Source organism: Marinobacter sp. VGCF2001 (assembly GCF_049943275.1).
In the GTDB taxonomy this organism is placed as follows: Bacteria; Pseudomonadota; Gammaproteobacteria; order Pseudomonadales; family Oleiphilaceae; genus Marinobacter.
This window is the reverse complement of record NZ_JBNFVX010000020.1, coordinates 1-53,039: the sequence shown is the minus strand read 5'-3', so window position 1 is coordinate 53,039 and position 53,039 is coordinate 1. Positions and strand designations below refer to the sequence as shown.

Annotated in this window: 47 protein-coding genes and 1 pseudogene; 40 read left to right on the top strand and 8 right to left on the bottom strand. The window is 54.9% G+C overall.

Translation table 11 applies throughout. The features are described 5' to 3' along the window. From ACP2AU_RS15430 to ACP2AU_RS15315, 24 genes and pseudogenes are all read left to right on the top strand, one after another. Positions 1 to 347, top strand: a pseudogene (locus tag ACP2AU_RS15430) (hypothetical protein); the annotation flags it as partial. A gap of 158 nt (positions 348 to 505) precedes the next feature. After that, a complete protein-coding gene (locus ACP2AU_RS15425; protein ID WP_426377108.1) occupies positions 506 to 1,627 on the top strand; it encodes a glycosyltransferase family 4 protein in 1,122 nt (373 codons plus the stop codon). Beyond that, a complete protein-coding gene (locus tag ACP2AU_RS15420; RefSeq protein ID WP_426377107.1) occupies positions 1,557 to 2,204 on the top strand; it encodes a sugar transferase in 648 nt (215 codons plus the stop codon). The genes ACP2AU_RS15425 and ACP2AU_RS15420 overlap by 71 nt, the downstream gene beginning before the upstream one ends. Beyond that, positions 2,201 to 2,827 (top strand): acetyltransferase, encoded by a 627-nt coding sequence (locus tag ACP2AU_RS15415; protein WP_426377106.1) that lies wholly within the window; start codon positions 2,201 to 2,203, stop codon positions 2,825 to 2,827. Before ACP2AU_RS15420 ends, ACP2AU_RS15415 begins: the two co-directional genes overlap by 4 nt. Before the next feature lie 10 nt (positions 2,828 to 2,837). Next, positions 2,838 to 3,800 carry a DHH family phosphoesterase gene (locus tag ACP2AU_RS15410; protein ID WP_426377105.1) on the top strand — a complete coding sequence of 321 codons (963 nt, stop codon included), beginning with the start codon at positions 2,838 to 2,840 and terminating at the stop codon, positions 3,798 to 3,800. Between the two features lie 73 nt (positions 3,801 to 3,873). Beyond that, positions 3,874 to 4,788: a sulfate adenylyltransferase subunit CysD gene (cysD, locus tag ACP2AU_RS15405; protein WP_426377104.1), complete on the top strand. Its 915-nt coding sequence runs from the start codon at positions 3,874 to 3,876 to the stop codon at positions 4,786 to 4,788. 9 nt (positions 4,789 to 4,797) lie between these two features. Further along, positions 4,798 to 6,210 carry a sulfate adenylyltransferase subunit CysN gene (cysN, locus tag ACP2AU_RS15400; RefSeq protein WP_426377103.1) on the top strand — a complete coding sequence of 471 codons (1,413 nt, stop codon included), beginning with the start codon at positions 4,798 to 4,800 and terminating at the stop codon, positions 6,208 to 6,210. Continuing rightward, complete coding sequence (gene cysC / locus ACP2AU_RS15395) at positions 6,207 to 6,809, top strand: adenylyl-sulfate kinase (protein WP_426377102.1); 603 nt, start codon at positions 6,207 to 6,209, stop codon at positions 6,807 to 6,809. The genes cysN and cysC overlap by 4 nt, the downstream gene beginning before the upstream one ends. Before the next feature lie 78 nt (positions 6,810 to 6,887). Then, positions 6,888 to 8,654, top strand: a complete 1,767-nt coding sequence (locus tag ACP2AU_RS15390; RefSeq protein ID WP_426377101.1) for an SLC13 family permease — start codon at positions 6,888 to 6,890, stop codon at positions 8,652 to 8,654. A gap of 41 nt (positions 8,655 to 8,695) precedes the next feature. Beyond that, positions 8,696 to 9,706 carry a DUF2235 domain-containing protein gene (locus ACP2AU_RS15385; RefSeq protein WP_426377100.1) on the top strand — a complete coding sequence of 337 codons (1,011 nt, stop codon included), beginning with the start codon at positions 8,696 to 8,698 and terminating at the stop codon, positions 9,704 to 9,706. Between the two features lie 65 nt (positions 9,707 to 9,771). Continuing rightward, positions 9,772 to 10,950 (top strand): DegT/DnrJ/EryC1/StrS family aminotransferase, encoded by a 1,179-nt coding sequence (locus tag ACP2AU_RS15380; RefSeq protein WP_426377099.1) that lies wholly within the window; start codon positions 9,772 to 9,774, stop codon positions 10,948 to 10,950. Positions 10,951 to 10,972: 22 nt separating this feature from the next. Further along, the gene (locus ACP2AU_RS15375; protein WP_426377098.1) at positions 10,973 to 12,904 is read left to right on the top strand and encodes a polysaccharide biosynthesis protein; all 1,932 of its coding nucleotides are present in this window, start codon (positions 10,973 to 10,975) and stop codon (positions 12,902 to 12,904) included. Positions 12,905 to 13,081: 177 nt separating this feature from the next. Beyond that, entirely contained in the window at positions 13,082 to 14,056 is a 975-nt protein-coding gene (locus ACP2AU_RS15370; protein WP_426377097.1) for an MraY family glycosyltransferase, read from the top strand. Beyond that, the gene (locus tag ACP2AU_RS15365) at positions 14,049 to 15,002 is read left to right on the top strand and encodes an NAD-dependent epimerase/dehydratase family protein (protein ID WP_426377096.1); all 954 of its coding nucleotides are present in this window, start codon (positions 14,049 to 14,051) and stop codon (positions 15,000 to 15,002) included. Before ACP2AU_RS15370 ends, ACP2AU_RS15365 begins: the two co-directional genes overlap by 8 nt. After that, entirely contained in the window at positions 15,002 to 16,309 is a 1,308-nt protein-coding gene (locus ACP2AU_RS15360; protein WP_426377095.1) for a lipopolysaccharide biosynthesis protein, read from the top strand. Before ACP2AU_RS15365 ends, ACP2AU_RS15360 begins: the two co-directional genes overlap by 1 nt. Further along, the gene (locus tag ACP2AU_RS15355; RefSeq protein ID WP_426377094.1) at positions 16,293 to 17,249 is read left to right on the top strand and encodes a hypothetical protein; all 957 of its coding nucleotides are present in this window, start codon (positions 16,293 to 16,295) and stop codon (positions 17,247 to 17,249) included. The genes ACP2AU_RS15360 and ACP2AU_RS15355 overlap by 17 nt, the downstream gene beginning before the upstream one ends. Continuing rightward, positions 17,246 to 18,376: a glycosyltransferase family 4 protein gene (locus ACP2AU_RS15350; protein WP_426377093.1), complete on the top strand. Its 1,131-nt coding sequence runs from the start codon at positions 17,246 to 17,248 to the stop codon at positions 18,374 to 18,376. Before ACP2AU_RS15355 ends, ACP2AU_RS15350 begins: the two co-directional genes overlap by 4 nt. After that, on the top strand, positions 18,360 to 19,466 hold the full coding sequence (locus ACP2AU_RS15345; protein ID WP_426377092.1) for a glycosyltransferase: 1,107 nt from the start codon (positions 18,360 to 18,362) through the stop codon (positions 19,464 to 19,466). The genes ACP2AU_RS15350 and ACP2AU_RS15345 overlap by 17 nt, the downstream gene beginning before the upstream one ends. Before the next feature lie 5 nt (positions 19,467 to 19,471). Further along, entirely contained in the window at positions 19,472 to 20,734 is a 1,263-nt protein-coding gene (locus tag ACP2AU_RS15340; RefSeq protein ID WP_426377091.1) for a hypothetical protein, read from the top strand. Positions 20,735 to 20,737: 3 nt separating this feature from the next. Then, positions 20,738 to 21,856, top strand: a complete 1,119-nt coding sequence (locus ACP2AU_RS15335; protein ID WP_426377110.1) for a glycosyltransferase — start codon at positions 20,738 to 20,740, stop codon at positions 21,854 to 21,856. Continuing rightward, complete coding sequence (locus ACP2AU_RS15330) at positions 21,853 to 22,692, top strand: glycosyltransferase (RefSeq protein ID WP_426377090.1); 840 nt, start codon at positions 21,853 to 21,855, stop codon at positions 22,690 to 22,692. The genes ACP2AU_RS15335 and ACP2AU_RS15330 overlap by 4 nt, the downstream gene beginning before the upstream one ends. Before the next feature lie 43 nt (positions 22,693 to 22,735). Next, positions 22,736 to 24,157 (top strand): MBL fold metallo-hydrolase RNA specificity domain-containing protein, encoded by a 1,422-nt coding sequence (locus tag ACP2AU_RS15325; RefSeq protein ID WP_426377089.1) that lies wholly within the window; start codon positions 22,736 to 22,738, stop codon positions 24,155 to 24,157. Positions 24,158 to 24,197: 40 nt separating this feature from the next. Further along, a complete protein-coding gene (tviB, locus tag ACP2AU_RS15320; RefSeq protein ID WP_426377088.1) occupies positions 24,198 to 25,460 on the top strand; it encodes a Vi polysaccharide biosynthesis UDP-N-acetylglucosamine C-6 dehydrogenase TviB in 1,263 nt (420 codons plus the stop codon). 161 nt (positions 25,461 to 25,621) lie between these two features. Further along, positions 25,622 to 25,990: a histone-like nucleoid-structuring protein, MvaT/MvaU family gene (locus tag ACP2AU_RS15315; RefSeq protein WP_426377087.1), complete on the top strand. Its 369-nt coding sequence runs from the start codon at positions 25,622 to 25,624 to the stop codon at positions 25,988 to 25,990. 39 nt (positions 25,991 to 26,029) lie between these two features. Here the strand turns inward: ACP2AU_RS15315 and ACP2AU_RS15310 are convergent, their stop codons facing one another. After that, the gene (locus tag ACP2AU_RS15310; protein WP_426377086.1) at positions 26,030 to 26,980 is read right to left on the bottom strand and encodes a GGDEF domain-containing protein; all 951 of its coding nucleotides are present in this window, start codon (positions 26,978 to 26,980) and stop codon (positions 26,030 to 26,032) included. 2 nt (positions 26,981 to 26,982) lie between these two features. Next, entirely contained in the window at positions 26,983 to 28,011 is a 1,029-nt protein-coding gene (locus ACP2AU_RS15305; protein WP_426377085.1) for a response regulator, read from the bottom strand. Between the two features lie 358 nt (positions 28,012 to 28,369). Here ACP2AU_RS15305 and ACP2AU_RS15300 point away from each other — a divergent pair, with 358 nt between their 5' ends. Then, the gene (locus ACP2AU_RS15300) at positions 28,370 to 29,251 is read left to right on the top strand and encodes a hypothetical protein (protein WP_426377084.1); all 882 of its coding nucleotides are present in this window, start codon (positions 28,370 to 28,372) and stop codon (positions 29,249 to 29,251) included. Positions 29,252 to 29,296: 45 nt separating this feature from the next. Then, positions 29,297 to 30,745 carry an exodeoxyribonuclease I gene (gene sbcB / locus ACP2AU_RS15295; RefSeq protein ID WP_426377083.1) on the top strand — a complete coding sequence of 483 codons (1,449 nt, stop codon included), beginning with the start codon at positions 29,297 to 29,299 and terminating at the stop codon, positions 30,743 to 30,745. A 171-nt stretch (positions 30,746 to 30,916) separates the two neighbouring features. Here sbcB and ACP2AU_RS15290 read toward each other — a convergent pair whose 3' ends face one another. The 3 genes from ACP2AU_RS15290 to ACP2AU_RS15280 all read right to left on the bottom strand — a co-directional run bounded on the left by ACP2AU_RS15290 (position 30,917) and on the right by ACP2AU_RS15280 (position 33,614). Continuing rightward, complete coding sequence (locus ACP2AU_RS15290; RefSeq protein WP_426377082.1) at positions 30,917 to 31,303, bottom strand: type II toxin-antitoxin system VapC family toxin; 387 nt, start codon at positions 31,301 to 31,303, stop codon at positions 30,917 to 30,919. A gap of 1 nt (position 31,304) precedes the next feature. Further along, positions 31,305 to 31,544 carry a type II toxin-antitoxin system Phd/YefM family antitoxin gene (locus tag ACP2AU_RS15285; RefSeq protein ID WP_426377081.1) on the bottom strand — a complete coding sequence of 80 codons (240 nt, stop codon included), beginning with the start codon at positions 31,542 to 31,544 and terminating at the stop codon, positions 31,305 to 31,307. A 66-nt stretch (positions 31,545 to 31,610) separates the two neighbouring features. Next, entirely contained in the window at positions 31,611 to 33,614 is a 2,004-nt protein-coding gene (locus tag ACP2AU_RS15280) for a hypothetical protein (RefSeq protein WP_426377080.1), read from the bottom strand. Here ACP2AU_RS15280 and ACP2AU_RS15275 point away from each other — a divergent pair. Together ACP2AU_RS15275 and ACP2AU_RS15270 are read left to right on the top strand one after the other, a co-directional pair. After that, entirely contained in the window at positions 33,530 to 34,069 is a 540-nt protein-coding gene (locus ACP2AU_RS15275) for a type II toxin-antitoxin system HicA family toxin (protein WP_426377079.1), read from the top strand. The genes ACP2AU_RS15280 and ACP2AU_RS15275 overlap by 85 nt on opposite strands. Continuing rightward, positions 34,066 to 34,416 (top strand): type II toxin-antitoxin system HicB family antitoxin, encoded by a 351-nt coding sequence (locus ACP2AU_RS15270; RefSeq protein WP_426377078.1) that lies wholly within the window; start codon positions 34,066 to 34,068, stop codon positions 34,414 to 34,416. Before ACP2AU_RS15275 ends, ACP2AU_RS15270 begins: the two co-directional genes overlap by 4 nt. A gap of 108 nt (positions 34,417 to 34,524) precedes the next feature. On the opposite strand, the gene ACP2AU_RS15265 is transcribed toward ACP2AU_RS15270, so the two are convergent. Then, positions 34,525 to 36,342 (bottom strand): flagellin, encoded by a 1,818-nt coding sequence (locus ACP2AU_RS15265; protein WP_426377077.1) that lies wholly within the window; start codon positions 36,340 to 36,342, stop codon positions 34,525 to 34,527. Between the two features lie 362 nt (positions 36,343 to 36,704). On the opposite strand from ACP2AU_RS15265, the gene ACP2AU_RS15260 reads away from it, so the two are divergent. The 7 genes from ACP2AU_RS15260 to ACP2AU_RS15230 all read left to right on the top strand — a co-directional run bounded on the left by ACP2AU_RS15260 (position 36,705) and on the right by ACP2AU_RS15230 (position 44,295). Beyond that, positions 36,705 to 37,025, top strand: coding sequence for a nucleotidyltransferase family protein (locus tag ACP2AU_RS15260; RefSeq protein WP_426377109.1), 321 nt, complete (start codon positions 36,705 to 36,707; stop codon positions 37,023 to 37,025). Between the two features lie 250 nt (positions 37,026 to 37,275). After that, a complete protein-coding gene (locus ACP2AU_RS15255) occupies positions 37,276 to 38,709 on the top strand; it encodes a flagellin (RefSeq protein ID WP_426377076.1) in 1,434 nt (477 codons plus the stop codon). Between the two features lie 70 nt (positions 38,710 to 38,779). Continuing rightward, the gene (locus ACP2AU_RS15250) at positions 38,780 to 39,214 is read left to right on the top strand and encodes a flagellar protein FlaG (protein WP_426377075.1); all 435 of its coding nucleotides are present in this window, start codon (positions 38,780 to 38,782) and stop codon (positions 39,212 to 39,214) included. Positions 39,215 to 39,436: 222 nt separating this feature from the next. Beyond that, on the top strand, positions 39,437 to 41,422 hold the full coding sequence (gene fliD / locus ACP2AU_RS15245) for a flagellar filament capping protein FliD (RefSeq protein WP_426377074.1): 1,986 nt from the start codon (positions 39,437 to 39,439) through the stop codon (positions 41,420 to 41,422). A 21-nt stretch (positions 41,423 to 41,443) separates the two neighbouring features. Next, positions 41,444 to 41,848 carry a flagellar export chaperone FliS gene (fliS, locus tag ACP2AU_RS15240; protein ID WP_426377073.1) on the top strand — a complete coding sequence of 135 codons (405 nt, stop codon included), beginning with the start codon at positions 41,444 to 41,446 and terminating at the stop codon, positions 41,846 to 41,848. 131 nt (positions 41,849 to 41,979) lie between these two features. Then, entirely contained in the window at positions 41,980 to 43,191 is a 1,212-nt protein-coding gene (locus ACP2AU_RS15235) for an argininosuccinate synthase (RefSeq protein ID WP_426377072.1), read from the top strand. Positions 43,192 to 43,281: 90 nt separating this feature from the next. Further along, positions 43,282 to 44,295 (top strand): AraC family transcriptional regulator, encoded by a 1,014-nt coding sequence (locus tag ACP2AU_RS15230; protein WP_426377071.1) that lies wholly within the window; start codon positions 43,282 to 43,284, stop codon positions 44,293 to 44,295. 227 nt (positions 44,296 to 44,522) lie between these two features. On the opposite strand, the gene ACP2AU_RS15225 is transcribed toward ACP2AU_RS15230, so the two are convergent. After that, positions 44,523 to 45,494 (bottom strand): response regulator, encoded by a 972-nt coding sequence (locus tag ACP2AU_RS15225; protein WP_426377070.1) that lies wholly within the window; start codon positions 45,492 to 45,494, stop codon positions 44,523 to 44,525. Between the two features lie 134 nt (positions 45,495 to 45,628). On the opposite strand from ACP2AU_RS15225, the gene ACP2AU_RS15220 reads away from it, so the two are divergent. Together ACP2AU_RS15220 and ACP2AU_RS15215 are read left to right on the top strand one after the other, a co-directional pair. Beyond that, a complete protein-coding gene (locus ACP2AU_RS15220; RefSeq protein WP_426377069.1) occupies positions 45,629 to 46,111 on the top strand; it encodes a YajQ family cyclic di-GMP-binding protein in 483 nt (160 codons plus the stop codon). 81 nt (positions 46,112 to 46,192) lie between these two features. Further along, a complete protein-coding gene (locus tag ACP2AU_RS15215) occupies positions 46,193 to 47,521 on the top strand; it encodes an AmpG family muropeptide MFS transporter (RefSeq protein ID WP_426377068.1) in 1,329 nt (442 codons plus the stop codon). A gap of 6 nt (positions 47,522 to 47,527) precedes the next feature. Here the strand turns inward: ACP2AU_RS15215 and ACP2AU_RS15210 are convergent, their stop codons facing one another. Next, on the bottom strand, positions 47,528 to 48,982 hold the full coding sequence (locus ACP2AU_RS15210) for a protein adenylyltransferase SelO (protein WP_426377067.1): 1,455 nt from the start codon (positions 48,980 to 48,982) through the stop codon (positions 47,528 to 47,530). Positions 48,983 to 49,062: 80 nt separating this feature from the next. Here ACP2AU_RS15210 and ACP2AU_RS15205 point away from each other — a divergent pair, with 80 nt between their 5' ends. From ACP2AU_RS15205 to ACP2AU_RS15195, 3 genes are read left to right on the top strand one after another with little or no spacing between them, the layout of a single operon-like run. Next, positions 49,063 to 49,863, top strand: coding sequence for an HAD-IIB family hydrolase (locus ACP2AU_RS15205; protein ID WP_426377066.1), 801 nt, complete (start codon positions 49,063 to 49,065; stop codon positions 49,861 to 49,863). Between the two features lie 36 nt (positions 49,864 to 49,899). Beyond that, positions 49,900 to 51,123: a glycosyl transferase gene (locus ACP2AU_RS15200; protein WP_426377065.1), complete on the top strand. Its 1,224-nt coding sequence runs from the start codon at positions 49,900 to 49,902 to the stop codon at positions 51,121 to 51,123. Beyond that, entirely contained in the window at positions 51,120 to 52,856 is a 1,737-nt protein-coding gene (locus tag ACP2AU_RS15195) for an alpha-amylase family glycosyl hydrolase (RefSeq protein WP_426377064.1), read from the top strand. Before ACP2AU_RS15200 ends, ACP2AU_RS15195 begins: the two co-directional genes overlap by 4 nt. Positions 52,857 to 53,039: the final 183 nt, after the last annotated feature.

The window sequence follows — 53,039 nt, the reverse complement described above, 5'->3', positions numbered from 1 at the left end:
GGGGGGGGCGGGTTGATATTGCTTCGATGAGCCTTCCGGTGCAGTTGTTCACCTATCTATTCCGCCCCTTATTTTTTGAAGCGAGAAGTGTTTTTGCTCTTGCTGCTGCCATCGATAACCTAATTTTACTCGGTCTATTCGTTTTTGGTGGAATTGCGCTTCTGAGGGGCAAAAAGACGGGGCTTGGAGAGAATCGTGTGTTTATGTGGGCTTATGCGCTTTGTGCTTGGCTCATTCTCGCAATGACTTCCGCTAATTTAGGTATTGCTGTCCGACAGAAGTGGATGTTTGTGCCGATGCTGATTTTTCTTTTGGTCTCTGTTCTTGGGCGTAGGCGAGTAATTTGAGATGGGAGCTTTTGCCTGGTCATTTGTAATGCAATTAGAAAGTGGGTGATTTGGGGCGTGCCGCACAAGGGGTAGGTAAACATGAGCTTTAATGGTTCTCGGGGCTAGGCGGCTGTGAATGGTGTGCTTGATTTAGGTGAAACGGATTTGCAACGTTGATGAATCTAATTATTGTGACTACTGTGCCAGAAACACTTGCGACGATACTTCGGGGTCAGCCCGCATGGCTTAACCAGTATTGCGCAGTTGTTTGTGTGACGTCTCCTGGTCCAATGCTGGAGAAAGTGAAAGAACATGAGGGTGTCAGTGTTCTTGAAGTGCCCATGAATCGCGGTATCAGTCCGTTTAAGGATCTGGTTTCTATTTATCGAATGTGGAAAGTTCTCAGGCGCGAGAAGCCGGACGTTGTGCACTCTTACACACCGAAGGCCGGATTGGTGACTATGTTGGCGGCTTTTCTGGCTGGCGTTCCAATACGTATTCACGCTTTTACCGGGTTAGTGTTTCCGACATCTGGTGGTTTCAAACGCAAGCTCCTTGTCGCAATTGATCGGTTGATTTGTGCTGCCGCAACTAAAGTTGTCCCGGAGGGTGAGGGGGTTGCGTCAGACCTGAGGGCTGACAGAATTACCTGTAAACCCCTGAGGGTGATTGGTAATGGAAACATTGCAGGAGTTCACACCCAGTATTTTCAGCCAGATGCATGCTTACCGCTTCAATATGCGGGGAGTGGTTCGTTTACATTTTGCTTTGTTGGGCGGCTGAATCGTAACAAAGGGCTTCAGGAACTTGTTTCTGCCTTTACCAGCCTGGAAGGAGACGCGACACTGCTTCTAGTGGGTGATTTGGACGCTACTGCACCGGTAGACGAGGTTACGCTGGGTCATATTCAGTCCCACCCACGGATTCAAACAACCGGTTTTCTTGAAGACATCCGGCCCGCTCTTGAGGCGTGTGATGTTTTAGTTCTGCCAAGTTATCGGGAGGGCTTCCCCAATGTGGTCCTGCAGGCCGGAGCGATGGGGAAGCCTGTGATTGCTTCAGATATTAATGGCTGTAATGAGGTTGTCGAGAGCGGCTTTAATGGTTGGCTGGTCCCACCGCGAGATGTGAGCGCCCTATCTGAGCGCATGGCGCATGTCATGTCTCTCCCTCCAGATGAGCGCGCGAAGTTGGGCAACAATGCTCGGGCGAGGATTGTTGAAAGGTATGAACAGACTGTTTACCGGCGAAAGTTGCTTGAATTTTACAGAGAGGTTGCTCGTGAAGCGGGGCTTTGATTTTTTTGTTTCTTTGATTGGGTTGGTGGCGTTGGTTCCCGTGATTTTTGTCGTTGCCCTGTTAATCCATTGCAAACTCGGCTCCCCGGTTCTCTTCCGCCAAACCCGCCCCGGCCGGAACGGCAAGCCGTTTGAAATGATCAAATTCCGCACCATGCTGGATGCCACAGACAAACACGGCAAACCACTGCCGGATAACCAGCGCATGACCCCCTTCGGCAGCTTTCTGCGCGCCACCAGTCTGGATGAGCTTCCAGAGCTGTGGAATGTGCTCAAGGGCGATATGAGCCTGGTAGGCCCGCGACCTTTGCTGATGGAATATCTGCCTCTGTACTCCAAAGAACAGTATCGCCGACACGACGTGCGCCCAGGTGTAACGGGGTGGGCGCAGATTAACGGCCGTAATGCCATTTCCTGGGAGGATAAGTTCAAACTGGATGTTTGGTATGTGGATAATCAGTCCCTTTGGTTGGATCTGAAGATTCTGTTTTTAACCGTGAAAAAGGTGGTAGTCCGGGATGGGATTAGCGGGGAGGGTGAGGTGACGATGTCTAAGTTTACCGGGAGCAACGATTGAAGCGCCTCGCCATTCTCGGTGCCAGTGGCCACGGCAAAGTGGTGGCGGATGCTGCCGGGTTGGTTGGCTGGCGTGAGGTTGTGTTTTTTGATGATGCCTGGCCGGAACTTACGAAGAACGAATCTTGGGCGGTTGTTGGCGACACTGCTGCTTTGCTGGAAGGTGTAAAGGGTTTTGATGGCGTTGTTGTTGCCATTGGTAATAACCGGATTCGACAGCTTAAGCAGCGTGAGTTGGCGGCCTCTGGGGCGCAAATCGTTTCGGTAATTCACCCTGCTGCCGTTATCAGCGAGCATGCCGCAGTTGGGGCCGGTACGGTGGTGTTCGCTAATGCTGTACTCAACGCTTGTGCGGATATTGGTGAGGGTTGCATCGTCAATACGGGGGCCGTGGTGGAGCATGACTGTGTGCTGGGTGAGTTCGCTCATGTTAGCCCGAACTCAGTTTTAGCTGGGGGGGCGAAAGTTGGCCCGCTGGCCTGGATAGGAGCTTGTGCTTCAGTTCTGCAGTTAATTGATGTGGGCGAGGGCGCAGTGGTTGGTATGGGCGCTGTTGTTACCAAAGACGTCCCATCAGGGATAACGGTGGTAGGTAACCCTGCAAGAGCTTTTCATTCAACGTAGAGCAAACACTATGCAAACCTACGACGTTTTCAATGGCGATGCCGATGGCATCTGTGCCCTTATTCAGCTTAGGCTGGCCCACCCCTGTGACTCCACTTTGGTTACGGGCGTGAAGCGGGACATTGCCTTAGCTCGGCGAGTGCCTGCGGAATCTCCTTCCCATATAAACATCCTGGATGTGAGCCTGGACAAAAACCGCGAAGCGGTGGATGAATTGCTGGCGGCGGGCGCTTCGGTGTTTTATGTGGACCACCACTTCCCCGGGGAAACCTTGCCGGATGCGCCGGGCTTTACCGCGTTGATTGATACCCAGCCCACTACCTGCACCAGTTTGTTGGTGGATCAGCATTTGGGTGGTCTGTTTCATAACTGGGCGATCACGGCGGCGTTTGGCGACAACCTGAATGCCGTAGCTGACGAGCTGGCTGTGAAGGCGGGGTTGAGTGCCAACCAGACCGAGGCCCTGAAAACCTTGGGTGTGTGTATCAATTACAACGGCTACGGCACTACGGTGGAGGATTTGCACTTCCATCCCGCCGATTTGTTCCGGGAGTTTGTGAAGTTTGCTGACCCACTGGATTTGATTGCTTCGGAACCCGTCGCCTGGCAACAGTTGCGCGATGGTTATGAGGCGGATATGACGAAAGGCTTGGCGGCGTCTGTGTTGAACGAAACCGATACCTCTTTGGTCGTGAAGTTGCCCGATGAGCCCTGGGCTCGCCGGGTTGGTGGTGTGTTGGGTAATGAGTTGGCGAACCGCAACCCCGATAAGGCCTGCGCAATCGTTACGGAGACAAGAGGCGACCATTACTTGGTGAGCATTCGAGCGCCTTTGAATAACCGCTCGGGCGCAGATGAAGTGGCGCGGCAGTTTCCGACCGGTGGTGGGCGCAAGGCGGCGGCAGGGATTAATAAATTGCCCGTCGATCAGTTGAGCGATTTTGTTGGCGTGATGGCTGGGTTTTGGCGGTAGGTTCAGCCCTGTGGGGTCTGCCCCCTTTTTAGCCTGTGCGGAAAGTATTTCGAACATAATCTGGATTTAAGAAATGACGTTAACCCCTCCCAAGAAAACCCACCTCAAGCAGCTTGAGGCGGAGTCGATTCATATTATTCGCGAAGTGGCGGCCGAGTTTGATAACCCGGTGATGCTGTATTCTATCGGTAAAGATTCCGCCGTCATGTTGCACCTTGCCATGAAGGCGTTTGCGCCCGGTAAGCCACCGTTCCCGTTGATGCACGTAGACACCACCTGGAAGTTCAAGGAGATGATTAGCTTCCGGGATAAAATGGCTGAAAAACTGGGTATGAAGCTGATTGTGCATACCAATCAGGAAGGTGTGGAGCAGGGCATTGGGCCGTTTACCCATGGCAGTGCCAAACACACCGATGTGATGAAAACCCAGGCGCTGAAGCAGGCGCTAGACAAGTACGGCTTCGATGCGGCGTTTGGCGGCGCCCGCAGGGATGAGGAGAAGTCCCGGGCCAAGGAGCGGGTGTATTCCTTCCGCGACAAGTTCCACCGCTGGGACCCGAAAAGTCAGCGCCCGGAGTTGTGGAACCTTTATAACGGCAAGGTGAGTAAAGGCGAAAGCATTCGCGTGTTCCCGCTGTCGAACTGGACCGAGCTGGATATCTGGCAGTACATCTATCTGGAAAACATCGACATTGTACCTTTGTACCTTTCTGCAGAACGCCCCGTGGTGGAGCGTGACGGCACCTTGATTATGGTGGATGACGACCGCATGCCGCTGGAACCGGGTGAAAAGCCGATGATGAAGAAGGTGCGCTTCCGTACTTTGGGCTGTTATCCGTTGACCGGTGCAGTGGAATCTGAAGCGGCCACGTTGCCTGAGATCATTCAGGAAATGCTGCTGACCACTACCTCGGAACGCCAGGGCCGGGTGATTGACCACGACGCGGCTGCGTCTATGGAACAGAAAAAACGCGAAGGGTACTTTTAAGGAATTGTTATGTCTCATGCATCGGCGTTAATTGAAGAAGATATCCTCGCTTACCTCGACCAGCACGAAAACAAAGACTTGCTCCGTTTTTTGACCTGCGGCAGCGTGGATGACGGTAAATCCACCCTGATCGGCCGCTTGTTGTTCGATTCCAAACTGATTTTTGAAGATCACTTGGCGGCACTGCACAAGGATAATGAGCGCCAGGGTAACGCCGGTGAGGCGTTGGATTTGGCGTTGTTGGTGGATGGCTTGGCTTCCGAGCGGGAGCAGGGCATCACCATTGATGTAGCCTACCGGTACTTCAGCACCGACAAGCGCAAGTTCATTATTGCGGACTGCCCGGGCCACGAGCAGTACACCCGCAATATGGCGACAGGTGCCTCCACTTGTGATTTGGCTGTCGTGATGGTTGACGCCCGTAAAGGCGTACTGACTCAATCTCGCCGTCACAGCTTTATCGTTTCGCTTTTGGGCTTGAAGCATGTAGTGGTCGCCATCAACAAGATGGACCTGGTGGAATTCAGCGAAGAGCGCTTCAACGACATTCGTGCGGAATACGAAAAGCTCGCGAAGCAACTAGGTCTGGAAAACGTTTACTACGTGCCGATCTCTGCGCTGAATGGCGACAACGTAGTGAACCGAAGCGAAAACACGCCTTGGTACCATGGCGAAACCTTGATGAATATTCTGGAGCAGGTTGAACTTCGCACAGACCAGAACGTTACGGACCTCCGCTTTCCCGTGCAGTTTGTGAACCGGCCAAACCTGGATTTTCGAGGTTATTGCGGAACGGTTGCCAGCGGTGTAGTGCACAAAGGCGATGAACTGGCTGTGTTGCCTTCGGGTATGAGTTCTCGGGTGAAGGGGATTCACACCTATGAAGGTGAGCTTGAGCGCGCATGGCCGGGCGATTCGATTACCATCACGCTGGAAGATGAGATTGATGTTTCACGGGGTGATTTGCTGGTTCACGCAAACCAACAACCAGAGATGGGCCAGCGTTTTGCGGCCAACGTGGTTTGGATGAGTGAAAAAGCGTTGGTGCCGGGGCGTGAGTACGGCATCAAAATTGGCACCAAGGTGACCAGTTGTTTCGTTAACAAGGTTTTGGAAGAGATTGACGTTAATAGCCTGGAGCGGAGTGCGCAAACCGCCAGTGGCCTTGAACTGAACGGCATTGGTGTGTGTGACATTGAATTGGCTGAACCGGTTGTCGTAGAAGGCTATCAGGATCACCCGGGCACGGGGGCCTTCATTCTGATTGATCGTCTAACGAATGTGACTGTGGCAGCAGGTATGGTTGAGCGGGCGTTAGATGGTGCCGGCGAGTTGCCCAAGCGCGAGTACACCGAAGCGGAGCGGAACTTGAACAAGTTCGTTCGCGAGAATTTCCCTGAGTGGGGGTGTAAAGAGGTATGAGTAACATCGTTTGGCATGATCATAAAATTACCCGCGCGGAGCGTTCGGCCAACAAAAATCAGAAGCCCTGCTTGCTCTGGTTTACCGGCTTGAGTGGGTCTGGTAAATCCACCATTGCCAATGCGTTGGATGTTGCCCTGCACGAGCGTGGTTACCATACGTTTCTATTGGATGGCGACAACGTGCGCCACGGGTTATGCAGCGACCTGGGCTTTTCCGACGATGACCGTGAAGAGAACATTCGCCGGGTAGGAGAAGTGTGCAAACTGTTCGCCGATGCCGGGCTGATTGTGATGAGCGCGTTTATCTCGCCCTTCACCAGTGATCGCCGCATGGTACGCAAACTGTTTCCGGCCGGTGAGTTTATTGAAGTCTTCATGGATGCCCCGCTGGAAACCTGCGAATCCCGTGATCCCAAAGGGCTTTACAAAAAGGCCCGCGCCGGCGAAATCAAACATTTTACCGGCATCGATTCTCCCTACGAAGTGCCTTCCCATCCCGAGCTTCGCCTGGACACCTCCAAGAACACGGTGGAAGAGTGCGTGGATTCGCTAATCGCGTACTTACTAGACCGTGGAATGATAGCCCTTAAATCATAATGCTATGGGTTAGCCCCCCGAATATTTGGCCCGGCCAAATGTATTGGGGGCTGGGCCCGTTCTGGAGTGCTTGAACGCATGGAATGGCAGGCCGTTTTTACTCTGATCACGTTGGCTGGGGTGCTGGGCACTTTGGCGTTAACGCGATTGTCGGCTGACTTGGTGCTGATGGCGGCATTGGCGTTGCTGTTGGTAAGTGGCGTGTTGGGGCCGCTTGAGGCACTTTCCGGGTTCGCGAACCCGGGGGTGATCACCATTGCTACGTTGTATGTGGTGGCGGCAGGGTTGAAAGAGACCGGCGCGGTGCAGTGGATCGCCCGGTTGTTATTAGGGCACCCGAAAACCCAACGCGGTGCGCAACTGAGGATGATTGCGCCGACGGGTGTTCTGAGCGGTTTTATGAATAATACGGCGGTGGTGGCTATGTTCATCCCGGCTATTCAGGATTGGGCCCAGCGCTTGGGTGTGCCCGCCTCTAAGCTTTTACTTCCACTGAGCTACGCTGCCATTCTAGGCGGCACCTGCACATTGATCGGAACCAGTACCAACCTGGTTGTTGATGGTATGTTGCAAAGCCGGCTGGGGATTAATCTCGGGCTGTTTGAGCTTGCGTGGGTGGGTGTACCGTTGTTGATGGTTGGCGGTGCGTTTTTGGTGTTTATTGGCCATAGACTGCTGCCAGACCGAGGTGGTTTGAGCGAGGAGCTGGACCAGGTTCGGGAGTACGGTGTTGAGGTTGAAGTAGAGGCGCGTGGGCCGCTGGCGGGTAAGACCATTGCCGAAGCGGGTTTGCGGGCGCTGACTTATGGGTACTTGACGGAGATTGACCGTGAAGGCCGTTTGATTACCGCCGTAGAGCCTAACCGAACTTTGCAAGCGGGCGATAAGCTTTACTTCGTCGGGGCGCCGGAATGTGCCAGCGAACTGCGCCGCATCCAAGGGCTAAAGCCTGCGAACGGGAGTGTGCACAAGCTGGAAGTTGAGAATCACCAACGCTGTTTGGTTGAAGTGGTTTTGGGGCCGGAGTTCCCGGCATTGAACAAGACGATTCGAGACAGCCGTTTTCGCACTCGTTTTAATGCTGTTATTTTTTCAGTGTCTCGGGAAGGGAGGCGGGTGCCCGGTAAGCTGGGTGATATCACGTTCCGCATGGGCGATACCTTGTTGCTGGAAGCTAGTCATCAATTTGTTGAGCAGTACCGGTTTCGGCGGGACTTTTTGTTGGTGAGTGCCCTTAATGACTCTACGCCGCCTGATTTCCGGAAAGCTCCAAGGGCGCTGGGTATTCTCGCGGTTATGGTGATTTTGAGTGCTTCCGGATTGCTGTCCATTTTGGAAGCGGCATTTGTAGCGTCTGGTGCGATGATTGCGACGGGGTGCATAACGGCAAGTCGGGCTCGGCGGAGTGTGGATTTGCCGGTGTTGGTGGTGATTGCTTCCTCCTTTGCTCTGGGCACTGCCATGACCGAAACAGGCGCGGCTCAATCGGTGGCGGGTTTTTTACTTGGCTTTGGCCCTTTTACTCCTTGGGTGGCCTTGGCCATAGTATATGTGCTGACGGCGCTGTTCACCGAGATGATCACCAATAACGCGGCGGCAGTGTTGATGTTTCCTATCGCTTTGGCCGTTTCGGAACAGTTGGGGGTTAATTTTTTGCCGTTCGCGGTGGCTGTGATGTTTGCAGCTTCGGCTTCGTTTATTACGCCGTTGGGCTATCAGACAAATTTGATGGTTTATGGGCCGGGGCGGTATCAGTTTATGGATTATGTAAGGATTGGAACGCCGTTGGCTTTGCTTGTTGGCAGTGTGGCTATTGGATTGATACCGTTGGTTTGGGTTTTTTAGTTAAAGCTTGAATTTCTCACGCTCCAAGGACAGGAGGAATCATGAAAAACATCATCATCTGCTCAGACGGCACCTGGCAATCGCCAGAGTCGGATACCGCTACCCACGTTTTACGGCTGGCCGAGGCGATTTCGCCAGAGGATGCGGCAGGTAACAATCAGGTGGTGTTCTACGACTGGGGCGTGGGCACGGAAGGCGACAAGTTTTCCGGTGGCATTGCCGGCAAGGGCATCGACAAGAACATTCAGGATTGTTATCGCTTTGTGGTTCATAATTACGAGCCGGGTGATGCCCTGTATCTGTTTGGTTTTAGTCGTGGGGCTTATACCGTTCGCTCGCTGGCCGGGTTAATCCGTAACTGTGGTATTTTGCGGCGGGAACACGCGGAAAAGGTTGGCCACGCTTATACGCTCTACCGGAACCGTGGCCCGGCGTCGGCGCCGGGGCGCGAGAAGGCTGCAAAATTCCGTAAAAACTACGCGGTGGCCGACGTAAGCCGTATTCACTTTATCGGGGTATTTGATACTGTAGGCGCGCTGGGCATACCTGCACCTTTTCTGGGCACGCTAGGCACAGATCGCTACCTGTTTCACGACACCGAGCCCAGCAGCATTATTAATCACGCCCGTCATGCGGTGTCGATTGACGAGAATCGGCAGGATTTCGAGCCCGCCCTGTGGCGTGAAAAAGCCGGAATCGATGTAAAACAGGTTTGGTTTGCTGGCGTTCATACGGATATCGGCGGCGGTTACCCAGACCACTCTCTTGGGGATGTGGCCGGCGCGTGGATGGCCAAAGAGGTGCAGACCTGCGGCTTAGCGCTGGAACGGCACTTCGTTTGGCGCCTGAACCCGGATTACGCCGGCAAGCAGCATAATGAATACAAAGGCTTTTACAAAGCCATGGGGCGCAAAACGGTGCGCCCGGTTTTACCGGTGCTCCACGAAAGTGTGAAACAACGCTGGCAAGATGCGGCGGTGAAGTACAAAAGCCCGGGGCTGGCCGAGCTGATCAGGCGTGTAGGGTGGGCCGGCATAGAGCTTCACCAATAACTGGGCCTGTCACCTGCGGCCCGGCGCGCTTTGTCATACCTACTGAATCAACAAACTGAGTAACCATGCTAAACGGACCTTTTTCCCCCTGGCCTTCCTTTTCTGAGGAAGAGGCCAATGCAGTGCGGGATGTACTACTCTCCAATAAAGTGAATTACTGGACAGGCCAGGAGTGTCGTGCGTTTGAGCGGGAGTTTGCGGCGTTTGCCGATGCCGAATACGCGATTGCGTTGGCCAACGGTACGGTGGCCTTGGATCTGGCGTTGAAGGCGCTTGGCATTGGCGAGGGCGATGAGGTGGTGGTTACGCCGCGCACGTTTTTGGCGTCGGTGTCCAGCATTGTTACTGCCGGGGCGGTGCCGGTGTTTGCGGATGTGTGCCCGGATTCCCAGAACATTACGCCAGAGACGGTGCGCAAGGCGATTACGCCACGCACCAAGGCCATAGTCTGCGTGCACCTGGCGGGCTGGCCCTGTGATATGGATGGCTTCCTGGCGCTTGCCGAAGAGTTTGATCTGAAGATCATTGAAGATTGTGCCCAGGCTCACGGCGCGAAATACAAAGGCCGTTCGGTGGGTTCTTTTGGCCATGTGGGCTGCTGGTCGTTCTGCCAGGACAAAATTATGACCACCGGCGGCGAGGGTGGCATGGTGACGACCAATGATAAAGCCCTGTGGAGTGCCATGTGGTCTTACAAGGACCACGGCAAAAGCTGGGAAGCCGTTTACGAGCGTGAGCATCCGCCGGGCTTTCGTTGGTTGCACGAGAGCTTTGGTACTAACTGGCGGATGATGGAAACCCAGGGCGTGATTGGCCGTTTGCAGCTAGGCTATATGCCTGAGTGGTTCGAGCGCCGGGCGCAGAATATTCAGGCGATCTGGAGCTGTGCACGGGAATTACCGGGGCTGAGAGTGCCCGAAGTGCCTCCAGGCCTTGAGCACGCAGCATACAAGGGCTATGTGTTTGTAGACCCGACTCAGCTGGGTGAGGGCTGGGATCGGGACCGTATTCAGAACGCCATTGTAGACGCTGGTGTGCCGTGTTTTTCCGGCTCCTGCTCAGAGGTGTACCTGGAGAAGGCGTTTGATGGCACAGATTGGCGCCCGGCCGAGCGGTTGCCGGTCGCCCGGGAGTTGGGCGAAACCAGTTTGATGTTTTTGGTGCATCCCACGCTCACGCAGGCCGAGATTGACAAGACTTGCCAGGTACTGGCCGATGTGATGGCGCAGGCAGCCGGGCGCTGAGCCTTTTTCAAGGATGGTGAGAATGTTCAAAAAATTCCTGGGGTTGCCCCGCTTCCACAAACGCATGATTTCGGTTGTAGCCGATGTGGTCGCGCTGTTTTTTGCCCTTTGGGCCGCGTTTGCGCTGCGCCTGGAGCAAATGCTCTGGCTACCTGCCCAGGAGCATCTGGTTATCTCCGGAGTAACGGTGGCGTTCACGATAGCGGTGTTCGTGCGCTTGGGGCTTTATCGCGCCGTTATCCGATATTTGAGCGACAAGGCCTTTCTCACGGTCATTATGGGGGTCGCGATCTCAACGGTTACCCTGATTCTGCTGGGCTACTGGCTGGACGTATTGGTGCCTCGCTCTGTCCCTATTATTTATGCCGCCCTGGCGTTCATTTTTGTGTCCGGTAGCCGCATGGGGATGCGGATGCTGATTATGCGCCCGAATCGCCACAACAAAGAGCGTGTGGCGATTGTTGGGGCCGGCGAGACCGGTATGCAGCTGTTCCAGGCCCTGGACCAGGGCACCGAGTACCTGCCTGTGGTATTTATCAGTTTTCTGGAATCCAATCATCGGGCGCTGATTAACGGCCTGCCGGTTTGCGACATTAAATACATTGAGAAAGCGGTACAGAAGCATCGGGTACAGCGGTTGTTGCTGGCTCTGGATGCGGATTCCGGTGTCGATCGAAAGCGCCTGTTAAAACAGCTGGAGCCGCTGTCGGTGCCGGTGCAAACCGTGCCCAATATGGCAGAACTGATAGCCGGCGATAAGCGCATTAACGATATCCGGGATCTGGAAATCGAGGATTTGTTGGGGCGAGACCCGGTGCGACCCGACAACGCGCAGATTGCCGAAAGCTTGTTTGGGAAATCTGTGATGGTTACAGGCGCGGGCGGGTCTATTGGTTCGGAATTGTGCCGGCAGATTATTCGTCATCGGCCCCGGGTACTGGTGTTGTTTGAGCAGTCGGAGTTTTCGCTGTACAGCATCGAGCGGGAATTGCAGGCGATCAATCGTATTGAGGGTTTGCAGGTTGACATCCATCCCTTGCTGGGCAGCGTGTGTCACCGTAAGCGCTGTGAGGCCGTTATGCGGGCATTCAGCATTCAGACGGTATACCACGCGGCGGCCTACAAGCATGTACCCCTGGTGGAACACAACATAATAGAAGGCCTGCAGAATAACGTTTTTGGAACCTGGCATACGGCTGAGGCTGCCATTGCAGCGGGGGTGGAGCGTTTTGTATTGATCTCCACCGACAAGGCGGTGCGGCCCACCAATGTGATGGGCGCGACCAAGCGTATGGCCGAGTTGGTGTTACAAGCGCTGGCCAAGCGCCAGTCTGGCACGGTGTTTTCGATGGTGCGTTTTGGCAATGTATTGGGCTCTTCCGGTTCCGTGGTGCCGCTTTTCCGCGATCAGATCCGTGATGGCGGCCCGGTGACGGTTACCCACCCGGATATCATCCGGTACTTTATGACCATCCCGGAAGCCAGCCAGTTGGTGCTGCAAGCGGGCAGCATGGGGCAGGGCGGCGAAGTGTTTGTGCTCGATATGGGCGAACCGGTAAAAATTGTTGATCTGGCCCGGCGGATGATTCACCTGATGGGCCTGGAAGAGCGCACGGATGCTAACCCGGACGGTGATGTTGAAATTATGTTCTCTGGCCTGCGCCCGGGGGAGAAGTTGTTTGAGGAGTTGTTGATTGGCGACAACCCCCAGGGTACTGCGCATCCGCGAATTATGATGGCCAGGGAGGTGTCTTTGCCTTGGCCCGCGATTGAGGATTTGTTGAACCGGTTTGGATCAGCCAGTCAGTCTTTTGACTGCGAAACAGTAAGAGATCTACTGGTAGAGGCCCGCACTGCCTATGCGCCGAATGGCGAGCTGACGGACCTGGTTTGGCAGAATGGCGACAGCCAATCCGCCACTGAGGTTCTGAGCCGGGTCGTCCGTGTAAGCTGATTGTCGTTTTTGTGTTACTGAAGTGACATTTTAGCAGCATTTATTTTCAGCCAATCTCAAGGCTAATGTGTTTGTGATACAATCCGGCGAATTTTTTCGGGTTGGGTCATGAATTTGTCATCTATTAGCCTCTCTATTGTCATGTTTCTCGTGGTGACAGCGGCCGCGGGGCTTACCGTGGCGGTTCGCTCCTGGGCGGTTCGGCGCAATGCGTTGGCATTGCCGAGCGAACGCTGTTCCCACACCATTCCGACTCCCCATGGCGGTGGTATCGCCATTGCGGTTATTTCGATCATTCTCGGTATTCTTTTCTCTGTGCTCGACTGGGTGCCAGACCCTTCAATGATGGCGTTCATTTCTCTGGGCTTTATCATGCTGGCCTTGGGTGTATGGGACGATTTTGGTGACGTTTCTCCCAAGTTACGTCTATTCGCCCACTTTGTAGTGGTTGGCATTGGGATGTGGTCGATTCCCAGGTTGCCGGTGTTTACCCTGTTCGGGTTGGAGGTAGACAGCGCTGTTGCGTTTTTGTTGTGGCCCCTGCTGGTGCTGAGTTGGGTGTGGCTGATCAATCTCTATAATTTCATGGATGGGATTGATGGCCTGGCGGCGATTCAGGCTTTGTTGCTGTTTGGCGGTATGGCCTGCAATTTCTGGTATTTGGGCTACGTAGAGTGGACCTGGATTTGTCTGTTTATTTTGGCGGCAGTGCTTGGATTTACCATTCTGAACTGGCCACCCGCAAAGATTTTCATGGGTGACGGTGGCAGCGGTTTTCTGGGATTTATTATCGGCTTTATGATGCTGTTGTCAGCCTCTCAGACTGATGCGAGCCTTTGGAGCTGGATTATTCTGCTTACGTTATTTATCTCAGATGCAACGGTTACGCTGGTTACACGAGTGTTAACTGGTCAAAATCCGCTTCAAGCCCATAATCTTCACGCCTACCAGAAGCTTTCCCGGCGCTTCGGGCGGCATAAGCCTGTTACTCTGGGGTATGGTGGGGTCATGTTTTTTGTGCTTGTTCCGGTTTCGATGATGGCAAATGTTATTCCTCATTCAGGGTCGGTGCTGTTCCTGCTGGTATTGCTGCCCGCATGTGTCTTTATGATCCACGCGGGCGCCGGGAAGACTGAGTCTGGCCATGTATAACGGTGTGGGCGCGCAGTCGCCCCGGGTGCTTGTGACGGGGGCCAGTGGCTTTGTGGGTTCTCAGTTAACGCTAGGGCTGGCTCGCAGAGGCGATTTTCGTGTTCGCACTTTGTCCCGGTCTTTTTGTGCGGGGTTTCCAGATTCTGTGGACCAGTTGGTGTCTGTCGCTCCTTTTGAAGCGGGCGCTCTGGCTCAGGCTGTTGCGGATGTTGATTATATTATCCATTGTGCTGGTCGTGCCCATGTGATGGATAACTTGCCACACAAGAAGGCGCTGCAGGCCTACCGCGAGGTGAATGTCGATTATTCTGTGCGGCTGGCCAATTCGGCGCTGGAAGCTGGCGTTAAACGCTTGATTTACTTGAGTTCAGTTAAGGTTAACGGTGAGAGTACAGGCGGCCGCCCGCCTTTCCATCCGCTCGATGAACCTAAACCTGAAGACGCATATGGCCTATCAAAATGGGAGGCAGAACAGGCCATAAAGGAGGCTTTGGGTGGCCACTGTGAGTGGGTAGTAGTGCGTCCGCCCTTGGTTTATGGCGGAGGTGTCAAAGGCAACTTTGCGCGGCTGCAGGCGGCAGTTACTGCAAGAAAGCCACTGCCATTAGGCCTGCTGAATAACAAGCGCAGCCTGATTTCCGTTTCCAATCTTGTCGACTTCCTGATGTTCTGCCTCCGTCATCCTCGGGCATGCGGTAATGTGTTTATACCATGCGACCAGCAGGATCTCAGTGTTCGCGAGCTTGTTCTGCGCTTGGCTTCGGCCGGTAATGTGCGCCCGGTGTTATTGCCGGTACCGGTTTGGTGTTTAACACTTGCTGGCAGGTTGTTGGGCCAGCATAAGTCGATTAACCGCCTGTGCGGTTCGCTGCTGGTAGACCACTCACACACAAAGGATTGGCTAGGGTGGACGGCGCCATCAGTCCCCTTTGAAAAGTCGGGCTGATGGCTGCTACAGTAGTTGAGCTGGAAAAACTCCGCCTGTTGTTTAAACAGGCAGGTACGCTACTTACCGGGAATGCCTTTGCCGGTGCACTTGGCCTGGCGGCCTTTCTGGCAACTGCACGTCACCTGGGCGCCGAGAGTTTTGGCGCCCTGGCGTTGATAACCACTTATGCGGTGGTTATTGATAAGCTTCTTAACTTTCAGTCCTGGCAGGCGCTTATTAAATTCGGTGCCAGTATAGCTACTGACACGGCCAATGCGCCCAACCTGTCTCGTCTTGTTTCATTTTGCCTTATGGCGGATGTGGCCAGTGCTGCGGTAGCTGGAGTGGTGGGGTTGTTTTTGGCTCAGTCTGTGGGACAGTTTTTGGGTTGGTCGGATGCGGTGCTGGCTGGTGCCGGGTGGTTCTGCCTGGTGGTTGTATGCAATGTGACAGGCGCGGCTACCGGGCTGTTGCGTATTGCCGGGCGTTATCGCTTATTGGCTGTCCATCTGGTTTTGGCTAACGCCTTTCGGCTGATTGGTGTGGTGGTTGGTGTTACCCTGGATGTTGGTATTGCCTGGTTCCTTTGGGTTTATGGAATTTCTATGGCTCTAGGGTACGCTGTTATCGTCTTCGGAGGGCTTTCCGTTGCCCGAAAATGGAAGTTGGAGTTCGTCACCGGCTCCCGTTCTGAGATCCGGCAATACTTGTCGTTTCTTTTCTGGACAAATGCCTCCTCGGCGCTGGCTGTTCCGGTAAAGCATTTTGATGTAATCGTGGTTGGTGCAGTTCTCAATGAAGCCGCGGCCGGGCAGTTCAAGGTGATTCGGCAGGTTGGGCAGTTGTTGGGGCAAATATCTTCACCTCTGTATCAGGCTGTTTATCCATTCCTGTCGAGAGACGCCGGAGAGGGTAACTCCAGCGGGAGTATTCGCCTTGCCTGGCGCAGCGGGCTATGGGTTGCACTGATTGCGCTTCCTCTTGCTTTACTGGTTTCAGTGGCCGGTATTTGGTGGGTTCCTTCGGTTTTGGGCGAAAGCTACAATGCCCTGGTGGTTCCTTTAATTGTGTTCGCGGTGTTAAGCGCGTTAAGTCTGGGCGCCGGTACTATTCACCCTTTGTTTCTTGCTCTCGGGTTTGCGCGGGAAACCGCGGTTATTCTCATATTTACCACCCCTCTTTATTTGTGGCTGCTGTGGTCGCTGGTGGGTGCCCTTGGGCTAATGGGTGTTGTTATTGCATTTGGCGTTGAGTTCTTTTTGGTTGTGGCGATCAAGCTCTTGCTGATTCAACGGTGGCGAAGGCGGGGTGCAGGCCTTGGTTAATCTGCACTTTGTGATGCCGGAAGCCTCTAATCAGTTAATGGCTCTCGACCCTGACCGCGATTGGAAAAGGTTTGGGCGAAGCGAGCCAGCTTGGGCGCTTCAGTCTGCAATTTTTCTGGCCCGGGCCGGCGTTGAAGCATCTCTGGGTTCGGTACCTAGGGAAGATGCCATCAATTTTGTGCCAGCTTCCATGCTGATTGGCCGGCGGTTTGGCAGTGAGCGCTACTATACGGTTTCTTTGGCGGCCGACAAGGTTTTGATCCCGTGGGCCCATGCTCATATTGTTCAGAATGCGGAGCAGGCAGGCTTTAACCGGTATTGGCTGCACCATTGGCCGCAGCCGGGTTTGATACCAAGGCAAACTGAGCGCGCCTGTAATGTTGAGACAGTTGGGTTTGCCGGTCTGCCTATCAACAGCGGTTTGTCTGAAAGTTCGCTGGCGCCTGTGTGTGAGCGGCTCGGGCTTTCGTTTCGGCTGTTATCGCCTGATAACTGGAATGATTACTCCGCCGTGGATGTATTGGTAGGTTTGCGCGACTTTTCGGGTGGCCGGTACCCACGTAAACCGGCAAGCAAGCTTTTTAATGCCTGGCTGGCTGATACGCCATTCATTGGTGGTATGGATTCGGCCTATGAGCAGGTTGGCGAACCCGGTGGTAATTATTTGCAGGTTACCTGCTTTGATCAACTCGCAAGGGCGCTTGAGAGCCTGGCAAGCAATGCCGGGCTTTATCAGCGTTTGGTTACCAATGGTCGGGTTGCTTGTGAGGTGTGCCGCCGGGAGGCGATCGTTGAATCCTGGATGCGTGTGGCGGAGGAGCTTGAACCTGACTTTCTGCACTGGCGCCGAACAGCTTTGGGCGCGCGAGTGGCTCGCTCGCTGATTCGGGGGGCGCGCACAAGGGGGCAGCGGTTGGGGTACTCCGGGGGGCGATTGTGAAGTTGGTTTATGTCGCCAATTCAATCATACCCTCGCGGGCGGCGAACAGTGTGCATGTTATGAAGATGTGCGATGCGCTTGCGTCGGTCGGATACGAGGTCACACTTTTGGTGCCTGCAGTGTCGGAGTCAGATCAGCGTGACCTGTTCGAAAGCTATGGCGTGCCCCGAAGTTTTACCATTAAGAGACTGCCCTGGGTAAAGATGCCTGGCAGGGGGTGGTGGTTTGCATTACTGGCCTTTCTTGCCATTCGGCGTTTGAAGGCTGACCGGGTATACGGTAGGCATTTGCCTTCTCTCATGTTGCCGTCGATGGCGGGTATTCCGACGGCTTATGAGGCCCATGCCCCCGTTTGGGAAACCATGGGAAAGCCTGGCATGGCCTGCTTCAGATTGGTTGCCTGTGGCAGGGGGTTCCGTAAGCTAGTGGTGATTTCCGATGCCCTTGCGGGCTGGTATGTGCGCCATACCATGTTGGGTGAAAATAACATTCTGGTGGCTCATGATGCGGCCAGTCCATCCCCGAACTCTGTTATGAAGCTGGGCGGGCAGAGAACAGAAGGCCGGTTTGAGCTGGGCTACGTTGGCCAGCTTTACACGGGCAAAGGCATGGAAATGATTGCAGCCGTCGCACAAAGAAGGCCAAGTTACGCCTTTACTGTGGTTGGGGGAGATGATGCCGATATCGATTACTGGAGTGGACGTTTGCGGAACCTGGGCAATATTCGTTTTACGGGATTTTTACCCCAGGCGGAGGCTGTTTCGCTAATTGAGGGGTTTGATGCGGTGTTGGCTCCGTACCAGAAACGCGTGACAACGGCGGGCGGTGGTGGCGATGTTTCTCGGTGGATGTCGCCGCTAAAGATTTTTGAGTATATGGCAGCCGGTAAGCCAATTGTGGCATCAGACCTCCCCGTGCTTCAGGAAGTGCTTGATGATGGCGAGAATGCCCTGCTTTGTGAACCTGAAAACCCGGACCATTGGTGTGGGGCAATTGACAGGTTGTACTCAGAAACTGGGTTAGGCGAGCGCCTCGGTAGCCAGGCACGCAGTGACTTTTTGGAGCATTACACCTGGGGCGCCCGTGCCTGCAGGGTGTTGAAGGATGTTTATGGCGATGCGTACTGAGTCGGTCTGGTTTTTTATCAGCGACTTGGGCCAGGGTGGTGCGCAGAAGGTTTGTAGTACTCTGGTCTGTGAACTGCACAATCAGGGGCAATCGGTCGGCCTGGTTGTGCTTCGCGGAGATCAAGGCAGTTGGCCCCTGCCGGAGTCTGTTGTGTTTCATTCCTTTGGGTGTAATCACGCCCGCTCGGTGTTACCTCGGCTTATTAGCTGGATACGATCAGTGAAACCGGAGGTTATCCTGGTATTTAACCACCAGTTGGCGGTTTTGCTGATTATTGCACGTGCTGTCTCTGGTGTTAACGTGAAGATTGTCGCCCGTAATATCAGCAACCTGACCGAGAAGTATTCCAGGGAAGCTGCTGTCTGGCATCGGTATGTTGTGAACCCTTTAGTGAAGCTGCTGTTTCAGCGGGCCGACACGGTTGTTGCCCAATCCAGGGGTATGGCTAGAGATCTTGTTGAGAATTACGGCTTTACGGAAGAAAAGATAGCGCTCATCCCAAACCCTGTTGAGTTCAGGAATATTGAGGGCGTAACGCGGACGGGCACTTATGGATGCCATAAATTTTTGTTTGTAGGCAGGTTAGAGCCTGTAAAAAATCTGCCCTTTCTTTTAAAGGCGTTTTCAGAACTGAGAAAAAGGCTGGAGAACGTTGGTTTGACCATTCTTGGAGAGGGTTCCGAGAGGCCGCGGCTGGAGGCCATGTGTAAAGAGCTCCGGATTTCCGATTATGTTCGTTTCCTCGGGTGGCAGAATCCCGATAGCTATTACGCTTCTTCTGATGTGACAGTACTTACCTCACATTACGAAGGTTTTCCGAATGTTTTGATTGAGTCTATGGTGCATGGCAAGCCTGTTGTCTCTGTTGACTGTCCTTCCGGGCCGAATGAGGTAATTGTGAGGGGGGTGAACGGTTTTTTGGTTAGCCAAGTGCAGTCTGAAAGGTTTGCCGCCTGTATGGAGGAGGCGGCACTTCGGGTATGGGAGCCAGCGGAGATAAGAGGTTCTGTTTCACGTTTTGCCGCTGATGCGGTTGCTCAGAAATACTGGCAGTTGCTCAGTGGGATTGGCCAGAGCACAGGATGTTAACGTTAATGAATGCTTTGATAGCAGGTGCTCGGCAAACACTGGTTTCCCATCCTTCTTGGGCTCGGCGGTTGTTGGGCGCGCTTGGCTTTCTATACCTGATGCCAGTGGCGTTCCAGGGGCTGCCTGGTTATACCACCCGTTGGGTTGGTGGTCTTGGTGTGTTGTTTCTGCCGTGGCTGATTCGTAGTTATTGCCGGGGTATGTGGTTTCGCTGGTTTGTGTTTTTATTCGTCACTCTGGTGCTTTACCTCACGGCCTTGTACTGGGCAACTGGCAGTCAGGATTACCGGGTATTCAAGGATATTGTCCTTATCGGCATCCAATTATTTCCCGGGGCTCTTTTGTTGGCCTTTGTGTTGTCTGCACTTAAGGAAGACTTTGATTTTTTCCTGGACATTCTGTTCTGGGGCATGGTTTTTTATGGCTCATCAATTGTAATGGCCGCTTTGTGGGTGGAGCCCAGAGAATGGTTTTCCCAAGTAACCGTTAACCTCTCTAACATAGACGACACTAGTGCCCGCGCTCGCGGTTTGCTTAATGCCAGTGGCGCGGGGGCATCGTCTGTTATTGCACTTGCGTTTTTGGCTGGCTGGCTGCGGTTCAACTGGAGCCAGCTACTCCGGGAAAAACTGGCACGTTTGGTGGGCTTCGCGATTCTTTTTTCAGCCTGCGTCGTTGCCGGCAGGACAGGGCTGATATTGATAGGTATCACGGTGACAGCGTTCGCTGGTTGTTACCTAATTGAGCGTAAGGCTGGAGGAGTCGGTGTATTGCTGATTGTGGGGGGGGGGAGTTGCTTTGGATTGTTGGTTCTGTACTGGATAGGCCTGCTTGATTTCCGGCGATTAGACGATTTTTATTACCTGTTTTCCGGGCGCTGGGATGAAGGTATCTGGAAAGCTTTTTCTTCTTTCGTATTATGGCCCGATTCTTTGGCTGGTGTTGTTTGGGGAAACCCTTCCACCTATGAATTGAACCGGATTCCAAGTGATTTGGGGTACATTCGCCTGCTATGGGCTATTGGAGGGGTAGGTTCCGCTGTCTTTTATTTCTTTATTGGCGCAATGATCTTTCTAGCTTTTAAAGGTGCGCAGAAAAAAGAGCATAAGTTATTTGTCGCCGCTTTAGGCTTTTGGGTGTTTTTTGTTCACTTCAAAGAGCCGTTTTTACTGGATCAGCGCTTCCTGGCCTTGGTTACGCTAACATTCGTCGTTTTTACAATGCGCCTGGATATTTCATGGAAACATCATGAAAGGGCTGCGAGGTGAACTATTAACGTTCTTTATATTGTTTCTACGCTTGAGCGAACTGGGCCTACTAGGCAATTGTTGTACCTGTCGACGAGGGTGCAGGACTTGGGGCACCGAGTGTGTGTTTTGACTTTGTCGCCCGAACCCGAGAACTCTTTGAAGGGGATGTTTGTTGATAGAGGGTTGGAGGTGATATCGCTTGACCTACCTCGTTTAAAGAGTTTGTTCGTAGGCAGGGCCCGGCTCAGGCAATTGTTGATTGGTAGAGCAATAGACGTTGTCCATACTCAGGGAGTCCGGGCTGATAGTCTGGTATCTGGGGTTGATCCTGTAGTAAACCGTATTGCTACGCTCCGGAATTATCCATCTGACGATTATCCGCCATTATATGGAAAGGTAAAGGGCTGGTTGATGGCCTGGTTTCACCTGCGGGCTTTGGCCGAGTTTGATCGTGTGGCTGTGGTGTCTGGGGCTATCGCTCGGTTATTGGAGGATTATGGAAAGTTGCCGCTTGATGTTTTGCATAACGCTGTTGATTCACAGTATTTTCGTGCTCCGGGTTTGCAGGAGCGGGCGGAGTCTCGGAATGCGCTATCGCTGGCACCGGATAGCTTTGTTGTTGTGATCGTGGGTGATTTAATTCGGCGAAAAAGAGTGCCGGAGCTGCTTTTCGCACTTGCAAGACTTGTGACGCCCCCTGAGGTTCTGGTGGTTGGGGATGGCCCGGAATTGGACAGTTGTATGCGCGCGGTGCAGGGGACCGATGGCGTGAGATTTCTGGGGAAGCGTGAGGATGTGAGGCCTGCACTTTGGGCTGCGGATGTACTTATCTCCAGCTCGGCCTCGGAAGGAATGCCGAATGCAGTGATGGAGGCGGTAGCCACGGGGCTTCCTTGTTTGCTCTCGGATATACCGGCCCATCGTGAGCTGATAGCTGCAGCCAATACTGAGATCCCGGAGGTGTTGTGGTTCAATCTGGATAATCTGGAGCAAGGTAGTCCGAACCAGTTAGCAGATGGTCTTCAGGCTGTCGTTGCCTATTGGGCGCAGCACCCGGTTCGTAAGTGTTGTGATGCGTTTTCCGTGGACTCAATGGCTGAAAAGTACTGTTTGTTGTACGCACAGGGGAGGCAGCGGTGAAGGTGTCGGGCAAGATTGCGGTGCTTATGCCAGTGTATACGGGCGACAAGCCTAGTCAGGTTGTGGAGGCAATTAGCAGTATTCTGGCGCAGACGTACAGTAATTTTATTCTCTTTGTTGGCTGTGATGGCCCGCTGGCGGCGGATGTGGCGAATGCAGTTGCTAAGTTCAATGATGAACGGCTGAGGGTGGTTCGGTTTCCGGAAAACCGGGGCCTAGCCCATACACTTAACAGCCTGATTGACCTGGCATTGCAAGACCAGGACGTAGATTTTATAGCCCGTATGGACGCTGACGATATCTCTATGGAGGAGCGGTTTGAGCAGCAGGTGCAATTTCTTGGCAGTAACCCCGGCATTTCTGTGCTGGGCGCTGGTTGTTATGAAATAACGGGTTCCGGGAACATTGTCTTCGAGAAACGCTTACCTGAGCGACATTCAACTTTGGCTCGGCGTTTTATCAAGCAGTGCCCGTTAGTTCATCCGACGGTTATGTTTCGCAGGCAGGTTTTTGAGGCCGGTGCCAGGTATCCGACAGAGTATGTTCGATCGGAAGACTTGGCATTCTGGTTAACTTTGATGGGCGAGGGGTACCAATTCGCGAATATGCAGCGGCCGCTTTTGTTGTTTCGGATAGGTGATGATTTTTTAAAGCGCCGTGCTGACAGAAAAAAGGGCTGGGCCGAATTCAGGGTTCGCATAAAGGCGATTAAACAGCTTGGGTTACCGGTAATTGTGAATCTGTTTTATGCAATGGCACAATTGGGCGTAAAGGCTTCTCCTGCCATATTGATTGGCTTTGCGTATCGTATTGCCCGTTCACAAAAATCAGGCTGATATTGCATATATCAGTTGGTAATTTTTCAACAAGGATGTTGTTATGGTTGGGCTCTTGCACCACGGCGCCGTCAATGGCGTCACCGGCTCCTGCCACGAACTCCGTCTACCGGGCTCCGGCATTCTCATCGATTGCGGCCTGTTTCAGGGGCAAGACAAAGGCCCCACCTCAAACGCCCTGGATCTGGCCATCGATTTCCCGATTGATCATATCCGTGCGCTCGTTGTCACCCACGTACACATAGACCACGTAGGGCGCATTCCTTATCTGTTAGCCGCCGGCTTTGATGGCCCGATACTGTGTTCCCAGCCCTCAGCCATTATGCTTCCGGAGATCCTGGAAGATGCCCTGAAGATCGGCTTTACCAAAGACCGTAGGTTAATCGAAAAGGTGCTCGACAGAATCCGTTCCCAGCTTGTGCCTTTGCCTTATGGCCAGTGGCATTCTGTGATCGAAGGTGACCAGGAGGCGTTGGCAGTGCGTTTGCAAAGGGCCGGGCACATTCTGGGTTCTGCCTATGTGGAATGCGATGCTCGGGCAGAGGGCAAAAGTGAATGCATTGTATTCAGTGGCGACCTGGGCGCTCCGCATTCCCCGTTATTGCCTGCTCCGGAATCACCGGAGAAAGCCGACCGGTTGATCATCGAGAGCACCTACGGTGACAAAAACCATGAAGACCGGGAGACCCGCCGTTATCGTTTGAAATCGGTGCTTGAACACGCGCTGGCGGATGGCGGTACGGTGTTGATTCCGGCGTTCAGCATTGGCCGGACCCAGGATTTACTCTACGAGATTGAAAGCTTGATAGCGGAGTTTGGGGGTCGGGCTATCGAGCAGGCGGGCGAGGCGTCTTCGGCGCGTGGTCTGTGTTGGGGCGATCTTGAGATTGTCGTGGATTCACCGTTAGCCGCCGAGTTCACCCGAATCTATCGGGATCTCAAGCCATACTGGGACGACGAAGCCCGGGCCTTGGTCAGTGCAGGGCGACACCCGCTTTCCTTTGAGCAGCTGACGGTGATTGGCTCCCATGAAAGCCATCTGAATGCGGTGGAGTATCTGGCCCGTTCCCACCGGCCCTGTGTTGTAATTGCGGGTTCGGGTATGTGCGCAGGTGGCCGAGTCGTGAATTATCTCAAAGCCATGTTGGACGATGAGCGCAACGATGTGCTCTTTGTCGGCTATCAGGCCGCAGGCACGCCCGGCAGAGACATTCTGACCTACGGGCCCCGGGGCGGTTGGGTAGAGTTAGATGGCAAACGCTACGATATCCGGGCCCGGGTTCACACGGTGGGCGGGTATTCAGCCCACGCGGGCCAGGAGGACTTGCTGCGTTTTGTTGCGGGTATCCCGAAACCGCCCTCGGAGATTCGCATTGTCCACGGCGATGCAGGCGCGAAGGCGGCATTGCAGGTAAAATTACAATCATTGGCACCGGAATCGCAGGTTGTGATTCCCGCAGGCTAGACGAATTTAACGGTTAAAACCGAACATTTTTGGAGGACGAATGAAGAAAATCGCGGTTGTAGGCCTGGGCTACGTGGGTTTGCCCCTGGCGGCTGCTTTTGGTGAGAAGCGTGAAGTGGTGGGTTTTGATATCAACACCAAGCGCATCGCCGAGCTTGGGGATGGTATTGACGCTACTCGCGAATTGTCCTCAGAGGAACTGGTTGCGGCCAGCCACCTTTCGTTCACAGACACGGTAGAAGGCATTGCCGATTGCCAGGTTTACATCGTGACCGTGCCCACGCCAATAGATGAGTTCAAAACGCCGGACCTGACTCCACTCGTTAAAGCCAGCGAAACGGTAGGCAAGGTGCTCAAACAGGGCGACATCGTTATTTATGAATCCACGGTGTACCCGGGTGCCACTGAAGAGGTCTGTGTGCCGGTCTTGGAAAAAGTATCCGGCCTTACATTCAATAAAGACTTCTTCGCCGGCTACAGCCCGGAGCGGATTAACCCGGGCGACAAAGAGCACCGCGTGACCACGATTATGAAAGTCACGTCCGGTTCAACGCCAGACATTGCCGATGAGGTAAACAATCTTTACGCGGATATCATTACCGCCGGCACGCATAAGGCCAGTTCAATTAAAGTGGCCGAAGCGGCCAAGGTGATTGAAAATACCCAGCGGGATTTGAATATTGCGTTGATGAATGAGCTGTCGATGATCTTTTCCCGCATTGGTATTGATACCCATGAAGTGTTGGCAGCGGCCGGAACGAAATGGAACTTCTTGCCGTTCAAACCGGGTTTGGTTGGCGGACATTGTATTGGTGTTGATCCGTATTATCTCACTCATAAAGCCCAGGCCATTGGTTATCACCCGGAGATTATCCTGGCGGGCCGGCGGGTGAACGATAATATGGGGCCCTATGCGGCGGCTGAACTGGTGAAGGCGATGATCAAGAAAGGCCATACCATTGCCAGTTCGCGGGTATTGGTGATGGGGCTGACGTTCAAAGAGAATTGTCCGGATTTGCGAAATACCCGTGTTATTGATGTGGTTAATGAATTGAAAGATTTCGGTTGTCAGGTGGATGTTACCGATTGCTGGGCAGATAATGCCGAGGCTGAACACGAATATGGTATTTCCCTCGTTGCCGAGCCGAAAGCCGGTGAATACGATGCGGTATTCCTCGCTGTACCCCATCGCGACTATTCGTCGATGTCGGCAGACCAACTGCGTGCATATACGAATAGCAACGGCGTGTTATTTGATTTGAAGGGTGTGTTGCCTATGGGGCAGGCCGATTTACGCTTGTGATATTGGGTTCTTTCAGAAAGCCGGCCATTGTGCCGGCTTTTTTATTAAGTGGTTTTAAATAATTAATTTTGCCTTGCTGCTATTTCTACATTATTATTCGTGGCGACTTCCGGTCTTATTTATTCAGTATTTAAAACCAACCAATGAAAGGTTTTATTTCCATGGCAAAGATTAACGATTATTACCAGAAGAAACAGCTGATGGAAAAGCTGGCCGCCGAGCTGGAGCAGCTTGAAGAAGACCAGGCACTGAAGAGCGAACTGGAATTTGAAAACAAAGTTCGTGAATTGATGAAAGAATATGACAAATCCCCGAAGGATGTTCTGCAGATTCTTGCGGCCATTGATCCTTCTATTTCCGGTGCCAAAGCCGAGACTGCAACCGGCAGCCGCCCCAAGCGCCCGCTGAAAACCTACAAAAACCCGCACACGGGTGAAGTGGTTAAAACCCGCGGCGGTAACCACAAGACTCTGAACGAGTGGCGTGGAAAGTACGGTAAAGAAGCCGTTCAGGGCTGGCAGCAGGACTGATGGTCTAATCCCCTCTCGTGTTCACGGGAGGGGGTGCGTTTACCGGATAACCACTTTATTTCGCCCGCTTTCCTTCGCTTCATATAAAGCCTCATCGGCTTGCTGCATCCATTGCATATAGTTCTCCGGCGTTTCCGTTAATTGCGCGATACCCATGCTTACCGTGTACTGAATATCGCCGGCCGTCGTCTTCACAAGACTGGTTTCGATAGCCTCGCGAATCCGCTCACAGATAATCCTGGCGTTTTCAGCATCGGTTTCCGGCAGGATAATGCCAAATTCCTCCCCCCCGTAACGGCCGGCACTGTCAGACTGGCGGATGTTACTGCGTGTGACCTCGGCGGTGTGCCGGATCACGTCGTCTCCGGCCAGGTGGCCATAGGTGTCGTTAACCGGTTTGAAGTGGTCAATGTCGAACATCACCAGGCTGGTGGCCTGGCCATAGCGCCGGAAACGCTCGTATTCGGCGTCTACCAGGTTTTCCCAGGTGCCCCGGTTCAACAGGCCGGTTAGCCGGTCGGTCATGCTCAGCTTCGCCAGCTGTTCGTTGGCTCGTTCCAGGGCCCGCTTGCTGCTGGCAAATTCGGTCACATCGTATATCAGCAGGCACACTTTCGTTACCTCGCCCGTGGGCGCAGTAATCGGGCTGATGGTCAGATTCTGGAACATATATTCTTCGGTGCCGGTAATCGGGCGGGTGTTCCGGAACTTGAACAGATACGGGCGCTGTTCCCAGGAAGTAAATGCCCGGGTGTTGAGCATGGCCACTGCGTCCACTTTGCGGCTGAGCCAGGCTTTCGGGATATCGGGAAAGGCATCAAACAGATTGTTGTCCCGAATCTGGCTGGCGGTGATGCCGCTGTGGTGTTCCATGAAGCCGTTCCATGCCTGCACGTGGAAATCCAGGTCGAGCACCACCAGCCCGACTTCAACGGATTCGAGCATATCCATCAGCCAGTGAAATTCGTTGACGTCCTGATCAAAGCCCATAATCAATCCACCAGATACGCAAGGCGTTTTTCAAGGAAGGGGATGGAGTCTTCGGTTAACAGAATCAACATATTGCAGCGAATATCCTGTTTTTCCAGGGCGTAACTGATTTCGATGCACAGAAGCTGCTCTTCCCGTTTGCTGTGATGGTCCAGCAGTTCGTTTACGGGGCGGTGCTGGCCAAGAACGGTGGGGTGGCCCAGGCCCAGTTTCAGGTCCAGCTGGTCACCGATGCCGTTAATAAAGGCCCCAAACAGAATGCTGGACATGTCCATCAGCACTTCAACGTTTACCGCCTCGCCTTCCAGCACATCGTAGTGCAGCAGCTCTGCCATTTCCCGGAAGCTGGCGTCTTCAAACAACAATAGCGCTTCGCCTGCAATGCCGGCGCCGGTAAAACCCTGGCAAACGGCGGAATAGTGCTCTTCGCGCTGGGCGGCGGAGATCGCCATGTGTAATTCGGAGTTGGCAATGAAGGCCACTTTCGGTATGGGTTGTTTTACGAACACTCTTAATAGTCGTGCCAGTAAATCGGAGGAGCGCCCCATGGCCACATTGGCAATTTCCTGCAGGTAATCACTCAGGCTGACGGAGATTTCCGGCGCGGGATTGTCCCGGCTGTGCAGAGCGGCATCATTCAGCGCGGCGTCTTCCAGCTCTGTCGGGCGGTAGAAGCCGTACTCTTCCAGCAGGCGTGCCACCTGGCCGGTATCGGTTGGCTTCTTGATGAAATCGATGGCCCCAAGCTTGCGCACCCGCTCCCGGGCTTCCGGCTGGATGTCCCCGGAGACCACGATGGTCAGCACCGGGAGATCTTCTTTGCGGATGCGTTCGAGCACCTGATAGCCGTCGAGTTCCGGCATATTCAGGTCCAGGAACAGCAGCTCGGCTTGCTTGTCGCGGAGAATAGCCAGCGCTTCGTTACCATTGCCCGCGAACAGGATGTCGTCTGCCAACCCTGGGGGCAGGGCTCTGGCCATTTGTTTTTGCGCCAGGGCGGAATCGTCGCAGATCAGGATTCTGGTGGTCATGGAATAGTGTCGAGTGCCCGAAAACAAGTGCGTGAGTATAACAGCACAGCTGTTTATGTATATGTCGACGACATTAACGCAGCGGGTGTCGCGTCAAGTTTTGAACGATTAAAGCAGATTAGTCTAAACCTGTGATGCCCTTCATGCTTGAACGGGAAATGAAGGTTGCGTAATCAGCGAATGTGAATTGGCTCACTCTCTTTACGTACGGTGCTCAGATATAGTGCTGGTACGGTCAAAAAGAAACAGTTTGTTACAAACAATAACGACCGTATGCCAGCACCGGAATAATAAAACCAGCGGGCGGGCATGGAGTCGGCGTCGAAACTGGCTCACACAACAATCAGAGACACAATCTATGAAAACGCAAGCGTACGGATGCGCTGCCCTTGCCGCGTTTTGCCTGGGTATTACGCCCGTTTCCCAGGCGGAGCTGGAGCCCATTTCGGATAGTGCCATGGGCGAGGTAACCGGGCAGGCCTTTATGAAGATTGAAAACATCCCCGGCCAGAACCACGACTTCACGCGGATGACGCTGAGCATGGATGTGGAAACCCGGGTGAATGTGGATGATATTCAGGCGGGCCAGATCAACGGTGGCTCGGATTTCTCGGCGACTCATCTTGCCCTTGGCCATATCGCCCGTAACGACGGTGAAGTGTTCAATGGCAAAACCTACAATGCCGGCGACGACATTCCCTTTGAAGCACGAATGCCTTATATCGAACTGGCCGAAGATGCTGCCGGCCTGGCCGGTTTCCGCATGGGCTTCGGGCAGGCACGAGGGTCGGTGTCATCCCAAACCACCAGTTTCAGTGGCGATATCGGCCTGAAAGTGCAGGACAAAACAGACGGCACCGTATACGACACCTATTTGTTCGACGGCGATGGCGGTGCCGCCACCAACTATCGGGCGTCTCATATCGGTATAGACCCCAACTCCTGTGTTTCCGGCACCAATTGCACGCCATTAACCCACCTGCAGTCACTCACGGTGGGTGAGGATAACGGCAGCACCGATGGCACCATCGGGTTTACCGACGCGTTCTTTATCGGTTTTCAGCGTGACGACGGTGTAGCGTGGAAAACCCTGGATGGAACCAACAGCATCAGCGTGGGTAAGGGGGTGTTTATTAACCTGCCCACGAACATGACGGTGGATCTCAGCCAGCTGGTGGGCCCTAACGGCATTGAGCGGCATCGCACCCATCAGGTGGATATGGGGACGAAGCTGTTTTGATTTTGCTAGACTTCTGCCTCTGAACCAACACGCAGGAGTTTTCTGTTGATCCGCTCATTCTACTGGCACGATTACGAAACCTTCGGGGTCGACCCGCTGCACGATCGCCCTTCGCAGTTTGCGGGTGTGCGCACCGATGCGGATCTCAACATCATCGAAGACCCTCTGGTAATTTACTGCAAGCCCGCAGACGATTACCTGCCTTCTCCTGAAGCCTGCCTGATTACCGGCATTACTCCGCAAAAAGCCCTGGAAGACGGCTTTCCCGAAGCGGAGTTCATTGCCCAGATTAATGAAGCGTTCAGCCAGCCCGGCACCTGCGCCGTGGGCTACAACAGCCTGCGTTTTGATGACGAGGTTACCCGGCACACGTTGTATCGGAACCTGCGCGATCCCTACGCCAGAGAGTGGCAGAACGGCAATTCCCGTTGGGACATCATCGATATGGTGCGCCTGACCTACGCCCTGCGGCCCGACGGTATTAACTGGCCGAAGAAAGAAGATGGCAGCCCGAGTTTTCGCCTGGAAGAGTTGACGGTGGCCAACGGCATTGCCCATGAGGCCGCCCACGATGCCATGTCGGATGTCTTGGCCACCATCGCGGTGGCGAAGCTGATCAAGGAAAAGCAGCCGAAACTGTTCGACTTTGTGCTGAAACACAAAGACAAACACTCCGCGCGCCAGATGCTGGACACCGGCACCATGAAGCCGGTGTTTCACGTGTCTGCCAAATTTCCGGCTACTCGCGGTTGCTGTGCGCTAGTGGCGCCGCTGGCGGAGAGCCTGAGCAACAAGAATCAGGTGATTGTGTACGACTTGCGGGAAGATCCGAGTGAGCTGATTCACGCGACGGTGGAGGAGATCCGTAAGCGGGTGTTCACTTCCCAGGCAGAACTGGGTGAGGGCGTGACCCGATTCCCGTTGAAAGGGATACAGCTGAACAAGTGCCCGGTGCTGGCGCCGGCGAATATGCTATCCACACTGTCGGCAGAGCGCCTGGCAGAGCTGGAGTTGGACGGCGATGTGCTTCGGGCGAACCTGGCAAAACTGCGTCAGGCCCCGGATTTGCCCGCCCGCATCGCCCAGGCCTTTGAACAGGATTTCCAGGGCAGCGACCTGACCGACCCGGACGAGCAATTGTATGCGGGCGGGTTTATCAGCAAAACTGATCGGGACAGGCTCAACGATGTGCTGAGCCAGCCAGTGGAGGCCCTCGCCGAGCAGGAGATGACGTTCGACGATGGGCGCCTGCCGGAGATGGTGTTTCGCTACCGGGCACGGAATTATCCCGGCTCGCTCACGGGCGAGGAAATGGAGCGCTGGGAGCAGTTTCGTACCGAGCGGCTGATGCAGCCAAAAAAAGGTTGGCGTTCGCTGGAGGCGTATGGGCTGGAGTTGCAGCGCCTGGCGTCGGACCCGGAGTTAACGCCAAAGCGGCAGCAGATTCTTGAGGATTTGCACCTGTACGGTGAATCCCTGATTCCTTATATGTAAGTGGAGGCAGACCCCAAGACATTTCGGGTTGGCAAATGTCCGGGGCTGCTTCGGTAATCAGACGGTACACGAAGGCAGGTTTGTCCTGGCCGATGCGCCATGCGCGGTCTGTGGCTTGGTGCAAAAGAGAAAGCTACCGGAAACCCACTGTGTGCTCAAACGAATTTGGGGTCATACCATGCGAACAGGGCCGGGGTATCGAGCAACCTGTCCATCTGAGGTTATCAGCAAGAACCCCTCGGTTTCGGCTTGGGCAACCAGAATTCGGTCGAAGGGATCCTTGTGAATATCAGGAAGGTGGCCTACCGCCAGTGTGTGTTGCGAGGTGACAGGTAATTCCAGATAGCCGTTATCTACAAGTCCCCGCCTCAGTAAGTGGGGGTCGACACGAAAATCCGGTCGGCCCAAGCCGTTTTTGATGACGACTTCCCAAAGGCTGGCAGCACTGAAATACAAGCGATGTTCTTTGTTGCTAATCAGTGCTTTTGCCTGCGGGGATAACTTTGAGGGCTCCGCTGCCGTCCATAGCAGCAGGTGAGTGTCCAGGAGCAAGTTCACGTCAGCCTCCGAACATTTCGGCTATGTCCTCCTGCCCCATCCGGTCAAAGTCATCCGGCACAGTAAATTCCCCAACCATAAAGCCAATCCGTTTCTGCTGGCTATCTTCCGGTGAATCGTAAGCGGAAACACGGGCAACGGGTTTCCCTGCTTTAGCGATGATAAAAGCCTCACCTTTGGCTGCACGGGCAACCAGCTGTGATAAACGCGTTTTTGCTTCGTGCATATTGACAGATTCCATCGTGCTCTCCGATCGATTAGCTAAGCTTGGTTAGTTTAGCATTGTCGGGCTGAGCTCACTACCGTATTACCGCCTCCGCTGAAAATACACGCTCAGGTTTTGCCCCATCAGGCTCTGAACTTCGCTGCCCAGGGCATCCGCCTGAATCTGGCGCTGCACCGGCCCGGTCGCCAGGCTGTGGCCGTCTTCATCCCGGGCTTTCAGCAGTTTCCACTCCACTTCGTTGCTCATCAGCGACATCAGGGTTTTCAACTGGCTGACGTCCTGCGGCCGGAACCAGCGGTCCCGGCAGCCGCCGAGGCTGTAGAAATCGCCGTCTTCGAGCAGCTCGGCCCAGATGGCATCCTGCCGGTTGGCCAGTACCATGCGGCGTAGCTGGCGGAGCGAGGTGCGTGTGGGTTGCAGATTATGCTCCGCGACCAGTCGGCGAATGTGCTTGTCGCCCTGGGTTTGCTCGGCCAGGGCGGTATACATGTGTACCACCGCGCCACGGCCGCTCGCCTGATTGATCAAGGCTGCCAGAGACAGCTCGGTCATGGCCGGCGAGGGCATTCGGCCAACTTCGACCCAGTGCACCTGATGGCCATCGGCCACAAAGCGCTGGGCGATGGACCAGGGCCAGAACACCACGTTGTCCATGTTCAGTTGCTGTGCCATGCGGGTACCCTTGGCAACGTTCGCCAGGGATTCGTCGACGGCAATTACTTCCACATCATCCAGGTATTGCGCCAGTTCCAGCGCGCGCTGGCCGGACTGGGCTCCGCAAACCATAATGCGCAGGGTGTCGGGCAGGTTGTGGGTGTTTACGCCCAGTTCCTGAGCCAGAACCGCCTTCAGGCTGGTTTCGGTGCGGTACGCCAGTTGGCTCCAGGCCGGCCATGCCTGAGGCACGTCGGTTTTTTCCAGGCAGAGCTCGTCGGCCTTTTCCTCGAAGTTTTGCTTGATGGCTTCTTCTTCAGCCCGGTTGTAGTAGCTGGCCGCCATCATGGCCTGCATGGCCAGGGGCCAGTCCACCAGGTTCCATTGGCCCAGACTCACGGCGAATGGCTGATGGAACAGGGCTCCGTACATCGCGCTGATCATCAGCGAGCCAATCAGTGCTTCCTGGGGCTCGCCTACGGCAAACTGGGCGACGATGCTTTCGTTAATGGTAGCCGCCAGGCGTTCTTCGTCGTCTTCCGCCGCCAGAGCAAACCCGGTGCGCTCTGCGTATTCGGCGATGGCCAGGCAGAGCGGTTGCAGCTCGTCCCGCAGGCTGGCGGTTTGGGCAACTTCGGCGATGATCGCACGGCGCAGCAGCATCACCAGTTCTTCCACGGCGGCATTCGGCATCAGGGTTTTCTGGAGCGCCAGAATCAGCAATTCGTCTTCGGCGGCAACATCCAGGAAGATTTCAGCGTTGGGATTATCCAGATCGTACTGCTGCTGAACGATGGCGCCGACAAACCGACCGATCTCCTGGTGCGGCAGGCCGTCTCTGCGCAGCAGGGCAATGGCATCCTGAGCCAGCTCGGCATCGGCTTTATGAACCTGCAAATGCTGGGCGCAGGTGAGCATACCCGAGTAAACCGAATCCCACTCGGAGCCGGTTTGCAGCAACTTCCGGTAGTGCAGGTAAGCCACATCGAACTGCCCCTGCAACCGCTTGGCGTGGGCAATGCCGCAGAAAGCGGCGGCGGATTGCCGGTCGCACTTTAGGGCCTGCAGGAAATACTCCTCCGCCAGAGCCGGGCGTTCGCTTTTCAGCGCCCAGTAACCCAGGTTGCAGTATTGCTGCGCCTGCGCAGGTTGCCGGTTCAGGCTGGCGTTGAACAGCGCGTGGGCTTTCTCCAGCTGGCCGTCGTCCATCTCCACCCGGCCAAGCAGGCCCAGGGCGGCGGCGTTATCGGCTTCCAGTTCCAGAGCCTCGTTCAGGTATCCCCGGCACTCATTCCGCGCCTTCAGCCGCTGAATGTAGGAAAGCCCGTTGCTGTTAGACTCGCCATATGCCAGGTTCGCCTGGAGCACCAGGCGCGCAACCTGAGCCTGAACCGAGCGGGGAAGATGCGCGTTATGATGTTGTACTTGCATGGAACACCTCGTTACCAGCCAATATCCGATGCGGCAAAGGTCTGCAGTTTTTTGACGGTTTGCCGGGGTTTGGGGGGGGTGTTGCGAAAGGTGTGCCAGTTTGGGAGCCGACCCCAATCTGCTCTAGTTGCTTGCGAATAAAACAGTGCAACCGTAATATGGTTGCAAGAATTGATCAGGATGATCCAATGGTTAACAAGGAAAAGTTCAGGGCGAGGTTGCTCAGGAAACCCACGCCAAAAGATATTACGTGGGCCGAGTTACGGAGCTATTTACTCAGATTAGGGTTTGAAGAGGTGCAGGGTAGTGGTTCGAGGGTGCGGTTTTACTTGCCTGCGGACTCCGGCGAACGCGGCGTGATGATTCGATTGCATAGGCCGCATCCGGAGAAAGTCTGTGGCCCGCTGATGATTCGGGATGTGGCGCAGACATTGAAAGCCTGGGGGCTGGTATGAATTCAAATATCTTGAAATACAAGGGCCAGATTGGCTCTATCGAGCACGATTTAGACAGAGGTATGCTCTATGGCAAGCTTCTGTTCATCAATGATCTCGTTACCTACGAGGCAGAAAGCCTGCGGACACTGGAGCAAGAATTCCGAATTTCGGTGGATGAGTATCTGGCAGACTGCACCGCGATGGGGATTGAGCCGAATAAGCCGTTCAAGGGCTCTTTCAATATTCGCATTGGCAGAGAGTTGCATAAGAAGCTGGCCATGAAAGCGGCCGATGAAGGACTGGGGTTGAATGAGGCGGTGCAGCTTGCTGTGGAGCGGTTTGTGGTGGGAGAGGAGCGTTATTGAGTGTACTTAACGCAAGGCGCATTTGGCGCAGCAGAATGTCTTGAGGTCAGGCCCCAAGATAAAACGGCCAGGTTATTAGCCTGGCCGTTTTAGTTGTGCTTAGAAGGTTTAGCCCTGTAGAAGCTGCAGCACCTGCTGAGGCCGGGCATTGGCCTGGGCCAGCACCGAGAGGCCAGCTTGCTGGAGAACCTGTGTTCGGGCCAGCTCCGCGGATTCCGCCGCGAAGTCCGCATCCCGAATTCGGCTGTTGGAGGCCGAGAGGTTTTCGGAGGTGGTGGCCAGATTGGCAATGGTAGACTCGAAGCGGTTTTGTACCGCACCCAGTTCGGCGCGGTAGCCGTTGATGGTATCGATGGCGTAGTCGACGGCGATCATGGCGAGGTCTGCGCCCTTACTGGTCGATATGTCGATGTCGTTCATGGATACCGTTTCCGTTTCAATCGTCGCTACGACGGATTGTAGTGTCTCTGTGGCAGCGTTGAAATTACTATCACCATCCAGGTCTGCAAGCACCTCAATTGTAAATGGCTCTCCGAATTGAGATGAAAAGTAGACTTCGTTGTTGTTAGCGTTAAGGTTCGCTTCGATGCCCGTTTCATTCGACTTTGCATTTACTTGACTGACCAGATCGTTCAGGGAGGTTAGGCCTTTGAATTCGTAGGGCTCGCCATTGATGTTGATATTGAAATCATAGGCCTCGCCATCGGAGAAGCTCTCGACCAATGATTTAGGTTCGTAGGCTTCTACAGCAAGTGTGCTGTTGAGTTTCTCCTGGCTGCCATACGGGGTAATTGACACTTCAGGCGTTGTGAAGGCTCCATCTGATCCATTCGTGATGTCAAAGTTATTGTCTGCAGTATTATAAGCAACCGTTACACCATCCACGCCAATGGCGTTCTCAATCTCTGTGGCAATCGATTCACCGGCGGTATTAAGTGTTCCCGTAGCCGTGATATCAATGAAGTTTCCGCCGACATTCAGTGTGCCACCATTCGTGAAATCTGCGCTTGAAATATCAAGGATGTCGTTCTGTTGGTTTCCAACCGAAATACTATCACCGCCAGCGTAACTGATTTCCGTTGTGGTGGTATCCGTCACGACCAGATTGAACTTTGCCTCAACGGCAGCTCCGGTTGTGTTTCGGAGAACCAGTTCCGTGCCATCGGAAATCATTGATATGCCGGCTAGAGCTGTCTCGCCAGAAATCTGGGTGTTGATTGCCGCGGCAAGCTCTGCAGTTGTGTCGTAGTCAGCGGCAGTTAGATCAAGCACTTCGCCATTAACAGATATACTTCCTCTAATGTTGGTAGTGGGGGGCGTACCGCTGAATGCAAAATCGGAACTGATATCCAGAGCTGCTGATTCATTTTGGGTGATTGTATCCGTGGCGAATCCGTCGGTTGAGGCCAATGTTGCACCAATCTGACTCCCTCTGGAGTCAAGGCCGCTCACGTCAATCGTCTCACCTGTATTGGCGCCGACCTGGAAGGTTTGTGTATTGAAGGTGCCGTCCAGAACTTTCAGGCCATTAAATGACGTTTGCGACGCAATACGATTGATTTCCTGAATTCGCTGCTGAACTTCCTGATCCAGCGCCTGACGATCTGAGATGCTGTTTGTCGCGTTAGCAGCCTGAACTGCCAATTCCCGAATACGCTGCAGGTTATTGGTAATCTCATCCATTGCCCCCTCAGCCGTTTGCGCCAGGGAAATACCGTCGTTGGCATTCCGCTGCGCCTGGTTCAGGCCGGAAATCTGGGACTGGAATCGCTCCGAGATGGCGAGACCAGCCGCATCATCCTTGGCGGAGTTAATGCGCAGGCCCGATGATAGGCGCTCAAGTGCGGTATTGGCCTGCCCCTGCGAGGCGTTCAGATTACGCTGAGCATTCAGCGACGCAATGTTGGTGTTAATGACCTGAGGCATATCAATTCTCCCTGCTCAGAGGTGCCGGAGGCCTGGTGCCCGATCTTGAAGGGGAACCCTCACCGGCGGAAATTCGTTAAATTGCCGTTTTGCCGTGTACTAAGCGAAGGGTGTGCCATGTTTCAAAATTGAGTCCTATTAGGCTGTTTTTATTGGCTAATTTCTTTTGCTGACAGTGGAGGGGCGATTAGGTATTGCCGGAATTATGGCGCGAGGGAAGGAAAGGGGTTGCCGGTTGCCGGGAGCGTTGGTGGTGCATTTCACGCCATAAAATGTTCCGGGGTGCGACTTTGAAAGTATTGATTTGCGAGCAGTGGCGGTATGATGGAAGCTAATCAGAGCCTCAAGAGATGGGTTTGACGATGCAGGCATCCTTGCCAGAGATGTTTCAGGAGCACAAAGGCGCGCTTACGAAGCTTTGTAAACGTCATCATGTCAGTTTTCTGGCTGTGTTTGGCTCGGCCGCTACGGAACGTTTTCGGGAGGATAGTGATCTCGACTTTCTCGTGGCGTTCGAATCTGATCTATCTGCTCGTGAGATTGCCGCTGCGCTCTTCGATTTGAAGCTGGATTTAGAAGATCTTTTTAACCGCCCGGTTGATCTGATCACCGAGGCCTCACTGTCGAATCCTTATTTTTGGCAATCGGTTTTGGCGGGCCAGAGGGAGCTTTATGCAGCCTGAGGCTCTAAAAGCATATCTACGGCATCAAAGTCCTCGTTAGAGCTTTTTTGTTCCACTCCACGTCACCAAGTGCCCTCTGCGCTGACCCCAAGACCCACGTTTTACATTCCTTTACAAAATCCCCGAAAATTTTCCTAAAGCAACCGCACAAGGCGCCGTTAAGTGGAGTAACAGGGCGGCGCTCCCAACTTAAAACTTGGGCGCCAAACCTTTTCCATGAAAGAACGACATCGGTCGAAGGAGAAGCATTATGGCTCTCGGTATTAACACTAACGTTGCGTCACTGACTGCCCAAAACCAGCTTGGCAACTCCCAGAAAATGAATGATCAGGCGCTTGAGCGGCTGTCTTCCGGTCTGCGGATCAACTCTGCCAAAGATGATGCGGCTGGCCTAGCCATTTCTACTCGCTTTCAGTCACAGATATCAGGCTTGGGTGTCGCTCAGCGTAACGCCAATGACGGTATCTCGCTGGCCCAAACGGCTGAAGGTGCTTTAGACGAAATTACCAACAATCTTCAGCGCATTCGGGATCTGTCTGTTCAGTCTGCTAACGCTACCAATAGCGCATCTGATCGAGCTGCTCTTCAGGCGGAAGTTGATCAGTTGGTAGAAGAAGTGGATCGTGTTGCTACGCAGACCACATTCAACGGGACCAAAGTCCTGGACGGTACGTTTACTGCAAAGAGCTTTCAAGTCGGCGCCAATGTTGGTGAAAAAATCACTGTTGATAACATTGCGAATGCCAGAAGTTCTGCATTGGGTACCTTTACTGGTGTTAGCAAAGCAGATGTTGGTGTTACTGGTTCTGCTAGCGCAAGTAATCTGTCTGTCACTGTTGGTAGTAATGCTGCAGTAGATTTGGGTGACGTTAACGAAGATGCGAAAGATATTGCCGAGGCTCTTAATAAGTCGGGAGTGGCAGGTCTTTCTGCTACCGCTGACGTAAATACGGTGGCGGGTACTTCCGCAGTTGGTGGCACTGCTGTAACCACGGCTGGGACTGCAGTTCTAACAATCAATGGTACTGATATCGACGTCGCAGTAGTGGATGGCGATAACTCTGCAAATAGTCGGGCGGCTCTAGAAGCAATTAACAGTGTATCATCAGTGACTGGAGTAATTGCTGAAGACAAGGGCGGTAAACTCGACCTGGTCGCCGCCGATGGTCGTAATATTACTGCAAACATTGCTGTAGGTACCTCAGCTGGTACTGATTTAACGAGCTTGGGTATTGGTGCGACAGCTGGTGATGTTAACGCCTCAGATGTTGACATTGAGTTCAAAACTACTTCTGACGAAGTTAATAACTCGCTGGTCATCTCTGGTGCTGGCTTGGCTGCCTTTAATGAAAATATAGGTAAGACCGGTACGGCATTGAGTGCTATTGATATTGGTACAGTGCCTGGTGCGGAAAAGGCTATCAACGCGGTAGATGGTGCGCTTGAAGCTATCAACTCGGCTCGCGCTGATCTGGGTGCGGTCCAGAACCGCTTTGAGTCTACCATCAATAACTTGGCAACCTCAGTGGAAAACCTGAGCGCCTCTAACAGCCGTATTCTGGACGCCGACTTTGCCGCAGAAACAGCGAAGCTCTCCAAGTCCCAGGTGCTGCAGCAGGCCGGTATCTCGGTCCTGGCGCAAGCGAACGCCCGTCCGCAGCAGGTTCTGTCCCTCCTGCAGTAAGGGGCTAGCGGTAACAGCCGGAACCCTCGGGTTCCGGTTTTCCGCCGTTTGAGGATAGCGAGGTAAAGCTATGAATGACGTTAACCTGAACAACCCGAACCTGAAGCTGGTGAATGCCGGTGATCAGGCCCCGGTGAAGGCGCTGTCGTCATCTCAGGCCGAGGGCCGGAACGCCCCTGACCTTGCTGCTTCTACTGCCGGTGCTCGCCAGGTTCAGAATACCCAGGTTGCCAACGAAGCCTCCAAAGCGGAACAGCTAAAGGAGCGCAGCGAAGCGCAACGCGAGGGTTTGGATCAGGCGGTGAGCCAGCTGAACGATTTTGTTCAGAACGTGCAGCGGGATTTGCAGTTTGAAGTGGATAATGAAATGGGCCAGACCATCGTAAAGGTGGTTGATCAGCAAACCCAGGAAGTGATTCGCCAGATTCCGGATGAAGTGGCTTTGAGGTTGGCAGAAAAATTGCAGCAGGATGAACCGCTGACGTTGTTTAACATCAAAGTGTAAAAGCTTGCCGCTTTTGCGCGGATGACAGCAACGGTATTTCAGCACCGCCGCACCCGAGAGGGTCCGGCGGTGTTTTCGGTTATAGCTGCGCGGGGCTGCGTTTGGCGCTAAGCTTGGTTTAACGTGCTGTTACAATTTTCTTCGCCGGAAGGGCAAAGTTTTGCCGCTTTCGGCCGATACACAGTTCAGTGCAGAGATTAGCCCCCTTGAGGAGGCATGGTTATGGCAGGCATATCATCGTTGGGAATTGGTTCCGGGGTTTTGAACTCGGATCTTGTGGATCAGTTGGTCGCGGCCGAGCGCAAGCCCACTGAAAACCGTTTAACCCAGAAAACCCAGCAAGCCGAGGCTTTGTTATCCGCCTATGGCAAGCTTCGCAGTGCCGTCACCGAACTGCGTTTGCCCATGCGGCAGCTGAGCTCACCGGATAACCTCAAGGCTTTCTCTGCGTCTTCTTCGAACGAGAGCATTGGTGTTGAGGTAGATTCCACCAAGGCAAACCGTGGCTCTTACAGCGTTGAGGTCACCAGCCTTGCCTCCGCTCAGGCGCTGGCCTCCAGGGATGTGTTTGCAGACCGGGATTCAACCAGTGTCGGCCAGGGCACCCTGGAGTTATCGGTAGGCGATAAAATTACCAATATCACCATCGACAGCAGCAACGACACGCTTCAGGGGCTGGCTAACGCCATTAACGATGCGGATGCCGGGGTCTCTGCGGGCATTATTGACACCGGCAATGGATTTCAGATGGTGCTGTCTGCGGATGAAACCGGCACCGCCAACGCCGTCAGTATTTCAGTTACGGATGATGCGGCGGGCACCAACACGGACAACACCGGCCTCTCCCGCTTCGCCTTTAACACAGGTATGGACGCGGATTCCGGCCTGAAAGAAACCATTGCTGCCAGCGATGCGGTGATGGATATCAACGGGATCAGCGTTACCCGTTCCACCAACACGTTTGAAAACGTGATTGATGGTTTGACCTTTGATATCACGGAAACCGGTACGTCCACCATCAAGGTAAGCCAGGATTTTGGCGCGGTGGCAGACCGGGTTCAGGGCTTTGTGGACAAGTTCAATGGGCTGCAGTCCACCATCGACAGTCTGGCCGGTTTCAATGCCGAGGCGGGTGTCGGCAGCCTGCTGACCGGCGATTCTACCGTTCGTACGATTCAGGGCCAACTGAGAAATATCATCACCCGCGTGGTGCCGGGCATGGAAGATGCCAGTGTTCGTAGCTTGGCGGATGTGGGCGTTACCACCAATTTTGAAACCGGCGGCCTGGAGTTTGACCGCGAGAAGTTCGAAGAGGTGCTCAAGGCCAACCCGGACGATGTGACGGCGCTTTTTGCGGAGCAGGGCCGAACCACAGACAGCGAGGTGGAGTTTGTTCGCAGTGGTTTGAACACAGAGCCCGGTGAGTACAATATTAACATTACCCAGGCCGCGACTCAGGGGCAGCTTGTAGCAGGCTCGTCTCTGGACGCTACATTTGATATCACCGATGCAAACGATGAGCTGTCCCTGAGTGTGAACGGCGACCTGACGGTGAACCTGAAACTTACCCAGGGCAACGGCCTCAGCCAGCAGGCGTTGCTGGATGATATTCAGGCTCAACTGAATGCCAACAGCGCGCTGAATGCGGCGGGTACCAATGTGCAGGTTGGCCTGGACAGTGGCGGCAAGCTGACATTTACCTCGTCGGCTTACGGCAGTGACTCTAAAGTTACTCTGTCATCCGCTGAAGATGCGGCTGCCTTTGGTCTGGGTACCAATACCAGCACCGATGGCCTGGATGTGGCAGGTACCATTGGCGGCCAGGCAGCAGAGGGCGATGGCCAGGTGTTGTTCCTCGGCAGTGGTAACGGTGGCGCTTCAGGCCTTCAGGTGCGCATTCTGGGCGATCAGACCGGCAGTCGCGGGTCCATCACTTTTGTGGAAGGTGTGGGCGAGCGCACGGTGGATCTGGTCACCAACATTGTCGGTGCTGATGGTGCCATCGAATCCCGTACCGACAGCCTGAACCGAGAGCTTGAGCAGATTCAGGAAAACCAGGTTCGGCTTGAAGAGCGTATTGCTGCCTACCGGGAGCGGCTGGTGAGCCAGTTTACCGCGGCGGATTCCCTGATTTCCCAGTTGAACAGTACCCGGGATTACGTCACTCAGCAGTTGGCGGCCCTGGCCCCCCAGAACAATCGAGAGTAATACGGTGAAACGAGGTTATTTATGAACGGTTTACAGGCGTATCAGCGCGTTAATACCCAGACCAGCATCACCGATGCCGATCCCCACAAGCTGATTCAGCTTCTTTATAATGGGGCCATTGAGCGCATCAACATGGCCAAGGCGAAAATGCAGGCGAAGGATTATGCCGGCAAAGCGCAATTGCTGAACAAAGCCATCGAAATCATTGGCGGACTCCGTTCCTTTCTGGATTTTGAGAAGGGCGGCGATCTGGCCGCGCAACTCGAAGCTCTCTATGACTATATGGAGCGCACATTGCTGGAAGGCAGTGCTAAAAATGACATGGCTAAGCTGGACGAGGTCATCAGCCTGCTCCGATCCGTCAAAGACGGCTGGGACGGCATCCGCGAAGAAGTGGTCAGCCAGCAATCCCAGGCCACTGGCTGAACCTCACCGCTGTGCTCTCGATGCCCCTATCCTTTGGCAGGGTAGGGGCTTTATAGCCATTCGCCCCGCCATCCCGTACAATAACGCCCTTCTTTTCAATACATCCATTCTGTTCAGTCTGGAGCAAGGGCATGTCTGATATTAAAAAGGTGGTGCTGGCCTATTCCGGTGGCCTGGATACTTCCGTTATTGTTCGGTGGTTGCAGGATACCTACAACTGTGAGGTGGTAACCTTTACCGCCGACATTGGCCAGGGCGAGGAAGTGGAGCCGGCGCGGGCGAAAGCCGAGGCGCTGGGGGTTAAGGAAATTTACATTGAGGACCTGCGCGAGGAGTTTGTGCGCGATTACGTGTTCCCGATGTTCCGCGCCAACACCGTCTACGAGGGTGAGTACCTGCTGGGTACATCCATTGCCCGCCCGCTGATTTCCCGTCGGCTGATCGAGATTGCCAACGAAACCGGCGCCGATGCGATTTCCCATGGCGCGACCGGCAAGGGTAACGACCAGGTTCGCTTCGAGCTGGGCGCCTACGCGCTGAAGCCGGGCGTAAAAGTGATTGCCCCCTGGCGTGAGTGGGATCTGAATTCCCGCGAGAAGCTGCTGAAGTACTGCGAAGACCGCGACATTCCGGTGGAAATGAAGAAGGGCAAGAGCCCTTATTCCATGGACGCCAACCTGCTGCACATTTCTTACGAAGGCATGAATCTGGAAGACCCCTGGGCGGAAGCCGAGGAAGAGATGTGGCGTTGGAGCGTCTCTCCGGAAGCCGCTCCGAATGAGCCGACTTACGTTGAGCTGACGTACCGTAAAGGCGACATCGTCGCCATCGACGGTCAGGAGCTGAAGGCTCACGAAGTTCTGGAAAGCCTGAACAAACTGGCGGGTGCCAATGGCATTGGTCGCCTCGACATCGTTGAGAACCGTTACGTGGGCATGAAGTCCCGTGGTTGCTACGAAACACCGGGCGGCACCATCATGCTGCGTGCGCACCGTGCGATTGAGTCCATCACGCTGGACCGCGAAGTGGCGCACCTGAAAGACAGCATCATGCCGCGCTATGCCGAGGTGATTTACAACGGTTACTGGTGGTCGCCGGAGCGTGAAGCGCTGCAGGCGCTGATCGACCAGACCCAGGAATACGTGAACGGCACCGTTCGCCTGAAGCTGTACAAAGGCAACGTGGATGTTGTAGGCCGTAAGTCTGACGATTCGCTGTTCGACGAGAAGATCGCCACCTTTGAGGAAGACCAGGGTGCGTATGATCAGAAAGACGCGGAAGGCTTTATCAAGCTGAATGCGTTGCGCCTGCGCATTGCCGCCGGCAAAGGTCGCAAGCTTTGATGGCTTGTTGATGCTTTGAAAACGCCCGGTTTATAACCGGGCGTTTTTGTTTATACTTTTTAAATAATTCCAACAACGAAAGTCGTCACCATGAATCCTCTGGGCACCGCCTCTGTTGCTGCTCTGCGGCAGTATGTTCGTTACGCCGATGCCAATGGCATCGCCGTTGAGCCGTTGTTCGACCGTGCCGGTTTGCAGCCTGCTGTTCTGGATTCCGATGATGGGCGCATAGAGGGCGAGCAGCTGCAGGCGTTTATCCGTGTTCTGGCGGAGCATACCGGTAACCCCGTGCTTGGGCTGGAGACTGGCGATTACGTTCAGCCGGGCTCCTACAGCGTGCTGGGATACATCACCATGAGCTGCGTCACCCTGGGTGAGGCGGTTACCCGCATAGCGCCTTATGAAAAGCTGGTGGGGGATATGGGCACCACCCGGCTGCAGATGCAAGGTGATTCCGCCTCGCTGGTCTGGACCTGCAACTTTGACGATCCGGTGGTGTGGCCCCAGGTGGTGGATAACGTTTTTGCCTCCTGGATCAATTACGCCCGCTGGCTGGCGGATAGTGCAGACGCTTCGCCATTGGAGGTGCGGTTGTGTCGGCCGTCGCCGGGGGCCGACTATGAGCAGGCCTATACGGCCCGCTGGCAATGCCCGGTGCAGTTCAGTGCCGGGGAGAACAGCGTGACCTTTGCGCAGTCGCTACTGGCAACGCGGCTGCGCCAGCCAGACCCGTTGTTGCGCAAAACCCTCGAGGCCCATGCGCTTTCGCAGTTGGCCTTGCTCGATACCGATACAGACCTGACCACCAGGGTGAAACAGAGCATCCAGAAGCAATTGGCGGAGGGGGTTACCCGGCAGGATATGGTGGCCGAGGACCTGGGGATGACCAGCCGAACATTACAGCGGAAGCTGAGCCAGGACGGGGTGTCGTACCAGAGGTTGCTGGATGAGGTTCGCCAGCAAATGGCGGAGGATTACCTGCAAAATACCGACATGAGCATTCCCGACATCGCGTTGCGCCTGGGGTACAGCGAAACCACCTCGTTTCATCGCAAGTTCAAAAGCGCGACCGGCAAGACCCCGGGAGATTTTCGCAGGCAATAAAAAAGCCAGCTCAAGGGAGCTGGCCAGAATAAGTCGGAAAGAACGAAAGTGCCTGAAAAATTCGCTAATCCTTTGGAATCCTGTTGAGAGTACCCATATGGCGGCGGAGGTACTACTCGGCTCCTCCGCCATGGGTGGATACTGCTTGATTCCACAATGTCAGAATAAGCGGGTCCGCTCTGTTTGTCTGTTTGTGAAGTGTGTCTCAGTGTTACTGTTTGTGATCGCTACACAGTTTCCCGTATCTCCGGGCTGATCTCGGTAAATCGCCGGGTCTCGTAGGCGTCTACCAACCCCTGAACGGCCGCCCGTTCAACATCCTGTACGGTGGGTGTGCCATCCTGGGCGTCGGCTTTGCACAGGGCCATGCCAGCTTCCACGGAAATAAAGCCTGCGGTGGTTTTCAGGGCCTTGTGGTTGATGCCGTCGAAAATCCGCCGGAACGCGGTGGTGGTGCAGTTGTCGCTGTTGGGGAAATAGGCCACGATGGCGAACTGGTTGTCGCCCACCCGGCACAGGGCATCAATGGGCCGGATCAGCGTGTTCAGCCGCCGTGCAATGCCGACGGAAAGTTCGCTCATCACACTGGGCGGGTGCTGGCGTTTCAGGTCTTGCCAGTTGCGGATACCGCACATGACATAAGCGGTCGCCCCGCCCCGGGATTCGGTGTGGCGCAGGGATTTCTGTAATCGCTGGCGGGCGTATTTGTTGTTGGTGAGCCCGGTTTCCAGGTCGATAATATTGCTGGATTCCAGCTCCCGGTTGTTCTCTACCAGCAGGGCGTTGGCGCGCAGCAGGGTGTTTTGCCGGTCGGCCATGCGGTCTGCTGCGAACACCCGGGGAATCAGCTGCTTGGTCATGTCTGATTTGTAGATAAAATCATCCACGCCCCGGTCGAAGGCTTCGGACAGGGCTTCGACGCTTTCGCGGGCGGTGAGCAGGATCACGTAGGTATAGTGATTGTTCTGCTCATCTTGCTGGCGGACCTGGTCGGTAAGTTGCAGGCCGTCCATTTCCGGCATCAGCCAGTCTGCGATCAGCACACTGACCGGGCGCTGTTCCAGAAGTTTCAGGGCGGCCGGGGCATTATTGGCTACACGTATGTCGCGGTAGCCAGCATTTCGCAGGGTACGGCCGACCACCATACTGCTGAATTTGGCGTCGTCGACGACGAGAATGGGAAGATCCAGGTTTGGCATTGTTTGTCTACTTCTTACCAGTCCATTGTCAGATGCGGTTCGTCACGGCTCTTGGTATTCTTGGCGGTTTCAAACGTCCGTAATCACATTTTCGCCACAGTATACTCTTCCGTGGCCTCTGGAGAATAACGACTATGCCTTCTTTTGACATTGTTTCAGAAATCGAGATGCACGAAGTCACCAACGCGGTAGACCAGGCCAAGCGTGAGCTGGGTAACCGTTGGGATTTCAAGAACGTTGAGGTGGATATCGAGCTGGAAGACAAGCGCCTGACTTTGAGTGCCGAGCAGGAGTTCCAGCTGGAGCAACTGGTAGATATGATGCGCATGGCCTTTGCCAAGCGAAACATCGATACCCGGGCTTTGTCTGAAGATGGTGAGAGCAAGGCGGGTAAGCTGGTGAAGCAGCACTTTACCCTGAAGCAGGGCATCGAGACCGATATGGCCAAGAAGATCGTGAAAATGATCAAAGACCAGAAGATGAAGGTGCAGGCCAGTATTCAGGGCGACAAGGTGCGCGTGACCGGTAAAAAGCGCGATGATCTGCAGCAGGCCATGGCTATGTTGCGAGAGGCAGAGCTGGATATTCCGCTGCAGTTCAATAATTTCCGCGACTGACCCGGAGCGCCCCTTATCTTTCTTACTCCCAATGCCATCGCCCTGATCCGGGAAACGGTTTACACCTACACTCGTTGGCAAGTGATTGCCATGCTGTTTCTCGGGTTCTCGGCGGGGCTGCCCTTTCTGTTGGTGTTTTCTACCCTGAACGCCCGCCTGGCGGATGTCGGGGTGGAAACCGCCACCATCGGTTTCTTCAGCTGGCTGGGCATCACCTATTCCATCAAGGTGTTCTGGGCTCCGGTGGTGGACCGCCTGAAGTTACCGTTGCTGGACCGCCTGTTCGGCAAGCGCCGTAGCTGGATTCTGCTGGCCCAGGCGGGCATTGCCACCGGGTTGTACCTGATGTCTCGGGTCGATGCCTTGGCTGCGCCGGAAACCCTGGCCCTGTGCGGGTTGCTGGTGGCGTTTTCTTCGGCTACACAGGATGTGGCCATTGATGCGTATCGCATCGAAATCGCGGCGGAGCGGCTTCAGGCGGCGCTGGCTGCAACCTATATCTTCGGGTATCGGCTGGCGTTGCTGGTGGCAGGTGCCGGCGCGCTCTACCTGGCGGAGTTCTGGTCCTGGGAAGTGTCTTACCAGGTGATGGCGGCGCTGGTGGGCGTTGGGGCTGCCACGGTTCTATTGGTGAAAGAGCCCCGGGTAAATCACTTTGCAGCAGCAGAAGATATCGCCAGCCAGGTTGAGGAAGAAGTCGAAAAACGGGGCCATCTGCCGCCGCGGATGGCCCGGTTTGCGGGCTGGTTTTATGCCGCGGTGGCGGGGCCGTTTGTAGATTTTTTCCGGCGTTACCGGGAAATGGCGGTGGCCATTCTGGTGCTGGTGGCGGTTTACCGAATCTCGGACATTGCCATGGGGGTGATGGCGAACCCTTTCTACCTGGATTTCATGGGGTTCAGTAAAACCCAGGTGGCGGACGTAACCAAGGTGTTCGGGTTTTTCATGACCATTGTCGGTTCCATGCTGGGTGGGGTGTTGGTGGTTCGTTACGGCGTGCGCCGGATACTGCTGGCGGGGGCCATTATGACGGCGGCGACGAACCTGTTATTTGTGCTTCTGGCCCAGCAACCGCCGGACATTGCGGCCCTGGCGGTGGTGGTCAGTGCGGATAACCTCAGTGGAGGTATTGCCAACGTGGCATTGATTGCCTGGCTGTCGAGCATGACCAGTGCATCGTTCACCGCCACCCAGTACGCCTTGTTCAGCTCCCTGATGACACTGCCCGGCAAGTTTCTGGGGGGCTTCTCCGGTGTGGTGGTGGCCAGTTTCGGTTACGCCGAGTTCTTCCTGATCGCGGGGTTGATGGGGGTTCCGGCCATCATCCTGGTGATGTTCATGATGCGACACGGCACCAGGCTGGACGCACTGGCACCGGTGAAGCAGCAGGAAGACGCGCTGGTGAAATAAGCCGGGTCAGGACGAACAGCTGATGTTCAGGTGTTTGCCCCAGTCCGGTGGCAGCTTGGCGTAGTGTTCGAATTCGGGCTGCTCGTCAAAGGGTTTGGCCAACACCGCGAGCAGCTCTTTCATCGGTTCGTAGTCGCCGTTCTGCGCGTCCAGTATCACTTGCTGGGCCAGATAGTTGCGCAGAATGTACTTCGGGTTCACCCGGCGCATGGTGTATTCGCGCTCGTCGTGGGCCCGGTTTTCCTTCTGGAGCCTTGCCTCATACCGTTCCAGCCACTCGTCTGCCACGCTCCGGTCTGTGAACAGATCGCGAACCGGTGCGGTGCCGTGGTCATGCAGGTTGGATAGCCCCCGGAAAAACCGGGTGTAATCCACGCGGTGCTCGTGCAGCATACTGAAGGTGTCCATGATCAGGCTCAGATCCGCTTCGTCTGCCTCTTCCAGGCCCAGCTTGGCCAGCATCAGCTGCTTGAAATGCTCGTTGTAGGCGGTTTCGTAACGCCTCAGGCCCCGGCGCACGGTGTCTTCGTCCATGATGGGCAGCAGCGCGTTTGCCAGATACTGGCAGTTGGTGAAGCCGATCTGGGGCTGGCGATTGTAGGCGTACCGCCCTTCGTGGTCGGAATGATTGCAGACGAAACCGGCGTCGAAATCGTCCAGAAAGGCGAAGGGGCCGTAGTCGAAGGTGTCGCCGATAATCGACATATTGTCGCTGTTCATCACGCCGTGGCAGAAACCCACGGCCTGCCATTTCGCAATCAGCCTGGCGGTGCCTTCCACCACTTCCTCAAACCAGCGTTGGTAGCGTTGTTCCTCCGGCAGTGAGATCAGGTGCGGGAAGTGCAGGGCGATAACGTGTTCCAGCAGCGTTTTCAGTGCTTCCGGCCCTTCGTGGTGGGCCGCAAACTCGAAGTGGCCGAATCGGATGTGGCTTTTGGCTACCCGCATCAAAGCGGCGGCGGTTTCGATGGACTCCCGGCGCACCGGGTCTCTGGCGCTGATCATGAACAGGGCCCGCGTGGTGGGGATTCCCAAACCGTGCATGGCTTCGCTGCACAGGTATTCACGAATGGTTGACCGCAGCACCGCCCGGCCATCGCCAAACCGGGAGTAGGGCGTGGTACCGGCGCCTTTCAGATGCCAGTCCCAGCGTGTGCCGTCCGGCCCCACGGTTTCCCACAGCAACAGGCCGCGACCATCGCCCAGTTCCGGGTTATACATTCCAAACTGATGCCCGGTGTACTTCATGGCGACCGGGTCCATTCCGTCCAGCAGTTCCGCGCCCGCACCGACGGCGGCCCAGTCTGCTTCATTGCGTACGTGAAACCCCATGTTGCTGGCCAATGCGTGGTTAAAGCAGACCATGCGAGGCTCGGAAAGCGGTGAAGGCTGCACCCGGCTGTAGAAGCTGTCGGGCAATTCCAGGTAGCGATGTTCCACCTGAAAGCTGTTGTTGCTCATAAAACGACCTGGTTCTGGTATGAATACTGCGTATGTATAGGGTTGAAGCCTAACAACAGATTGCAGAGCAGGTGAACCAAATGCAACCACACCTGATTGTTTTTACCGACCTGGACGGCACCCTGCTGGATCATCACAGCTACAGTTGGCGGGCCGCCTCACCGGCTATGGCAAAGCTGGCCGCTAACGGTATCCCTTTGATTTTTAACTCCAGTAAAACCGCCGCCGAGATGCGCCAGTTGCAAAGTGCAATGGGCATACGGGCTCCGTTTATAGTGGAAAACGGGGCGGCGGTGGTTATTCCGGCGGGCTGTCTGGGGCGCAGGGAAGAGCAAGTGGTGAACTTTGGGGCGGATCACGCGCAGGTATGGCGCGCGCTTATGGTGCAGAGAGAATCCGGTGCACCGTTTCGGGGCTTTTCGGATATGTCTAACGCGGAGCTTGCCGGGCACTCGGGGCTGGGTGAGGCGGAAGCATCCCGGGCGCGGCAGCGCCTGGGCACCGAGCCGCTGATCTGGCAGGGCAGCAGCCAGGAGCTGGGCCAGTTCCGCGCGGCTCTGGAGCACGCAGGGCTTCGGCTTTTGCAGGGCGGGCGCTTCTGGCACGCGATGGGGCGCTTCGATAAAGCCGAAGGGGCCCGCTTTTTGCTGCAGCAGTATCAGGAGCAGCATCCGGGCCAGCCGATGGTAACGATCGCTCTGGGCGACAGCCCGAACGATCAGCGTATGCTGGAAGCCGCGGATATCCCGGTGGTGATTCGAGGTCTGAACAGCGATCAGTTGCATCTGCCATCACAAAAGCACCCCATGCGCTCCCTGAAGCCCGGCCCGGAGGGTTGGAACGAATGCGTACTCAACCTGTTGTTTGAGTACGGCTACTAGGCCGAATCTATAGGCCAAACGCAGAGGAGAGCCGCCATGGGCGACTTTTACCAGAATGGCATAGTCACTACCCTGCACAACCTCGTTCGACGACCGGTGGAGGAGATCGAGGCAGATCTTTTGCAATTCCGCAAAGCTCGGCCCATGTCGTTGGTGTTGCCGTCCCTGTATTCAGAGCTGGAAGGCCCCGCTCTGAAACACATTGTTCAGGAGCTGACCCGGGTGCCCTACCTGGAAGAGATCGTGATCGGGCTGGATCGGGCTGATGAAGCCCAGTACCGGCACGCACTGGAATACTTTTCCGATTTGCCGCAATCGTTCAAGGTGCTCTGGAACGATGGCCCTCGGTTGCGCGCGCTTGATTTAACCCTGCGGGAGCAGGGGCTGGCGCCCACGGAGATGGGCAAGGGGCGAAACGTCTGGTACTGCTTTGGTTATGTGCTGGCGTCGGGGCGCAGTAAATCGGTGGCCTTGCACGATTGCGATATTCTGACCTATTCCCGGGATCTGCTGGCGCGGCTGATTTACCCGGTCGCGAACCCCGGGTTCAACTATATGTTCTGTAAGGGCTATTACGCCCGGGTAGCCGACAGCAAGATGAACGGCCGGGTCAGCCGTTTGCTGGTCACCCCTCTGATTCGCGCCCTGAAAAAAGTCTGTGGCCCGAACGATTTTCTCGACTATCTCGACAGTTACCGTTATCCCCTGGCCGGCGAGTTCTCGTTCCGCACGGATGTGATCAACGACTTGCGCATTCCCAGTGACTGGGGGCTGGAGATAGGTGTGCTCTCGGAGATGAAGCGAAACTACGCCACCAATCGCCTGTGCCAGGTCGACATTGCCGATGTTTACGATCACAAGCATCAGGATTTGTCGCCGGAGGACGCCAGCCGGGGGCTTTCCAAAATGAGTGTGGACATTGCCAAGGCGCTGTTCCGGAAGCTGGCCACCAATGGCGAAGTGTTCTCTAACGAAAAGTTCCGCACCATCAAGGCCACCTATTTCCGCATTGCCCTGGATTTTGTCGAAACCTACCAGAACGATGCGGTCATCAACGGGCTCGGCTTTGACCGGCACAAGGAGGAGAAAGCAGTGGAGCTGTTCGCCCAGAATGTCATGCGTGCCGGCGCTTACTTTCTCGATAATCCCATGGACACGCCTTTTATTCCCAGCTGGAACCGCGTAACTAGCGCTCTTCCGCACATTCGTGAGCAGCTGCTGGAGGCCGTTGAGCTGGACAACCAGGAATACCGGCCATGACTCAGCCGCTGAAGAGTAAGCTGAAAGGTATGCTGGAAGTGGTGTATCCGGCGGTAGATAACGATTTTCTGGCGGAACAGCTGTTGGCGACCATGGCGCTGGCACCCAATGCCGAGGCGCCACCGGCACACCGCAATCATTGGGACGAAACCGATGTGCTGTTGATCACCTATGCGGATACGCTCCAGCAACCGGACGAAAAGCCCCTGGTGACCCTCAAGCGCTTTCTGGATGATTGCCTGAAAGATGCTGTGTCGGCGGTGCATATACTGCCGTTTTTTCCGTTCAGTTCCGACGATGGTTTTTCGGTAATGGATTACCTCGCGGTGAACGAGAGCCACGGCGGCTGGCCGGAGATTGAAGCCATCGCCCGGAATTACAAGTTGATGTCCGATCTGGTGATCAACCATATGTCGGCCCGCAGTCGGTGGTTTGAGAACTTCAGGAAACGCATTGACCCGGGGAAGGACTACTTCTTCGAGGGGAATCCGAAAGACGATCTGGGCCAGGTGGTGCGGCCACGGACGTCGCCTCTGCTTAGCCCTGTTCAGACCGACGATGGCGAACGCTTTGTGTGGTGTACGTTCAGTGAAGATCAGGTGGACCTGAACTTTGCCAATCCGCAGGTGCTGCTGGAGTTCGCCGGGATCATCCGCCACTACCTGGAGCGGGGTGTGATGATGTTTCGCATGGATGCTGTAGCGTTCCTGTGGAAGGAACCGGGCACACCCTGTATCCATCTGCAGCAAACCCACGAGCTGATCAAGATCCTGCGCCTGCTGATTGAACATCACACGCCGGATGCCGTGGTGATTACCGAAACCAACGTGCCCAATCGTGAAAACCTGACTTACTTTGGTAACGCCAATGAAGCTCATGCCATCTATAACTTTTCCCTGCCGCCGTTGCTGATAAACACCCTGGTGACCGGGGATTGCCGGCACTTGAAAACCTGGCTGATGAGTATGCCCCCGGCGCAGCTGGGCACCACCTATCTGAACTTTATTGCCTCCCATGATGGCGTGGGCCTGCGGCCCACCGATGGCCTGTTAACCGAAGATGAAAAGCAGCGCCTGATCAACACCATGGCCTCGTTTGGCGGCAAGGTGTCCTATCGCCGGACGGCCGATGGCCGGGACCAGCCCTACGAGATGAACATTGCGCTCTGGGACGCGCTGAAGGGAACCGCTGCGGGCGGTGCCGACCCCTGGCAGCTGGCCCGTTTTCTGTGTGCCCATACCATTATGCTTGCCCTTGAGGGCATTCCGGCATTTTATATTCACAGCCTGTTGGCGACTGAGAACGATCTGGCCCGGGTTGAGCATACCGGGCGCCTGCGGTCGATTAACCGCAGCCAATGGCCGTTGACGACGCTGGAAGAGACACTGGCGGACCCGCTGAGCCATCACAGTAAGACCTTCACGGAGCTCAAACGCCTGATAGCCATACGCCGCGCGCAACCGGCGTTCCATCCGAATGCCACGCAGTTCACCCTGCACCAGGGGTTGCAGTTGTTCGGGTTCTGGCGCCAGAGCATACGCCGGGAGCAATCGGTGTTCTGTATTCATAATATCAGCCCGGATGTACAACAGGTCGCGCTGAGCGATATCAACCTGATCGAAACGGACCAATGGGTAGATCTGATTTCGGGAATGGAAATTGAGGATCTGGCGGGGGCTGTCACGCTAAAGCCCTACCAGTGTTTGTGGCTCTCGAACCAGCCGCCGAATTAAAAGGCGGAAATGCCTTTTCGTAATGAGGCGTGGTTGGTTTGTATTCTGTAAGTCGGTGGTTATAATCGCAGCAGCTCAGGACGAGCTCGTTAATCATCATCTTCAGGGACCGAAGTCATGCCCCAGGCAAGCGGATTGCAGTTCACCGCCCGTGTAGGCGAATTCCCCTCCGATCATTTTGTC

Coding starts and splice junctions, on each gene's coding strand:
- ACP2AU_RS15425 (WP_426377108.1), top strand. CDS start 506: ATGAATCTAATTATTGTGACTACTGTGCCAGAAACACTTGCGACGATA.
- ACP2AU_RS15420 (WP_426377107.1), top strand. CDS start 1,557: ATGAACAGACTGTTTACCGGCGAAAGTTGCTTGAATTTTACAGAGAGG.
- ACP2AU_RS15410 (WP_426377105.1), top strand. CDS start 2,838: ATGCAAACCTACGACGTTTTCAATGGCGATGCCGATGGCATCTGTGCC.
- cysD (WP_426377104.1), top strand. CDS start 3,874: ATGACGTTAACCCCTCCCAAGAAAACCCACCTCAAGCAGCTTGAGGCG.
- cysN (WP_426377103.1), top strand. CDS start 4,798: ATGTCTCATGCATCGGCGTTAATTGAAGAAGATATCCTCGCTTACCTC.
- cysC (WP_426377102.1), top strand. CDS start 6,207: ATGAGTAACATCGTTTGGCATGATCATAAAATTACCCGCGCGGAGCGT.
- ACP2AU_RS15390 (WP_426377101.1), top strand. CDS start 6,888: ATGGAATGGCAGGCCGTTTTTACTCTGATCACGTTGGCTGGGGTGCTG.
- ACP2AU_RS15385 (WP_426377100.1), top strand. CDS start 8,696: ATGAAAAACATCATCATCTGCTCAGACGGCACCTGGCAATCGCCAGAG.
- ACP2AU_RS15380 (WP_426377099.1), top strand. CDS start 9,772: ATGCTAAACGGACCTTTTTCCCCCTGGCCTTCCTTTTCTGAGGAAGAG.
- ACP2AU_RS15375 (WP_426377098.1), top strand. CDS start 10,973: ATGTTCAAAAAATTCCTGGGGTTGCCCCGCTTCCACAAACGCATGATT.
- ACP2AU_RS15365 (WP_426377096.1), top strand. CDS start 14,049: ATGTATAACGGTGTGGGCGCGCAGTCGCCCCGGGTGCTTGTGACGGGG.
- ACP2AU_RS15360 (WP_426377095.1), top strand. CDS start 15,002: ATGGCTGCTACAGTAGTTGAGCTGGAAAAACTCCGCCTGTTGTTTAAA.
- ACP2AU_RS15345 (WP_426377092.1), top strand. CDS start 18,360: ATGGCGATGCGTACTGAGTCGGTCTGGTTTTTTATCAGCGACTTGGGC.
- ACP2AU_RS15340 (WP_426377091.1), top strand. CDS start 19,472: ATGAATGCTTTGATAGCAGGTGCTCGGCAAACACTGGTTTCCCATCCT.
- ACP2AU_RS15325 (WP_426377089.1), top strand. CDS start 22,736: ATGGTTGGGCTCTTGCACCACGGCGCCGTCAATGGCGTCACCGGCTCC.
- tviB (WP_426377088.1), top strand. CDS start 24,198: ATGAAGAAAATCGCGGTTGTAGGCCTGGGCTACGTGGGTTTGCCCCTG.
- ACP2AU_RS15315 (WP_426377087.1), top strand. CDS start 25,622: ATGGCAAAGATTAACGATTATTACCAGAAGAAACAGCTGATGGAAAAG.
- ACP2AU_RS15310 (WP_426377086.1), bottom strand. CDS start 26,980: ATGGGCTTTGATCAGGACGTCAACGAATTTCACTGGCTGATGGATATG.
- ACP2AU_RS15305 (WP_426377085.1), bottom strand. CDS start 28,011: ATGACCACCAGAATCCTGATCTGCGACGATTCCGCCCTGGCGCAAAAA.
- ACP2AU_RS15300 (WP_426377084.1), top strand. CDS start 28,370: ATGAAAACGCAAGCGTACGGATGCGCTGCCCTTGCCGCGTTTTGCCTG.
- ACP2AU_RS15285 (WP_426377081.1), bottom strand. CDS start 31,544: ATGGAATCTGTCAATATGCACGAAGCAAAAACGCGTTTATCACAGCTG.
- ACP2AU_RS15275 (WP_426377079.1), top strand. CDS start 33,530: ATGCCAGGTTCGCCTGGAGCACCAGGCGCGCAACCTGAGCCTGAACCG.
- ACP2AU_RS15280 (WP_426377080.1), bottom strand. CDS start 33,614: ATGCAAGTACAACATCATAACGCGCATCTTCCCCGCTCGGTTCAGGCT.
- ACP2AU_RS15270 (WP_426377078.1), top strand. CDS start 34,066: ATGAATTCAAATATCTTGAAATACAAGGGCCAGATTGGCTCTATCGAG.
- ACP2AU_RS15265 (WP_426377077.1), bottom strand. CDS start 36,342: ATGCCTCAGGTCATTAACACCAACATTGCGTCGCTGAATGCTCAGCGT.
- ACP2AU_RS15260 (WP_426377109.1), top strand. CDS start 36,705: ATGCAGGCATCCTTGCCAGAGATGTTTCAGGAGCACAAAGGCGCGCTT.
- ACP2AU_RS15255 (WP_426377076.1), top strand. CDS start 37,276: ATGGCTCTCGGTATTAACACTAACGTTGCGTCACTGACTGCCCAAAAC.
- ACP2AU_RS15250 (WP_426377075.1), top strand. CDS start 38,780: ATGAATGACGTTAACCTGAACAACCCGAACCTGAAGCTGGTGAATGCC.
- fliD (WP_426377074.1), top strand. CDS start 39,437: ATGGCAGGCATATCATCGTTGGGAATTGGTTCCGGGGTTTTGAACTCG.
- fliS (WP_426377073.1), top strand. CDS start 41,444: ATGAACGGTTTACAGGCGTATCAGCGCGTTAATACCCAGACCAGCATC.
- ACP2AU_RS15235 (WP_426377072.1), top strand. CDS start 41,980: ATGTCTGATATTAAAAAGGTGGTGCTGGCCTATTCCGGTGGCCTGGAT.
- ACP2AU_RS15230 (WP_426377071.1), top strand. CDS start 43,282: ATGAATCCTCTGGGCACCGCCTCTGTTGCTGCTCTGCGGCAGTATGTT.
- ACP2AU_RS15225 (WP_426377070.1), bottom strand. CDS start 45,494: ATGCCAAACCTGGATCTTCCCATTCTCGTCGTCGACGACGCCAAATTC.
- ACP2AU_RS15220 (WP_426377069.1), top strand. CDS start 45,629: ATGCCTTCTTTTGACATTGTTTCAGAAATCGAGATGCACGAAGTCACC.
- ACP2AU_RS15210 (WP_426377067.1), bottom strand. CDS start 48,982: ATGAGCAACAACAGCTTTCAGGTGGAACATCGCTACCTGGAATTGCCC.
- ACP2AU_RS15205 (WP_426377066.1), top strand. CDS start 49,063: ATGCAACCACACCTGATTGTTTTTACCGACCTGGACGGCACCCTGCTG.
- ACP2AU_RS15200 (WP_426377065.1), top strand. CDS start 49,900: ATGGGCGACTTTTACCAGAATGGCATAGTCACTACCCTGCACAACCTC.
- ACP2AU_RS15195 (WP_426377064.1), top strand. CDS start 51,120: ATGACTCAGCCGCTGAAGAGTAAGCTGAAAGGTATGCTGGAAGTGGTG.